Origin of the sequence: Phytoactinopolyspora halotolerans, from assembly GCF_010550675.1 — a bacterium.
GTDB classification, from domain to species: Bacteria; Actinomycetota; Actinomycetes; order Jiangellales; family Jiangellaceae; genus Phytoactinopolyspora; species Phytoactinopolyspora halotolerans.
The window spans coordinates 1-54,839 of record NZ_JAAGOA010000034.1 but is presented as its reverse complement, the minus strand read 5'-3'; the positions used below and the strand labels follow the sequence as shown (position 1 = coordinate 54,839).

General features: G+C 68.1%; 58 protein-coding genes and 1 pseudogene (1 of these 59 running past the window's edge). 28 read left to right on the top strand and 31 right to left on the bottom strand.

What is annotated here, in order from left to right:
* The 8 genes from G1H10_RS30240 to G1H10_RS30205 form a co-directional block, all read left to right on the top strand.
* Positions 1-629: the 3' portion of an ABC transporter ATP-binding protein gene (locus G1H10_RS30240; protein ID WP_163745000.1), read on the top strand. Its footprint begins 160 nt before the window's first position; the window shows 629 of its 789 coding nt (coding positions 161-789); its start codon lies beyond the left edge, outside the window; it ends in the stop codon at positions 627-629.
* Positions 626-1,516, top strand: coding sequence for an ABC transporter permease (locus G1H10_RS30235; protein WP_216853810.1), 891 nt, complete (start codon positions 626-628; stop codon positions 1,514-1,516). The genes G1H10_RS30240 and G1H10_RS30235 overlap by 4 nt, the downstream gene beginning before the upstream one ends.
* 125 nt (positions 1,517-1,641) lie before the next feature.
* Positions 1,642-2,832, top strand: a complete 1,191-nt coding sequence (locus G1H10_RS30230; RefSeq protein WP_163744997.1) for a substrate-binding domain-containing protein — start codon at positions 1,642-1,644, stop codon at positions 2,830-2,832.
* 3 nt (positions 2,833-2,835) lie between these two features.
* Positions 2,836-4,167, top strand: a complete 1,332-nt coding sequence (locus G1H10_RS30225; protein ID WP_163744995.1) for an FAD-binding oxidoreductase — start codon at positions 2,836-2,838, stop codon at positions 4,165-4,167.
* Between the two features lie 72 nt (positions 4,168-4,239).
* The gene (locus tag G1H10_RS30220; RefSeq protein ID WP_163744993.1) at positions 4,240-5,022 is read left to right on the top strand and encodes a creatininase family protein; all 783 of its coding nucleotides are present in this window, start codon (positions 4,240-4,242) and stop codon (positions 5,020-5,022) included.
* 218 nt (positions 5,023-5,240) lie between these two features.
* Entirely contained in the window at positions 5,241-6,401 is a 1,161-nt protein-coding gene (locus tag G1H10_RS30215) for an N-acetyltransferase DgcN family protein (RefSeq protein ID WP_163744991.1), read from the top strand.
* The gene (locus tag G1H10_RS30210; protein ID WP_163744989.1) at positions 6,398-7,507 is read left to right on the top strand and encodes an alanine/ornithine racemase family PLP-dependent enzyme; all 1,110 of its coding nucleotides are present in this window, start codon (positions 6,398-6,400) and stop codon (positions 7,505-7,507) included. Before G1H10_RS30215 ends, G1H10_RS30210 begins: the two co-directional genes overlap by 4 nt.
* 255 nt (positions 7,508-7,762) lie before the next feature.
* On the top strand, positions 7,763-9,046 hold the full coding sequence (locus G1H10_RS30205; RefSeq protein ID WP_163744987.1) for an ATP-binding protein: 1,284 nt from the start codon (positions 7,763-7,765) through the stop codon (positions 9,044-9,046).
* Positions 9,047-9,148: 102 nt separating this feature from the next.
* Here G1H10_RS30205 and G1H10_RS30200 read toward each other — a convergent pair whose 3' ends face one another.
* Positions 9,149-10,096, bottom strand: a complete 948-nt coding sequence (locus G1H10_RS30200; protein WP_163744986.1) for an NAD(P)-dependent alcohol dehydrogenase — start codon at positions 10,094-10,096, stop codon at positions 9,149-9,151.
* Positions 10,097-10,182: 86 nt separating this feature from the next.
* Between G1H10_RS30200 and G1H10_RS30195 the strand changes: the two genes are divergently transcribed.
* Positions 10,183-10,848 (top strand): TetR/AcrR family transcriptional regulator, encoded by a 666-nt coding sequence (locus tag G1H10_RS30195; RefSeq protein WP_163744985.1) that lies wholly within the window; start codon positions 10,183-10,185, stop codon positions 10,846-10,848.
* Positions 10,849-10,871: 23 nt separating this feature from the next.
* On the opposite strand, the gene G1H10_RS30190 is transcribed toward G1H10_RS30195, so the two are convergent.
* Genes G1H10_RS30190 through G1H10_RS30180 form a run of 3 tightly spaced genes read right to left on the bottom strand, consistent with a single transcriptional unit; the run spans position 10,872 to position 13,602 of the window.
* Positions 10,872-12,005 carry an acetamidase/formamidase family protein gene (locus G1H10_RS30190; protein ID WP_163744983.1) on the bottom strand — a complete coding sequence of 378 codons (1,134 nt, stop codon included), beginning with the start codon at positions 12,003-12,005 and terminating at the stop codon, positions 10,872-10,874.
* A gap of 15 nt (positions 12,006-12,020) precedes the next feature.
* Positions 12,021-12,530 carry a cupin domain-containing protein gene (locus G1H10_RS30185; RefSeq protein WP_216853809.1) on the bottom strand — a complete coding sequence of 170 codons (510 nt, stop codon included), beginning with the start codon at positions 12,528-12,530 and terminating at the stop codon, positions 12,021-12,023.
* Positions 12,531-12,552: 22 nt separating this feature from the next.
* A complete protein-coding gene (locus G1H10_RS30180) occupies positions 12,553-13,602 on the bottom strand; it encodes an NAD(P)-dependent alcohol dehydrogenase (RefSeq protein WP_163744981.1) in 1,050 nt (349 codons plus the stop codon).
* 162 nt (positions 13,603-13,764) lie between these two features.
* Here G1H10_RS30180 and G1H10_RS30175 point away from each other — a divergent pair, with 162 nt between their 5' ends.
* Positions 13,765-14,352, top strand: a complete 588-nt coding sequence (locus tag G1H10_RS30175) for a TetR family transcriptional regulator (protein ID WP_163744979.1) — start codon at positions 13,765-13,767, stop codon at positions 14,350-14,352.
* On the opposite strand, the gene G1H10_RS30170 is transcribed toward G1H10_RS30175, so the two are convergent.
* Both G1H10_RS30170 and G1H10_RS34245 read right to left on the bottom strand, forming a co-directional pair.
* Positions 14,339-16,375, bottom strand: a complete 2,037-nt coding sequence (locus G1H10_RS30170; RefSeq protein WP_163744978.1) for a family 10 glycosylhydrolase — start codon at positions 16,373-16,375, stop codon at positions 14,339-14,341. The genes G1H10_RS30175 and G1H10_RS30170 overlap by 14 nt on opposite strands.
* Positions 16,376-16,393: 18 nt before the next feature.
* Entirely contained in the window at positions 16,394-16,522 is a 129-nt protein-coding gene (locus tag G1H10_RS34245) for a hypothetical protein (protein ID WP_281354484.1), read from the bottom strand.
* Between the two features lie 67 nt (positions 16,523-16,589).
* Here G1H10_RS34245 and G1H10_RS30165 point away from each other — a divergent pair, with 67 nt between their 5' ends.
* Positions 16,590-17,420 (top strand): helix-turn-helix transcriptional regulator, encoded by an 831-nt coding sequence (locus G1H10_RS30165; RefSeq protein ID WP_163744976.1) that lies wholly within the window; start codon positions 16,590-16,592, stop codon positions 17,418-17,420.
* Here G1H10_RS30165 and G1H10_RS30160 read toward each other — a convergent pair.
* Positions 17,303-17,704: a VOC family protein gene (locus G1H10_RS30160; RefSeq protein ID WP_163744975.1), complete on the bottom strand. Its 402-nt coding sequence runs from the start codon at positions 17,702-17,704 to the stop codon at positions 17,303-17,305. The two genes, G1H10_RS30165 and G1H10_RS30160, sit on opposite strands and share 118 nt — an antisense overlap.
* A gap of 96 nt (positions 17,705-17,800) precedes the next feature.
* On the opposite strand from G1H10_RS30160, the gene G1H10_RS30155 reads away from it, so the two are divergent.
* Positions 17,801-18,685, top strand: a complete 885-nt coding sequence (locus G1H10_RS30155; protein ID WP_216853808.1) for an SDR family NAD(P)-dependent oxidoreductase — start codon at positions 17,801-17,803, stop codon at positions 18,683-18,685.
* Here G1H10_RS30155 and G1H10_RS30150 read toward each other — a convergent pair.
* Positions 18,682-19,896 (bottom strand): Na/Pi symporter, encoded by a 1,215-nt coding sequence (locus G1H10_RS30150; RefSeq protein WP_163744973.1) that lies wholly within the window; start codon positions 19,894-19,896, stop codon positions 18,682-18,684. The genes G1H10_RS30155 and G1H10_RS30150 overlap by 4 nt on opposite strands.
* 259 nt (positions 19,897-20,155) lie before the next feature.
* On the opposite strand from G1H10_RS30150, the gene G1H10_RS30145 reads away from it, so the two are divergent.
* Positions 20,156-21,064 carry a hypothetical protein gene (locus tag G1H10_RS30145; protein ID WP_163744970.1) on the top strand — a complete coding sequence of 303 codons (909 nt, stop codon included), beginning with the start codon at positions 20,156-20,158 and terminating at the stop codon, positions 21,062-21,064.
* A gap of 58 nt (positions 21,065-21,122) precedes the next feature.
* Here G1H10_RS30145 and G1H10_RS30140 read toward each other — a convergent pair whose 3' ends face one another.
* The 6 genes from G1H10_RS30140 to G1H10_RS30115 form a co-directional block, all read right to left on the bottom strand.
* On the bottom strand, positions 21,123-22,334 hold the full coding sequence (locus G1H10_RS30140) for a DUF1015 family protein (protein WP_163744969.1): 1,212 nt from the start codon (positions 22,332-22,334) through the stop codon (positions 21,123-21,125).
* A 31-nt stretch (positions 22,335-22,365) separates the two neighbouring features.
* Positions 22,366-23,550 (bottom strand): site-2 protease family protein, encoded by a 1,185-nt coding sequence (locus tag G1H10_RS30135; protein WP_163744967.1) that lies wholly within the window; start codon positions 23,548-23,550, stop codon positions 22,366-22,368.
* A 141-nt stretch (positions 23,551-23,691) separates the two neighbouring features.
* Positions 23,692-24,297 (bottom strand): TIGR03086 family metal-binding protein, encoded by a 606-nt coding sequence (locus G1H10_RS30130; protein WP_163744965.1) that lies wholly within the window; start codon positions 24,295-24,297, stop codon positions 23,692-23,694.
* A gap of 8 nt (positions 24,298-24,305) precedes the next feature.
* The gene (locus tag G1H10_RS30125; RefSeq protein WP_163744963.1) at positions 24,306-25,367 is read right to left on the bottom strand and encodes a sigma-70 family RNA polymerase sigma factor; all 1,062 of its coding nucleotides are present in this window, start codon (positions 25,365-25,367) and stop codon (positions 24,306-24,308) included.
* 10 nt (positions 25,368-25,377) lie between these two features.
* A complete protein-coding gene (locus tag G1H10_RS30120; protein WP_163744961.1) occupies positions 25,378-25,779 on the bottom strand; it encodes a VOC family protein in 402 nt (133 codons plus the stop codon).
* A gap of 5 nt (positions 25,780-25,784) precedes the next feature.
* Positions 25,785-26,186, bottom strand: a complete 402-nt coding sequence (locus G1H10_RS30115; protein ID WP_163744960.1) for a VOC family protein — start codon at positions 26,184-26,186, stop codon at positions 25,785-25,787.
* Positions 26,187-26,335: 149 nt separating this feature from the next.
* Here G1H10_RS30115 and G1H10_RS30110 point away from each other — a divergent pair, with 149 nt between their 5' ends.
* Positions 26,336-27,193, top strand: coding sequence for an LLM class F420-dependent oxidoreductase (locus G1H10_RS30110; protein WP_163744958.1), 858 nt, complete (start codon positions 26,336-26,338; stop codon positions 27,191-27,193).
* Between the two features lie 44 nt (positions 27,194-27,237).
* On the opposite strand, the gene G1H10_RS30105 is transcribed toward G1H10_RS30110, so the two are convergent.
* From G1H10_RS30105 to G1H10_RS30090, 4 genes are all read right to left on the bottom strand, one after another.
* Positions 27,238-28,038 carry an alpha/beta fold hydrolase gene (locus G1H10_RS30105; RefSeq protein WP_163744956.1) on the bottom strand — a complete coding sequence of 267 codons (801 nt, stop codon included), beginning with the start codon at positions 28,036-28,038 and terminating at the stop codon, positions 27,238-27,240.
* A gap of 24 nt (positions 28,039-28,062) precedes the next feature.
* Entirely contained in the window at positions 28,063-28,866 is an 804-nt protein-coding gene (locus tag G1H10_RS30100; protein WP_163744955.1) for an SRPBCC family protein, read from the bottom strand.
* A 1-nt stretch (position 28,867) separates the two neighbouring features.
* The gene (locus G1H10_RS30095; protein ID WP_174264794.1) at positions 28,868-29,482 is read right to left on the bottom strand and encodes an ArsR/SmtB family transcription factor; all 615 of its coding nucleotides are present in this window, start codon (positions 29,480-29,482) and stop codon (positions 28,868-28,870) included.
* Between the two features lie 81 nt (positions 29,483-29,563).
* Positions 29,564-30,088, bottom strand: a complete 525-nt coding sequence (locus G1H10_RS30090; RefSeq protein WP_163744953.1) for an Lrp/AsnC family transcriptional regulator — start codon at positions 30,086-30,088, stop codon at positions 29,564-29,566.
* Positions 30,089-30,147: 59 nt separating this feature from the next.
* Between G1H10_RS30090 and G1H10_RS30085 the strand changes: the two genes are divergently transcribed.
* The gene (locus G1H10_RS30085) at positions 30,148-30,969 is read left to right on the top strand and encodes a LysE family translocator (RefSeq protein WP_163744951.1); all 822 of its coding nucleotides are present in this window, start codon (positions 30,148-30,150) and stop codon (positions 30,967-30,969) included.
* A 12-nt stretch (positions 30,970-30,981) separates the two neighbouring features.
* On the opposite strand, the gene G1H10_RS30080 is transcribed toward G1H10_RS30085, so the two are convergent.
* Positions 30,982-31,299 (bottom strand): DMT family transporter, encoded by a 318-nt coding sequence (locus G1H10_RS30080; RefSeq protein WP_163744949.1) that lies wholly within the window; start codon positions 31,297-31,299, stop codon positions 30,982-30,984.
* Between the two features lie 28 nt (positions 31,300-31,327).
* On the bottom strand, positions 31,328-32,068 hold the full coding sequence (locus G1H10_RS30075; RefSeq protein ID WP_163744947.1) for an SDR family NAD(P)-dependent oxidoreductase: 741 nt from the start codon (positions 32,066-32,068) through the stop codon (positions 31,328-31,330).
* Positions 32,069-32,159: 91 nt separating this feature from the next.
* Here G1H10_RS30075 and G1H10_RS30070 point away from each other — a divergent pair, with 91 nt between their 5' ends.
* Positions 32,160-32,777, top strand: coding sequence for a TetR/AcrR family transcriptional regulator (locus G1H10_RS30070; protein WP_163744945.1), 618 nt, complete (start codon positions 32,160-32,162; stop codon positions 32,775-32,777).
* A gap of 5 nt (positions 32,778-32,782) precedes the next feature.
* On the opposite strand, the gene G1H10_RS30065 is transcribed toward G1H10_RS30070, so the two are convergent.
* On the bottom strand, positions 32,783-33,412 hold the full coding sequence (locus G1H10_RS30065) for a TetR/AcrR family transcriptional regulator (RefSeq protein ID WP_163744943.1): 630 nt from the start codon (positions 33,410-33,412) through the stop codon (positions 32,783-32,785).
* Between the two features lie 77 nt (positions 33,413-33,489).
* Between G1H10_RS30065 and G1H10_RS30060 the strand changes: the two genes are divergently transcribed.
* The 4 genes from G1H10_RS30060 (at position 33,490) to G1H10_RS30045 (ending at position 37,549) form a co-directional block, all read left to right on the top strand.
* The gene (locus tag G1H10_RS30060; protein WP_163744941.1) at positions 33,490-34,260 is read left to right on the top strand and encodes an SDR family oxidoreductase; all 771 of its coding nucleotides are present in this window, start codon (positions 33,490-33,492) and stop codon (positions 34,258-34,260) included.
* A gap of 111 nt (positions 34,261-34,371) precedes the next feature.
* Positions 34,372-35,223, top strand: coding sequence for an endonuclease/exonuclease/phosphatase family protein (locus G1H10_RS30055; protein WP_163744939.1), 852 nt, complete (start codon positions 34,372-34,374; stop codon positions 35,221-35,223).
* Positions 35,224-35,520: 297 nt separating this feature from the next.
* Positions 35,521-36,306 carry a hypothetical protein gene (locus G1H10_RS30050; RefSeq protein ID WP_163744938.1) on the top strand — a complete coding sequence of 262 codons (786 nt, stop codon included), beginning with the start codon at positions 35,521-35,523 and terminating at the stop codon, positions 36,304-36,306.
* A 223-nt stretch (positions 36,307-36,529) separates the two neighbouring features.
* Entirely contained in the window at positions 36,530-37,549 is a 1,020-nt protein-coding gene (locus G1H10_RS30045; protein WP_163744936.1) for a type IV toxin-antitoxin system AbiEi family antitoxin domain-containing protein, read from the top strand.
* Between the two features lie 107 nt (positions 37,550-37,656).
* Here G1H10_RS30045 and G1H10_RS30040 read toward each other — a convergent pair whose 3' ends face one another.
* From G1H10_RS30040 to G1H10_RS30030, 3 genes are all read right to left on the bottom strand, one after another.
* Complete coding sequence (locus G1H10_RS30040) at positions 37,657-38,376, bottom strand: maleylpyruvate isomerase family mycothiol-dependent enzyme (RefSeq protein ID WP_163744934.1); 720 nt, start codon at positions 38,374-38,376, stop codon at positions 37,657-37,659.
* 143 nt (positions 38,377-38,519) lie between these two features.
* Positions 38,520-39,458 (bottom strand): fumarylacetoacetate hydrolase family protein, encoded by a 939-nt coding sequence (locus G1H10_RS30035; protein WP_163744933.1) that lies wholly within the window; start codon positions 39,456-39,458, stop codon positions 38,520-38,522.
* Positions 39,455-40,591: a cupin domain-containing protein gene (locus tag G1H10_RS30030; protein WP_163744930.1), complete on the bottom strand. Its 1,137-nt coding sequence runs from the start codon at positions 40,589-40,591 to the stop codon at positions 39,455-39,457. Before G1H10_RS30030 ends, G1H10_RS30035 begins: the two co-directional genes overlap by 4 nt.
* A gap of 161 nt (positions 40,592-40,752) precedes the next feature.
* On the opposite strand from G1H10_RS30030, the gene G1H10_RS30025 reads away from it, so the two are divergent.
* Positions 40,753-41,511 carry an IclR family transcriptional regulator gene (locus G1H10_RS30025; protein WP_163744928.1) on the top strand — a complete coding sequence of 253 codons (759 nt, stop codon included), beginning with the start codon at positions 40,753-40,755 and terminating at the stop codon, positions 41,509-41,511.
* Positions 41,512-41,604: 93 nt separating this feature from the next.
* Here G1H10_RS30025 and G1H10_RS30020 read toward each other — a convergent pair whose 3' ends face one another.
* A complete protein-coding gene (locus G1H10_RS30020) occupies positions 41,605-43,020 on the bottom strand; it encodes an FAD-dependent oxidoreductase (protein WP_163744926.1) in 1,416 nt (471 codons plus the stop codon).
* 105 nt (positions 43,021-43,125) lie between these two features.
* On the opposite strand from G1H10_RS30020, the gene G1H10_RS30015 reads away from it, so the two are divergent.
* On the top strand, positions 43,126-43,989 hold the full coding sequence (locus tag G1H10_RS30015) for a helix-turn-helix domain-containing GNAT family N-acetyltransferase (RefSeq protein ID WP_163744924.1): 864 nt from the start codon (positions 43,126-43,128) through the stop codon (positions 43,987-43,989).
* Between the two features lie 15 nt (positions 43,990-44,004).
* Here the strand turns inward: G1H10_RS30015 and G1H10_RS30010 are convergent, their stop codons facing one another.
* Positions 44,005-44,934, bottom strand: coding sequence for a helix-turn-helix domain-containing protein (locus G1H10_RS30010; RefSeq protein WP_163744922.1), 930 nt, complete (start codon positions 44,932-44,934; stop codon positions 44,005-44,007).
* Between the two features lie 163 nt (positions 44,935-45,097).
* Here G1H10_RS30010 and G1H10_RS30005 point away from each other — a divergent pair, with 163 nt between their 5' ends.
* Positions 45,098-45,730 (top strand): short chain dehydrogenase, encoded by a 633-nt coding sequence (locus G1H10_RS30005; protein WP_163744921.1) that lies wholly within the window; start codon positions 45,098-45,100, stop codon positions 45,728-45,730.
* Between the two features lie 133 nt (positions 45,731-45,863).
* Positions 45,864-46,241 carry a hypothetical protein gene (locus G1H10_RS30000; RefSeq protein WP_163744919.1) on the top strand — a complete coding sequence of 126 codons (378 nt, stop codon included), beginning with the start codon at positions 45,864-45,866 and terminating at the stop codon, positions 46,239-46,241.
* Positions 46,242-46,312: 71 nt separating this feature from the next.
* Here the strand turns inward: G1H10_RS30000 and G1H10_RS29995 are convergent, their stop codons facing one another.
* The 4 genes and pseudogenes from G1H10_RS29995 to G1H10_RS35205 form a co-directional block, all read right to left on the bottom strand.
* Positions 46,313-47,272, bottom strand: coding sequence for a hypothetical protein (locus G1H10_RS29995; RefSeq protein WP_163744917.1), 960 nt, complete (start codon positions 47,270-47,272; stop codon positions 46,313-46,315).
* Between the two features lie 112 nt (positions 47,273-47,384).
* Entirely contained in the window at positions 47,385-48,353 is a 969-nt protein-coding gene (locus tag G1H10_RS29990; protein ID WP_163744915.1) for a prolipoprotein diacylglyceryl transferase, read from the bottom strand.
* Between the two features lies 1 nt (position 48,354).
* Positions 48,355-48,996 carry an RNA polymerase sigma factor gene (locus tag G1H10_RS29985; RefSeq protein ID WP_163744913.1) on the bottom strand — a complete coding sequence of 214 codons (642 nt, stop codon included), beginning with the start codon at positions 48,994-48,996 and terminating at the stop codon, positions 48,355-48,357.
* A 185-nt stretch (positions 48,997-49,181) separates the two neighbouring features.
* A pseudogene (locus tag G1H10_RS35205) lies at positions 49,182-49,445 on the bottom strand (DedA family protein); the annotation flags it as partial.
* Between the two features lie 229 nt (positions 49,446-49,674).
* Here G1H10_RS35205 and G1H10_RS29975 point away from each other — a divergent pair.
* The 3 genes from G1H10_RS29975 (at position 49,675) to G1H10_RS29965 (ending at position 53,105) form a co-directional block, all read left to right on the top strand.
* Positions 49,675-51,330: an FAD-binding dehydrogenase gene (locus G1H10_RS29975; protein ID WP_163744911.1), complete on the top strand. Its 1,656-nt coding sequence runs from the start codon at positions 49,675-49,677 to the stop codon at positions 51,328-51,330.
* Positions 51,331-51,403: 73 nt separating this feature from the next.
* Positions 51,404-52,258 carry a helix-turn-helix transcriptional regulator gene (locus G1H10_RS29970; protein ID WP_376778678.1) on the top strand — a complete coding sequence of 285 codons (855 nt, stop codon included), beginning with the start codon at positions 51,404-51,406 and terminating at the stop codon, positions 52,256-52,258.
* Positions 52,259-52,328: 70 nt separating this feature from the next.
* Complete coding sequence (locus tag G1H10_RS29965) at positions 52,329-53,105, top strand: glucose 1-dehydrogenase (RefSeq protein ID WP_163744908.1); 777 nt, start codon at positions 52,329-52,331, stop codon at positions 53,103-53,105.
* 51 nt (positions 53,106-53,156) lie between these two features.
* Here the strand turns inward: G1H10_RS29965 and G1H10_RS35200 are convergent, their stop codons facing one another.
* Positions 53,157-54,293 carry an ATP-binding protein gene (locus tag G1H10_RS35200; protein ID WP_246220130.1) on the bottom strand — a complete coding sequence of 379 codons (1,137 nt, stop codon included), beginning with the start codon at positions 54,291-54,293 and terminating at the stop codon, positions 53,157-53,159.
* A 264-nt stretch (positions 54,294-54,557) separates the two neighbouring features.
* Between G1H10_RS35200 and G1H10_RS32595 the strand changes: the two genes are divergently transcribed.
* Positions 54,558-54,734 carry an SDR family oxidoreductase gene (locus tag G1H10_RS32595; RefSeq protein WP_216853804.1) on the top strand — a complete coding sequence of 59 codons (177 nt, stop codon included), beginning with the start codon at positions 54,558-54,560 and terminating at the stop codon, positions 54,732-54,734.
* Positions 54,735-54,839 lie beyond the last annotated feature (105 nt).

Here is a 54,839-nt window from a genome sequence, read left to right as displayed (position 1 = left end):
TCGTCGGGCCGTCCGGCTGCGGCAAGTCCACGTTGCTCCGGCTCGCGTCCGGACTGGACGCCGTCAGTGGCGGCACGATCCAGGTCAACGCGGCCGCCACCAGCTTCGTCTTCCAGGAGCCGACGCTGCTGGAGTGGCGCTCGGCGCAGAAGAACGTGGAGCTGATCGACGAATTGCGTGGCGTACCGAGGGCAGAGCGGAGACGACGGGCCACCGAGGCGCTCGAGCTGGTGGGCTTGACCGGCTTCGAGCGGCAGTTCCCGCGCCAGCTCTCCGGCGGGATGCGGATGCGGGTGTCGCTGGCCCGATCCCTGGTGGCGGAGCCCGACCTCGCGCTGTTCGACGAGCCGTTCGGCGCGCTGGATGAGATCACCCGGCTGCGGATGCAGACCGAACTGCAGCGCATCTTCCGGTTGAAACAGTTCGCCGGGCTGTTCATCACGCACTCGGTCTCCGAGGCGGTCTACCTGAGCAACCGGGTGCTGGTGATGTCCGGCCGGCCCGGCCGGATCGTGGCGGACATCGCGATCCCGTGGCAGTATCCGCGGCCGCCCGAGCTGCGCTATCAGGCGGAGTTCGCTGCACTCACCGGCCAGGTGTCGGCGGCGCTGGAAGGCGGACACGAATGACCGCCGCAATGACCTCCGCCGGCTCTCGCCCACCCGCCACCGGAGAGTCGGCGGAGACCCAGTCGCCAGAGCAGGCCGCGCATGGCGCCGCACGCCGCACCGTGGGGCGCGTCGCCGCGGCGGTGGGCCCGATGCTCAGCGCGCTCGCCGTGGCCGTCGGTGTCTGGTATGCGGTGACGTACCTGGTGCTCGCGGAGAACCGGCGGTTCATGCTGCCGCCGGTGCATCAGGTGCTCGAGGTCTCGGTACTGCAGTCGTCGCACATGACACCGATGCTGCAGGCCCTGTGGCTCACCGTACAGGTCGCCGTGCTCGGCTTGGTGATCGCCGTGGCGCTCGGAGTGACGCAGGCGATCGTCATGGTGCAGTCCCGGTGGATGGAGCGGATCCTCTACCCGTACGCGGTGATCCTGCAGACCATGCCGATCCTGGCGCTGGTTCCGTTGCTCGGCATCTGGCTCGGTTACGGGTTCGGCAGCCGCGTCGTCGTATGCGTGCTCATCGCCCTCTTCCCGATGATCTCCAACACCCTGTTCGGGCTGCAATCGCCGAGCGCGGCCGCACACGACCTGTTCACGCTGAAGAAGGCGAGCAGGTGGCAGCGGCTCACCAAGCTGCAGCTTCCGGCCGCCGTTCCGTCGATCTTCAGCGGGTTGCGGATCTCTGCCGGGCTCTCCGTGATCGGCGCCATCGTCGGCGACTACTTCTTCCGTCAGGGGCCGGTCGGCATCGGCGGCCTGCTGGACGTCTACACGCAACGGTTGCAGACCGAGGACCTGTTCACCGCGATCGGGCTGGCGTCGCTCTTCGGCGTCGTCGTCTTCTCGCTGTTCGCCACGCTCGACCGGGCCGTCGTCGGCCATTGGTACGGGATGGTCCGCCGGTAGCGACCGCACGGTCGCCGGGCCACTCCAGCACTGACCTCAGAACAGCGCACATCCGTCCACACGAGCTCGGCGGTTCCGCCGTCGTGCCTGGTTAGCGCGTCACGCACCACTTTAAGGAGACCTAGATGAGACCCAGAGGTGCCTTCGCCGTCGCGGGTTCGCTCGCGATCGCCCTGTTCGTCGCCGCCTGCGGTGGCGACGACGGCGACGAAACCGCGTCGGCGTCGGAAGGCGAGACCACGCCGGCCGGCGACGAGCTCACCCCGGCCGAGGCCGGATCCGAACACGATCTCGCGGGCGTCTGCCCGGACCCCATCGTGATGCAACAGGACTGGCAGCCCGAGGCCGAGCATGGTGCGATGTACCACCTGGTCGGTCCCGGCTACCAGATCGATGCCGACGCCAAGACCGTCACCGGCCCGCTGGTTGTGGGCGACGTGGACACCGGGGTGTCGGTGGAGGTCCGGCCCGGTGGTTCGACGGTGGGATTCCAGCCGGTGGCGGCGCTGATGTACTTGGACGAGGACATCCTGATCGGTGCGGTCAACACCGACTACGCGATCTCCTCGTCGGGCGAGCAGCCGGTGACCGCCGTCGTCGCTCCGCTCAACATCAGCCCACAGATCCTGATGTGGGACCCGGAGACCTATCCCGACGCCGAATCCCTGGTGGACGTCGCGGCTGAGGGCGCGACGGTGGTGACCGCCGGCGACACCATCCAGAAGTTGCTGCTGTCGCAGGGGATCATCGACGAGTCGCAGATGGACACCGGCTATGAAGGAACGCCGGCCAGGTTCGTCGGCGACCCGAGCATTTTGCAGCAGGGCTTCATCAGCGCGGAGCCGTACATCTACGAACACGAGGTCAGCAACTGGGGCAGACCGATCGCCGCGCAGCTGCTGTACGAGGTCGGCTTCACGATCTATCCCGAGCCCTACGCGGTGCGCACGGCAGACATCGAAGAGGAACGGGACTGCCTGGAGAAGCTCGTGCCGATCCTGCAGCAGTCGCAGATCGACTACATCGACGATCCGGCCGAGACCAACGAGCTGATCGTCGAGCTGGTCGGGGAGTACAACACCGGCTGGGAGTACACGCCCGGGGTCGCCGAGTTCGCGGTCGACGCGATGCTCGAACACGGCATCGTGGCGAACGACCCGGAGACCGGAGTCCTGGGCGCGTTCGATCTGGAACGTGTCCAGCAGATCATCGACACGTTCGCGCCGATCCTGGACACCGCCGATATCAAACCGGACCTCGTCCCGGAGGATCTCGTGACCAACGAGTTCCTGGACGAGTCGATCAGTCTGGACTGAGGTATGACGATCACGAGCATCAACGACCGTACGGCGGTGCAGGACCGCGTGGCGGAGTTCCGCGAGCGGCTCGCGGAAGAGCTGGGCACGGAGGTGATCTCCACCGACCCGAAGGTCATCCGCAAGCTCTCCTCGGACTGGTCGCGGTTGTCGCCCATCCTGATGGAGAAGTTGCCTCCCGGCCGGTTCATGGCAGACCTGGTGGTCCGGCCCGCGAGCGTCGATGACGTCCCGCGGATCCTGCGGCTGGCCTACGAGCACGACGTGCCGGTGACCCCGCGCGGCGCCGGCACCGGCAACTACGGCCAGGCCACCCCGTTCGCCGGCGGGTTACTGCTGGATCTGCGCCGGCTGGACCGCGTCGTCGAGATCGGGGGCGGGTTCGTGCGGGCCGAGGCAGGTGCCCGGTTGACCGCGGTCGACCGGCGAGTGCGGGAGGCCGGGCACGACATCTGGATGTTCCCGTCCACGAAGAACTCGTCCATCGGCGGGTTCATCGCGGGCGGGAGTGCGGGCACCGGGACCATCAAGCACGGCACCGTCGCCGACGGTTGGATCCGGGAGTTGCGGGTTGCGCCGTGCGACGGCAGCGGGACCGACTTCTGGGTCGGCGGGCCGGACACGGTGGCGTACACGCACGCCTACGGTGTCTCCGGGATCGTGACCGAGGTGGTGGTGCGGACCGATCCGGCGCGCGAGTGGCTGGCGTTCTACGCGTCGTTCCCGGCCTATGAGCAGGCCGTCGAGGTCCACCGGCGGCTGCCGGAGCTGCCCATCCTGCCGCGGCTGGCGTCGGCGGATGAGCCGCCCCTGGTACCGAGCCTGCCGGCGCCGATCGAGCTGGATCCCGGGCGGACGAGCCTGCGGATCATCCTCGAGCCGTCCATGGTGGAAACCGTCTCGCGGTGGGTCGCGGAGGCGGGCGGCGAGGTGGTGGGCGTGCTGGAGGGATACGAGCAGACCGACCGGCTCAGCGGCATGTCGTACAACCACCCCATCTACTTCCGCCAGCGGGCCGGGCACCCGTGCTTCCACCTGGAGGTCAACGGGCGCCCGTTGTGGGACGACCCGGACGCGGTCAAATCGGTGTATCCGAACTCGATGATCCACCTGGAGCTGGGGCCCAATCGTGGACCGTTCGGCATGCTCGCGGCCGACTACGAGAGCGAGGCGCAGGTGCTGGCCGGGTTCGCCCGGTTGAATGAGATCGGCATCGACATCCACTCGCCGCACCAGTGGAATGTGGACCGGCACGTCGAGCAGATCCTGGCGACCGTGCCGCGGACCGATCCCAAGGGCCTGCTCAACCCCGGCAAACTCCACCGCTCTCCATGATCATGAACACTATCCGTGCTATTTGAACGGTTTCTGTTCATGATCATGGGCGTGTGAGAGGAGGCGCGAGCTGTGTCGCGGTTCAATCTGATCGACTTGACGTTCCGAGAGGTGCAGGCGTTAACGCCGGACACCGTGGCGGTGCTCCCGCTGGGCGCGGTGGAACAGCACGGCCCGCACCTGCCGCTGTCCACCGACTACACGATCGCGACGTCGGTGGCCGAGGCGGCCGTCACTGGCGTCGCCGATGCGGGACGCGCCGACGTGGTGCTGATGCCGGGGCTGGCATACACCAAGTCGGACGAGCACCATTGGGCGCCGGGGACCATCTGGCTGTCGTGGGACACGTTGATGCGCACGCTGGTCGACATCGGCCGTTCGCTCGCGGCGACGCCGATCGAGCGCCTGCTGTTCGTCAACGGGCACGGCGGCAATTCCGCACTCGGGCAGGTCGCATGCCGGCAATTGCGGCGCGAGTTCGGCCTGAAGACGTTCCTCGCGCACTCCATGATGCCGCTGGACCACGGGGGTATGGATGTGGCCGATCCGAACGAGCTGGGGTTCGGCATCCACGGCGGGTTCAAGGAGACCTCGCTGATGCTGCACCTGCGGCCTGACCTGGTACGGATGGACCTCGCCGAACGGGCGGTGCCGGAGGCGTTGACCGAGTACTCGATGATCGGCTTCGGCAAGCCGGTGAGTTTCGGCTGGCTCTCGGACGACTTCGGCCCGGCCGGTCACATCGGCGACCCCACCGGAGCGAATGCCGAATCCGGCAAGTCGCTCTTCGAAGGGGCGGTCCAGGCGATGATGGCGGCGATCGACGAGGCATCCCGGTTCGAGGTGCGACCGTGAAAGACCTGACATCTCACAGTGACCGATTTGTACATGGCGGATTCGATCGGGCGGCGGCATCGCTCGGCTATGCCGACGGGGGTCTCTGCCGACCCCTGGTAATCTTCAAGAGTCGGCAACATTGCCGACACTCAGGGAAGACGCCTCGTTGACCGCTGGGCCACGCCTGGCTCCGCCACGATCCCGTCGCCTCCTCTGGGCCTACTCAGAGGAGATTCATGCCCCCGCTGTCGACCAATCCTGCCTCCGCCGGCGTGCGCCCCGAGCCCGGCAGTGTCACACCGTCGTTGCCGCTCGGCAGCTCGGCAGTCGTCTACTGTGAGGGCCAGTTCGGTGAACAGGACGGCAAGACGGCCAACGGCCTCGTCCGTCACTCCGAGAAGTACCAGGTCCTCAGCGTGATCGACAGCCGGCAGGCCGGCGTCGACGCGGGCATGTTCCTCGACGGCGCCGCCAACGGTATCCCCGTGCTGGCGACCTTGACCGAGGCTGTCGCCCATGCCGGGTACGTTCCCGATTACCTCATCTGCGGGGTGGCTCCGGCGGACGGTCTGTTGTCGGCGGCCCAGCGGGTGGTGCTGCTGGACGGCATAGCCAGGGGAATGCACATCATCAATGGGCTGCACGAGTTCCTGAACGACGACGCCGAGTTCGTCGCAGCGCGGATCCTCGCCGGCGTGACGATCACCGACATCCGTCGGCCCAAGGAGAAGAAGGACCTCCACCTGTTCTCCGGCCGGATCTTCGACGTGACCTGTCCGCGCATCGCGGTGCTGGGCACCGACGGCTCCATCGGCAAACGCACCACGGCCACGCTGCTCACTCGGGCACTCAACGCCCAAGGCATCAACGCCGTCATGGTCGGCACCGGCCAGACGACGCTGATCCAGGGCGGGAAGTACGGTGTGGCGCTCGACGCGCTCGTCCCGCAGTTCTGCTCGGGCGAGGTAGAGGCCCAGGTCGTCGCGGCCTTCGAGGGCGAGGATCCGGACGTGATCGTGGTCGAGGGCCAGGGGGCTCTCAGCCATCCCGCCTATTTGACCTCGGCGCACATCCTGCGGGGGAGCCGGCCCGCCGGCGTCGTCGTGCAGCATGCACCTAAGCGCAAGACGCTGGGCGACTTCCCGATGGTGCCCATGCCGACCGCCGCCAGTGAGGTAGCGCTGATCGAGGCGTTCGCCGACACCAAGGTCATCGGCATCACCATCAACCACGAGTTCATGTCCGACGACGAGATCGACGCCGCAATCGACGAGCACGAGCTGGAGATCGGTGTGCCCGCCACCGATCCGCTGACCCGCCCGCTCGGAGGGCTGGTCGACATGGTGCTGCTCGCCTTCCCCGAACTCGAGGCGTCGCTCGTCCCGAGCGGACGGTGACCGCACCACGCCTGGAGATCGACCTGGTCGCGATCACCCACAACACCAGCACCCTGGTTGACCGCCTGAGGCCGAAAGGTATCCGAGTGACGGGCGTGTCCAAGGCGACCCTCGGTTCTCCCGGCGTGGCGGCGGCCATGCTGCGCGGTGGCGTGACCAGTCTGGGGGACTCCCGGGTGGAGAATCTGGCGCGGCTGCGGTCTTCGGGCATCGCCGTCCCACTCACCCTGATCCGATCTCCGATGCTGAGCCAGGTCGATCTGGTCGTGCGCAGCGCCGACGTCAGCCTCAACACCGAGGCGGTCGTGCTCGACGCGCTCTCCGCCGCCGCTATCCGTCAGCACACCACCCATGCGGTGGTCGTGATGGTCGAGCTGGGGGACCTCCGCGAGGGCGTGGCCGCCGCCGACATCGTTGATCTTGCCCGTACCGTGGGGAGGCGGCCGGGCTTGAGGCTCGCCGGGCTCGGCACGAACCTGGCCTGCCAATGTGGCGTCGTACCCGACAAGCGCAAGATGGACGAACTGTCCCGTCTCGCCGAGCAGGTGGAAAGGACGCCCGGTCATAAGCTGTCCGTGGTGTCGGGCGGCAACTCCGCGAACCTGAACTGGGCTTTGACCACCGACGACGTCGGCCGCATCGACGAGCTGCGTCTCGGCGAGTCGATCTTGCTCGGCACCGAACCGCTGCACAGACGCCCGATCGACGGCCTTCGTACCGACGCGTTCACCCTTGTCGCCGAGGTGATCGAGACCAAGGCCAAACCGGCGCAACCGTGGGGTGAGATCGCCCAGGCCGCGTACGGCGTCCAGCCGCCCCGGAGGGACACCGGTACCGTCCGCCAGGCGATCCTCGCCGTTGGCCGCCAAGACGTGGACCCCGACGGCATCACCCCGCCGCCGGGCATCGTCGCGCTGGGTATGAGCAGTGACCACCTCGTCGTCGACGTGGGCGACCACGGCGTGTCGGTCGGCGACGAACTCACTTTCCGGCTCGACTACAGCGCCCTCGTTCGGGCCATGACATCGCCGTTCGTCACCAAGGCCGAGCGAAGCGCCCTACCCCGCGTCCGGGAGCCCGCGCACCCGCTCGACGCATCTGCCTGATCGCTGCTGTGCTACATCATCGCGATCAGGCCACATCATACCGGGCCGCCTGCGGTGAACGGGTGATCGGTTCGGTGCTCGCGGAGACGCCGCCGGTTACGGCTTCACGGTGTAGGTGCGGTGAGTGACCGTCGACGACGAGCGCGTTGTTGCCGAGTGTCGAGTGTGGAGCAGTAGCGTGGTGAGGCGTGACATGGAATCGTAGCTAGGCGAGAAATTGGATATTAGAGTGGCGAGAAATGGTAGCGTATATCCATGGCTTTCGGCTCTCAGCAGTACATTCGTCGCATCGTAGATGATGAACTCGATGAGCTAGCCGCCGGGCTGCCGGCGGTCTCCATCGAAGGCCCGAAGGCGGTCGGCAAGACCGTCACTGCGCTGCGACGCGCCGAAACTGTCTATCGACTCGACAGCGACGCGGAACGCTCAATCGCGGAGGCGGAGCCGGCGAGGCTAGTCCGGGGCGAGCGGCCGATCTTGATCGACGAATGGCAACGCCTTCCCGAGTCGTGGGACCGCGTTCGACGGGCAGTCGACGACGGCGCCGAGGCTGGAAGCTTCCTGCTGACCGGCTCTGCCTCTCCAACTGAACCACCCACGCACACGGGCGCAGGGCGAATCGTGACTGTGCGGATGCGGCCACTCTCTCTGGCGGAACGGCGCGACTCCTCCTCGACGGTCAGCCTGGCAGGTCTGCTTGCCGGAACCGAGCAGGCCATCGACGGTGCCGTGGATTCAGGGCTTGAGTATTACGTCGACGAGATCCTCCGATCGGGGTTCCCCGGGATCCGTGACTATTCAGGTCGTCTGCTTCGAACGCAACTCGATGGGTACCTGCAGCGAATCGTAGATCGCGACTTCCACGAAGTCGGACGGCAGGTGAGACGACCTGCCACGCTACGCCGTTGGATGACCGCATATGCTGCCGCCACGTCGACGACCGCGTCGTTCGAGAAGATCCGAGATGCAGCCGCCAACGACATGGGCGACGCTCCATCGAAAACCACGGCGCAACCATATAGAGACACGCTCGAAAGACTCTGGATCGTTGACCCGTTGTCGGCCTGGCTGCCGACGAAGAACCAACTCAAGCGGATCACTGCTCCGCCGAAGCACCATCTTGCGGATCCGGCGCTTGCCGCCCGCCTACTCAATGTGGATGCCTCGGCACTGCTGGACGGCCAACCTGGCAGCCCTATGTCGCCGTCCGACGGTCCACTGTTGGGGAAGCTCTTCGAATCGCTCGTCACGCTCAGCGTCCGCGTCTATGCCCAGTCCGCTGAGGCACAGGTCAGTCACCTGCGAACATGGAGCGGAGATCGGGAAATTGACATCATCGTCCAGCGCGGCACGGACATCGTGGCGATAGAGGTGAAGCTGGGCCAGACGGCAAACGACGACGACGTGCGCCACCTACAGTGGCTCCGGCAAGAGCTCGGTTCATCTGTACGCGACCTCGTGGTTGTCACCACCGGACAGGCGGCGTATCGACGCCCAGACGGCGTCGCGGTCATTCCGGCGGCTCTCCTTGGTCCTTGAAGGGCCGTCAGTGTGTGCAACCGCTCTGTCGGCATGCGGGCGACGTCGCCGTGGATCCGGCCCGTTCGAGGTGTCGGCACATCCTGATTTCGCTCGGTCAGGCTACAGACGGATCACGAGGTTGCCGACCTTGTGCCCGCTGTCGACGGTGCGATACGCCTCGACGACTCCGGCGAGGCCGTCGACCTGGTCATGTACGACCGAGATGTCGCCGTTGGCCAGGAGCTGAAGCAGGAGCCGGAAGTCTTCGACCCGTTCCGGTGTGGTCCCGGTGCGGACGTTCCCGCGGGCCCGGAGGGTCTCGCTCAGGCCTGCAACGGCCAGAAGCAGGACGCCACGTGGGTTCAGCAACCGCCGTCCGGATGCGATCGAGAGATTGCCGACCGTATCCAGTACCGCGTCGAACTTCTCGGTGATGTCGCCGAGGTCGACGTGGGTGTAGTCGATGACCTGATCGGCGCCCAGTTTGGTGACCAGATCCGCGTTGCTTCCGCTGGTCACGCCGGTGACTGTCGCGCCGAAATGCTTCGCCAGCTGCACGGCGTTCGTGCCGATGGCGCCGGATGCGCCGTTGACGAGCACGGACATGCCCGGCGTGACGGAGGCCTTGTCGCGCAGGAAGTACAGCGCCGTCGTGCCGCCGAACAGTAGCCCGGCAGCGTCGTCATGACTGACGTCGGGCGGCTTCGGCGCGATCTTCTTCACCGGTACGGAGACGTATTCGGCGTGTGCGCCGAGTCTGAGTCCGGTCATGCCACACACCTGGTCGCCGGGCGTGAAGCCGCGCACACGCGACCCGGCCTCCTCGACCTCGCCGGAGAAGGAACTGCCCAGTATCCGGCGACGAGGCCGGAAGACGCCGAAGGCGAGCCGGGCGAAGGGGGCGAATCCCTTGGGGAACCGGGCGCCGCGGATACGCGCATCGGCAGACGTGACCGCCACCGCTTTGACCCGCACCAGAACCTCGTCGGCGCGCGCCGTAGGCCGTGGAACGTCCGCGACCCGCACGACGTCGGGCGCGCCGTAGCGGTCGACGACTGCTGCTTGCATCGTGTTCTCCTTACAGGTGTAAGTCTATGTTGACACGATAACCTTACGGTTGTAAGTCAGCAAGCCCCGATCTGGAAGGTCTCCGCATGTCCCGGCGTCCGGCACTCAACCGCGACCGCATCATCGAGGCTGCCGTGAGGGTCGCGGACCGTGGCGGCGTCACCCAGGTGAGCATGCGCAACGTCGGCAAGGAGCTCGGTGTTGAAGCGATGTCGCTCTACCACCACATCGCGGACAAGGACGCGCTGTTGGACGCCTTGGCGAACTGGGTCTTCACCCAGATCGAGCTTCCCGAGCCGGAGCAATCGTGGCGGCAGGCGATGGTCGGCCGTGCCGTGTCCGCCCGTCGGGTCTTGGCCCGGCATCCCTGGGCGCTGGGGCTGATCGAGTCGCGTCGTTCACCCGGATCTGCGCTGCTCCGGCATCACGACGCCGTGCTCGGCTGCCTGCGCCAGAACGGTTTCCCGATCGTGCTGGCAACACATGCCTTCTCGGCGATCGACGCCTACGTATACGGCTTCGTGCTCACCGAGCTCAACCTGCCCTTCGACGCCGACGAAGGGGTCGACGGGTTCGTCGACCAGATCCGGCCGCAGCTGGACGCGTACCCTCATCTGGTCGAGATGATCACCGAGCAGGTCCACGGCCAGGATTATCACTACGCCGATGAGTTCGAGTTCGGGCTCGATCTCATCCTCGACAGCCTCGAGAACCGCCTGGCTGATCGCGAGGACCCCACAAACGGCCGGTGACCTCGGCTCGCGAGGCAAGAGCTTCAGGACGGCCGCGACTGTCGCGTGTGCCGGAAACGGTCCAGGTCCGTCGAGAGGTGCATGAGATCGGGCTTGCGGATCTTGCCATGGATGCCCTTGACGCCGTCCACTACCTGCGAGACGGCGAAGTCTCCGGCGGCGGACAGGTACGCGTAGGCGTGGGCTGGGTGCATGCCTACCGCCGTGAGGTACTCGACGGCCGAACGCACACAACTGCGCATCGCTTCGTCCAGATCCTTATGCAGGCCTATAGGAATGAACAGCTCGTCGGTTTCGGCCCACAGCCGCGGGCGCGCGGATACGGAGCCGGCGGCGCCGCGGATGACGTCGAATCGGACACGTGCCCGCAATGGCGCTTCGAACGCGGTCAGTGCGACCTCCCCGTCGCCCTGCGCATAGTGCGGATCGCCGACGTAAGCCAGCGCGCCGTCAGTCTGCACCGGAAGATACAGCGTGGCGCCGGTGCCGAGCAGCGAGACATCGAGGTTGCCGCCGTGCGGCCCGGGCGGTACGGAATGCGCGCGACGACGGTCGGCGACGGCCACGCCCATGATCCCGAGGAAAGGCCGCAGCGGAAACCGGACCCGCGCCGTCGAGCAGGGTGCCGCTGGCATCGAGCCCATGGGCATCGCGCCCTCGTGCTCCTCGTCGACCGTGCAGAGGACCGACACCGTCTCGGTCGATCCGCCGAGCGGGAACTCGTCCGGCAACGCACCGCGCCGGTGCCGGTTGGAGACGATGCCGTACCCGCAGCGCAGCGTCAGGTCCTCCACCGTCATCGCGAGGACATCGCCTGGCCGAGCGCCGCGGACCGCTATAGGGCCGGTCACCACGTGGGGGCCATGGATCGCCGGATCGTGTGGGACCTCGGCCGCCACCTGGACGGCGTCGTCGAGAACGCTGTCCTTCTCGATTCCGAGACCGGTGAAATAGGCGATCGGGTCTCGCTCTTGGTCCTCGAGGATCCCCTCGTGGCTGATGGTGTCGATGGTCAGCGACTCGCCGTCGTCGATCGTCACGACTGGGCGGTCAGTGGCGCACGGGAGCTCGCCCCAGAGCACCGTGCCCGGCTGTGCCGGCAGATAGCCGGACATCGCGTCGGCGAGAGTGTCGGAGAGCGGCTGCAGTGTTCTCATCTAACGATGGCACACCTACGACGGCACACCGGATGGGCGGACCAGCATGGCGATGTCCTCCGCAGTGAGCTCCACCGGGGTTCCGTCCGTGACGAGCTTGGCGAACCCGCCGTCGTTGGCCATCACCGTGATCGTGTAGAGGCGGTCGGTCTCGCTGGTGTTGATGATCCGGTGTTCTGACCCCGGTTGCAAGATGAGCACGTCTCCGGCCGTGAGTTCGACCGTGTCGTCGTCGCTGTGTGCCTGAGCCTGGCCGGCCAGCACGATGAAGATCTCCGCCGAGTCCTCATGTGAATTGATCGGTTGCGCGCCACCGGGCTCCCAGATCTCCAGGAACACGCTGGTGCTGCTGCCGTGATCCGGGCCGGCCAGCTCCGCCAATCGGACGGTGTCCTGTGGCGAAATGAGATAGGCGGGCAGCTCGCTGAGCCTACGGACGACGGGAGGCGCTCCGCTCATCGTGGTGCTTCCCTTCAGGGTGATGTTGATCTGATCAACAAGAACCGTACGCTGCGTCTGTTTCATGCGTGTCACGTGAGGAAAGTGGCTAGACGTTTGCCGCGCCGTCGGTCAGGTCGAGCACGAACCGATAGCGCACGTCGCCGCGACGAAGCCGATCCAGAGCCGTGTTGACCTCGGCAGCGGGCAGCACCTCGACGTCGGCGGTGACGGAGTGCCGTGCACAGAAGTCCAGCATCTCGCGCGTCGCGGGGGTGCCGCCGCTGCCTGCGGAGGCCAGTCTCTTGCGGCCGATGAGCAAGCTCAACGGGTCGAACTCCATTGAGCCCAGGGAACCGAGCGCCCACAGTGTGCCGTCCAGCCGCAGGGCACGCAGGTATGGGGAGAGGTCGTGTGGGGCCGACGCCGTGTCGAGGATGACGTCGAAGCGATGTGCTTGGGTGGCCAGCGCATCGGTGTCTTCCGTGACGATCACCTCGTCTGCGCCCAACGCGCGCGCATCGTCGGTCTTCGCCTTCGATGTGGTGAACAGCGCGACGTCGGCGCCGAGCGCCCGGGCGAACTTCAGTGCGAGATGACCGAGTCCACCGAGACCGACGATGCCGACCTTCATGCCGGGTCCGACGTCCGAGCTCTGGAGCGGTTCCCACACGGTGACCCCGGCGCACATCAGAGGTGCGGCCGCCGCCGGGTCGAGGCCGCCGGGCAGCGGGTAGACGAACCGCTGGGTGGCCACGTACTCGTATGAGTAGGCGCCGTGGGTGAGGCTGCCGTCGAATCGGTCCGCACCTGCATAGGTCAACGTGGGGAACCGTGCGCAGTAGTTCTCCTGGCCCGCCCCGCACATCGCGCATGCACCGCACGAGTCGACGATGTTGCCCACGGCGACCAGGTCTCCTTCGGTGAAGCTCGTCGCCGCCGCCCCGGTGGCGCGGACGCGGCCGACGAACTCGTGGCCGGGGACGAGCGGACCGGACTCGGACTTCTGCGTGTGCAGTGCGTGCAGGTCGGAATGGCACACGCCGCAGTACATGACCTCGATCGCGACGTCGTCCGGCCGTAGCTCACGACGCGGGAAGGACCAGGGACGCAGCTGTTCGCCGGGTTCGTGAGCGGCGTATCCGGTGGTGAGGCGCATGATGGCTCGCTTTCGCGGGTGGAGTGGGTGGATTCCTCGTGGCGGTCACGGGGCGGGTAGGCGCCGTCCCTTTTCGACAACAAACAAACTGGTTAGTTTCTATCGGAACCTACAATGGTGGTACGTGGCGAGGCAAACTAACGAGTTGGTTATCGTGGTTCTATGGGAAGGGCCGAAGCCACGCGACGTCGCCTGCTGGACGCCGCGACCGACGAATTCGCCGCTTACGGGATCGCGGGCGCACGGGTGGACCGGATCGCCGCGGCAGCCCACGCGAACAAGGCACAGCTGTACGCATACTTCGGCAGCAAGGAAGGGTTGTTCGACGCCGTCTTTCGCCAGCACCTTGTGGGGCTGATGGACGCTGTGCCGTTGACCGGTGGTGACCTGCCGCGGTATGCGGTACGCCTCTATGACTTCTACCTGACCTCGCCGACACTCGTCCGCCTGGCCATGTGGGCGCGCCTGGAGCGCCGCCCGCACGGAGAGCTGGTGCCCGACGATGAGTCACACCAGAGCAAGATCGATGAGATCGTGGAGGCTCAGCAGACCGGGGTGGTCGACCCGACGATGGATCCGCGGGACGTGCACGCGCTCGTCATCGCTATGTCGCATAGCTGGTCACCGGTGAGTCTCACCTACGCGACACACCTGCAGGACGACGGCGCCGGCCATGACCGGCGCCGCCGTCAACTGCGGGAGGCGGTCCGACGGGCGGTCGCCCCGCCGGATGCCGTCACACCCGGGTGATCCGCACGGCGTCGGCGACGACGTATCCGCTCGTCGACGTCCACCGGCTCACCCCGACGACGTTCCGCTCACCCGCCGGCAGCGTGAACGTGCCGAGGTCGACCCACTGCCCGCCACCGGAACGTTGATCCACGCGCACCACCTCGTTCCCGCCGGACGTGGCGATGATGTAGGGGGTCGCCGAGTTGTAGCCCGAGTTCGACGGGTACCAGACCTCCACCCGGTAGCTTCCGTTCGCCGGCACGTCCGCCAGGAACCAGGCGACGTCGCTGGCGGCTACCGGGTCGGCGTACCGGTAGCCGTCACCGTGCCGTTCGGACGACCACGACGATGTGCCCCAGCTGTCGCCGGCGGTGAAGCCGCTGTCGGCGTCGTCGATCGTCATGCTCCAGGATCCGCCGGACCCGGGCTGCACGACGGCACGTGCGCTCGGCTCGCTCTCGAGCTGCGTGCGGTCGAGTGCGGTCACGTAATACGTGTAGCCCTGGCTGTCGGCGGTGGAGTCGGTGAACGTGGCGCCGGAGCCGCTCGCGCGCACTGTGCCGATGAGGTGCGACGCGTCGTCGAAGTCGCACGGATCGGCGGTTGTGTCGCCGTTGAAGCGGTAGACGGCGTACGACGAGGCGTTGCCGCTGATCGTCAGCGATACGCCGCTTCCGGTCCGGTCGGCGTCGGTGATCGACGGTGCACTCGGCGCGGAGCCGCCCAGCTGGGGCATGTCTGGGATCAGGGCCGGTCGGCGGTAGTGGTCTGCCGTGAGGCGGCTGATCGAACCCAGCCGGTCCGTGTCCACGTCCTTGGCGCTGAAGTAGACATCGCCGCGGACTTCGGGATGGTTCCGGTTGAGGTGCAGATGATCGCTGAGTTCCGTGGCGTCGTTCCATGCGCCGCCGTCACCCACCTTGTACGCGGCTTGGCCGACGTAGAGCTGCACGTCGGTGCCGCTGACGACGTCGGACCACCAGGGCACGAGCACTGCGTAGTCGGCCGCGGAATGGCCGATCTCCCAGTAGATCTGCGGGTTGATGTAGTCGAGCCAGCCTTCGGTCACCCACCGGCGGGAGTCGGCGTAGATCGCGTCGTACGACTGCAGACCGTTGGTGTTCGAGCCGGCCGGGTCGGTGGAGCTGTTCCGCCAGATGCCGAATGGGCTGATGCCGAACTTGACGTGCGGCTTCGCCTGCTTGATCCGTGCATTCATCTCCTGCACGAGCAGGTCGACGTTGTTTCGCCGCCAGTCGCCGATGTTGCTGAACCCGCCGCCGTACTGGTTGTACGTGTCCTGGTCAGGGATCTGTTGGCCGCTTGCCGGATATGGGTAGAAGTAGTCGTCGAAGTGGACGCCGTCGACGTCGTAGTTCTGCACCGCATGCATCATCGCGTCCTGGACGAACTCCCGGACGGCGGGAATGCCCGGGTTGTAGTAAAGCTGGCCGTTGTAGGCGAAGGCCCAGTCCGGGTTCTGCCGGACGGGGTGACCTGCGGCCAGGTTGTTGACGTTGGTGTGCGTCGCCACCCGGTACGGGTTGAACCAGGCGTGGAACTCGATATTGCGCTTGTGTGCTTCGGCAACCATGAACTCCAGCGGGTCATACCCGGGATCGCGCCCCTGCGTCCCGGTCAGCCAGTGTGACCACGGTTCGTGCGGAGACGGCCAGAACGCGTCGGCCGTGGGCCTGATCTGCACGATCACCGCGTTGAAGTTGTTCTCTTCGGCGACATCCAGCCAGGAACGGAACTCTGCCTGCTGCTGGGAGACGCTGAGGCCGGTGCGGCTCGGCCAGTCGATGTTGTGCACTGAGGCGATCCACATGGCCCGGAACTGCCGCTTGGGTGTGGGCGGGTCGATGTCGCATTGCGCGGGGGCGACGGCGTCCGATGTGTCGGCGGAACGATTCTGGGCGGCGGCGTCGGACGCGCGTGCCCGGGCATCTGGGCCGGCGGCGGAGGGTGTGGCGGCGACCAGGGTGGCCGCCAGCAGTGTGGTGGTGAACACGGTCAGGATGGCGCGGAGCGAGCCCATGGGCTTGCCTCCTAATTCTCAGACTTCCTGAGATCGGCTGCTGACGTGAAAAGAAGTTTCGTAGATGACGGCGATCTTGACAACCCCTCCGGTGCGAATGGTCGGTGAAGCGCGGTTTTCGCGGTCGACGCCGGCGATCGCGGGCATGCGAGCTCAGTAACATTGGCGACGTCTCCGCCTGGATGCTGTCGGTGGAGCGTGCCAGGCTTGGAGTATGTACCGGGAGTGGCCGTCGGTCGTCGAGCACACGGTCGTGTGGACCGCGCGAGCCGAGGGCCGGCGCGAAGACCGCATGGTGCTGCCCGACGGGTGCATGGACCTGCTGTGGCTCGACGGCGAGCTGGTGATAGCCGGGCCGGACACGGCGGCCTACCACACCACCTGGACGCCGAGTGTCTACGTGGGGCTACGGTTCGCCGCCGGCGTCGGTCCCTGCGTCATCGGCGTGCCGGCGCGTGAGGTTCGGGATCAGCGCGTGCCGCTCGCGCAGATCTGGCCCTCGGCGGAGGTGCGACGGTTATCCGAGCGGCTCGGGCAGGCAGCGCACCCTCCGTCCCGGATTCTGGAGAAGGTTGTGCTCGACAGGCTCGCTGACGGCGCGCGGCCTGATCCGGTAGCGGAGTTCGCGGTCGAGATGCTCGGGCGCGGCATGAGCGTCGAGAGCGTCGCCGACGCCGTCGGATTCAGCGAGCGGCAGCTGCGCCGGCGGAGCCTCGACGCGTTCGGGTACGGCCCGAAGACGCTGGCGCGGATCATCCGCCTCAATCGGGCCTTGGATCTCGGCCGGCTCGGTAGACAGCCGGCCGAGGCGGCCCTCGTGGCCGGGTATTCCGACCAGGCCCACCTGGCCCGCGACGTGAAGGCCCTGACGGGCACGACCTTTACGTCTCTGGTGAGTGACGCGGCCAACGAGGTCCCCGGCGCAGGTCAGGCGTCGTCGGACGGCAGGGCGGCGAACAGATCGACATCGTTGCCGTCGGGATCCTTGACCGAAGCGTATCGTTGGCCCCAGAAGGCATCCCACGGTTCACGCTCGCCGGGATAACCGGCGTCGACCAGGTCTTTATACAGCGCATCGACGGCCGACGGCTCGGCGCAGTCGACCGCGAGCGCAATCTGGCTGATGCCGGGCTGCTTGTAGTCAGGGTCGAATGAGCGGATCGTCTCCACCGTGTCCCAGAGCAGGCGGATCCCTCCTCCGAGTTCAGCTTCGACGTGCGGTTGGGCGTCGGCCTCGGCCGGGATGTCCAGACCGAGCCGCCGGTAGAACGCGAGGGAGCGGGCCATGTCCGCGACGACCAGTTCGACTGCTGCGATTCGTGGCTTCATGACACCCACGCTAAGCGCGGCCGGCCCGGCTCGTCTTGAACGAATCGGACACCGAACCCGCCTCACGACGAGACCGCCTCGCTAGGGTGAGTTCCCATGGTGCATCCGAATGCGGGGGACGGCGCGCAGGACGGCCGAGGATTGGGCGGAATGCGGCGCTTCGTCGGCCGCGTGGCGTTCGTGACCGGTGCGGCGCACGGGATCGGGCGAGCCGTTGTGGAGCGGCTGCACGCGGAGGGCGCCGCCGTTGCGCTTGCCGACGTCGATGTCGAGGCCGCGGAAACCGCCGCGAGAGAGGTCGCCGCGTCCGGTGGCGATGTCGGTGGAGACAGCAGCGTCCAGGTGGTGGCGTGTGACGTCACCGAAACGTCCTCGGTGCACACGGCCGTCGCCGCCGTCCTCGAGCGGTTCGGTCGCTTGGACGTGCTCGTCAACAACGCCGGTGGATCGTTCGCCGCGGAGTTCGAGGACCTCGACGACGAGGACTGGCGGCGGATAGTCGATCTCAACCTTCAAGGCGCCGTCCGATGCATCCAGGCGGCACTGCCGCATCTGCTGGCGTCACCGGTCGGCGGCAGCATCGTCTCTGTAGGATCGGTGAACGGCCTGGCTGCCGTCGGCGACATCGCTTACTCCACTGCAAAAGCCGGCCTGGAGAACCTCACCCGGAACCTGGCCGTCCGCTATGGTCGGCGCACGCTGCGGCATTCGGGTTCCGATGCTCGATCCGTGCGGGTCAACATGGTGGCCCCGGGCACCATCCGTACCCGCGTGTGGACTGACATGGGGGAAGCACGGCTCGACCAGGTGGAGCGCATACGGCGCTTGTACCCCCTGGACCGGGTCGGAGAACCAGATGACGTCGCTGCCGCGGTCGCCTTTCTGGCGTCCGACGACGCGTCGTGGATCACGGGAGTCACGCTGCCCGTCGACGGCGGTCTGCTGACCGGACCGATAGGCACCGCTCCACCGGGAGCTTAGAACAGCGACGTGGCCAGGATCAGAGCGCCGGGGAGCAGGATGAAGGTGCCGAGCACCCACGCCACCGCATACATCTTCTGCTTCACCGCCAGTGAGGCGAGCCACCGGGCTCCGGCCAGCGGGATCTCACGAAGCACCGGCACGCCGTAGATGAGCGCCAGCGCGAAGACGTTGAACAGCAGGTGGACTAGCGCGATCTCCAGCGCGTGCACGGCGTGGACCCCGGTGACGGCGGTCGACGCCAGCAGCGCTGTGACCGTGGTGCCCACGTTCGCGCCCAGCGTGAACGGGTAGATCTGCCGTAGACTCAGCGCCCCTGATCCGGCGAGCGGGACCATCAGGCTTGTGCTGGTTGTGGACGACTGCACCAGCACGGTGACGGCGCAGCCGGAGGCCATGCCGCTGAGCGGGCCCCGTCCTATCGAGGCATTGAGGATACGCTGCGCGCGGCCAACCAGCAGTGACTTCAGCAGCCGGCCCACGTAGCGGATGGCGACGAGGATCAGTGCCATGCCGGCGAGGATCATCGCGATGCCTTCGAGCGTGGTCGGCAGCACGGCCGCCGCGCTGGCCACCGTATCGGTGACCGGCGAGGTCAGCGTGCTGACCACGTTGGCTTCGGACATCGAGTAATCGCCGCCGCCGGCCAACGGCTCGGCCAGCAACAGCGCGACCCGCTCGATGAATCCGAACATGATCTCGAGCGGGAGGAAGATGGCGACCGCGAGGAGGTTGAAGAAGTCGTGCACGGTCGCCGCGGAGAACGCCCGCCGGAACTCGTCCTTCTGGCGCGCGTATCCGAGACTGATCAGAGTGTTGGTGACGGTGGTGCCGATGTTGGCGCCCATCACCATCGGCACCGCCACGCTCACCGGCAGTCCGCCGGCCACGAGGCCGACGATGATCGACGTCACCGTCGACGACGACTGGATCAGCGCCGTGGCGACGATGCCGACCGTCAGCCCGACGATCGGGTTGGTGGCGAACTGGAACAGCTGTTCCGCCTGGTCCCCGGTGGCCGTCTTGAACCCCGAGCCGATGATGCTGACGGCGCTGATCAGAAGGTAGATCAAGCCGGCGACCAGCAGCCAGTTGGCGACGGTGCGGGTGCGGCGCTGCCGTGCGACTGCGGAGGTGGTGGCGGGAAGGGAAGGGGCGGCGACGTGAGTGACGCGGCGTGCGCTCTCACGAACGACTAGGGTGCTCGCCATCTACCATTCGACCTTTCGTCGACGTCTGTCCTTTTATCGGACAACCACGTAAAGGAAGCCGCACAGACGTGAACAAACAGTGAATTGAGCACGAACATGGCGCATCGAATGTGCGGCAGTTCGGACTCATCCCGCACATGCCGCGTCGACCTGCGCAGATGGCCGTATCCGGTGGTGAGGTGAAACCGGCATGAACACCTCGCGCGGGCCCGGAGTCGACGGGCGACACGGCCGGCATCCGGCCCATAGGATCGGCACTATGGCTCGTCACCGTGTGCTTGTTCTCCCCACGTTGCTGGCCTCGGCGGCGGTGTCCGCATGTGACAGTGGCGATTCCGCGGAACGGATGGCCGACATGGTCGACGGGCTTCCTGGTGGTTCCGCGTCAGTGCTGGTGCTGGACGTGGCCGCGTTGGCAGAGCACTACGAACTCGACCGGGACACACTGGGCCGGTACCCGGAGTTCATCGCCGATGTCACCTTCCACCAGGATGAGGTGGATCCTCCGGCCCTGCTCGCGGCGGAGCTGGCGGCCGTCATCGCGCCGTTCAACACGCCGGTCGGCAACGCACACCTGGACGCGATCGACATCGGACAGGTCGAGATCGTCGTCAGCCTGCCGATCGAAGGACTGACGGTGATCGCGACCGGCCAGGACCCCGACGCGCTCGGTGCGGCGTACGCTGAGGCAGGCTTCGATGACGAGGGTGACGGCAGCTATCTGAACGTGGGCGGCGGGCAGAGCTCCGACATCGATGCCCGGTATCCGGCGGTGAAGGTCGACGACGGCCTGCTGGTGCTGGCCCGCTCGCCGGAGATCCGGGACGCCTACGGCGAGGGCGAGGGGTTGTCCGCGCCGGCGCAGACGCTGATCGATGCCGCCGACGACGCCTGGGCAGTGAGTGTCTTCGGCGAGGCCGGTATGGATCCCGCGACCTGCGGAGCCGGTCAGGCGTTCGCTCGCGGCGACGACGGTATCGAACTGCTGGTCCTGGGCGGCGGTGAAGACGTGGTACCGCCGGACGCGTGGGACTTCTACGCGGCCCGACTCGGGTCGCCCGAGATCGACGGCGACGTGACCCGCTACGCGGTCGAACCGGACGACGGCCGCGTGAACGTGTCGATGCTCGGATCCTCGTTGGAGGTGTCCCGGCTGGCCGAATGCTGACCGGCTCGCCGACGCTCGCCGACGGCGTGCCGCGCAGGTTCAGCCACGTGCCGGGCGTTCACCCTGCCTGGTGCAGTTGCGCCAGAACCAGGCCCGCTCGCGCCTTCGGCGTGAACCAGGTGCTCTTCCGCGGCATCTTCTGCCGGGCCAGGTTGACCGCGACGAAGTCGTCCACGCTCACCGGCGGTATCAGGATCGCCAGGTCGGCACGGCCGGCGTCGACCTCGTCACGCAGCCAGCTAGCCGGGTAGTCGCCACCGATGTAGCGGACCCGCTTGTCGCCGGGGTCCAGGCCGAGTGCATCGCCGAGCACGACCCGCTCCACCAGCGCATGGTCCAGGCGTTCCGTCACAGCCTCGCCGTCCGCGGACGGCAGGCTGACCGCGTATCCGGTGCCGCCGGCGTAAAGATGCACCGTTCCCGCCCTGGCCGGCGTCTCCGGCGGTGCCGTCAGCGCCTCGACGGTCGCTCCCTTGGCGCGCAGCTCCTCCAGCAGCGCTGCCGCCGGAATCGGCAGGTCGTGCACCAGACGGTGGTACGGGTCGATGGTGACCGACTGCGGCGTCGTGACCACGGCGAGGAACCGCGTGAGTCCTCCGGTCTGAGCGGCCAGGCTGCGGTGGTTGCCGTCGGCGACCACCAGCTCGCCGCCGCCGGCGAGTTCGCGTAGCCGGTCCGCCGTCGCTCCGGGCGGCAACGGCCAGATCGCGTGCGTGCGTCCGCCGTGGTCCACGTCGGTCGCGGCCGGCTCACCCGCGGCCGCACACGCCGCGGCGAGTTCGGCCTGCAGTTCGTCTCCCGCGCCGGTCTGCATCAGCAGCACCGGCGAGAGCAGATGGCCGGTGGCCTCGGCCAGGGCGACGCGTTCGCGCACCTTCTCGATGAACACGTCCTCATTCCGGATCACCAGGCCGGGCTCGTCTGCCCGGGTGGAGATCTGATCCGTGTCGACCAGGCAGAACATGCCGTATGCGGTACGTGCCGGATCCGGGTCAGTGATCCGGTAGAGCACGATGACGTTCGCCGCGCCGGCGTAGCGTCCGTCCGCCTTGGCCTGCTCGAGCCGCTGCACGGCGTCCGGCAGCGAGTCGGCGAATGTCTTCCCGACGCTGTCCGGCGCCCGGTGGGGCATCTCCACCGCCAGCGCGCTGTTCGGGTTCGCCTCGATGACGGCCGTGATCTCGGCGTCGTCGGCGAACTCGTCGTAATTCTGTGCGCCGGTGTCGCCCGTGCTGATCCACGCATGCTCAATCGGATGAACGATCGTCATAGAGGACGACGGTATACGGCACCGTTCCCGGCTAACTCCGTGGGCTCCCCATGTCGGAGCCACGCCGGTAGGTGAGGTCGGCACCGTTGAAGTCGTCGACGCCGATGCCCCGCAGCGACACCGCCCGGCTGACGTCGCTGGGCGAGATGATCCCGACCAGGCGACCGCCGTCCATCACCAGGGCGCGCCCGTCGGCGCAGCCGCTCAGCCGGACCAGGATGTCGGATACCAGCTCGTCGGGCCGGATGACGGGGACGTCGGCGATGGGACAGGAGATCTCACCGAGCGTCGTCTCGCTGTGCTGCTCCCGCGGAACCGAGCGGATGCGATTCAGCGTCACCATGCCCTGCACCTCGCCGCCGGGTCTGAGCAACGGGAAGGCGGAGTGCCGCCGGACCATGGCGACGTCGTGGACGAACTCGGCGACGTCCTGGTCCGGGTCGGCGGTGTCGGGATCCGCGGTCATGATGTCGCGTGCGCGAAGCCCGGCCAGCACCGCACCCATCCGGGCGTGGTGTTCCTCCGCCGACGCCATCGTGACGACGAACAGGCCGATCAGGATCCACCACAGGCCACCGCCGTAATCGCTGAACAGGGAGAACAACCCGAGCGCGATCAGGATCAGGCCGAAGACGCGGCCCGCCCGTGCCGACCAGATCTGAGCCTGCGGCCGGTCTCCGCGCCATGCCCACAACATGGCCCGCAGAATGCGGCCACCGTCGAGCGGCGCCGCCGGAATCAGGTTGAACAGCGCGAGCAGCACGTTGATCGTCGTCAGGTAACCGAGTACGCCGCTGACCAGATCGGGGGCGTCGAGGGTGATCGACGCCCAGGTGGCCGCGAGGAACACCCCACCCAGGCCGAGGCTGATCAGCGGTCCGACGCCCGCGATCCGGAAGTCGGTGGCGGCGTCCTTGGCTTCGCCACGCAGCCCTGCCACGCCGCCGAGCAGCCACAGCGTGATGCCTTCCACCTCGATCCCGTTGCGGGTCGCCACCACCGCGTGGCCCACCTCGTGGGCGAGCAGGGACAGGACGAACAGGGCGGTGGCGACGAGCGCCGCCAGGATGTACGCGGCGGCCGGCTCGCCGGGGAACTGCTCCGGGAGAAGGCCACCGGCCAGGCCGAACACCAGGAGCACGACGATACCCAGGACGCTCCAGTGCAGGCCGACCCGGACCCCTGCGATGGTGCCAAGCCGAACGGTCTCGGTCACGGTACGCCACCTTCCGACGCTGCTGCCCTTGGTAGTAACCAGTCGGCTGGCGAGCAATCGCCGCCGGGTGCACGGGACTGCGCAGGCGGTACTGCCCGGGTCCGGGTGGGGTGGCCGGGCGGTGCAGCGGCCGGCCCTTCCTCAGCCGCGCGCCTCGCGGCCGAGGAAGGCGAGCAGGCGGTGGCCGGCAGCGGCGGACTCGGGTACGTCTCGCGGTGCCGCGAACCGCGCGGGCCGGTCGGCGTCGGTGATCAGCAACGGCGCCACGGCGAGAAGCTCCTCGGCCAGTTCCTCCGGGATCGGCCGGTCGGTGCCGCAGGCCTGCGCCACGTCCCACCCGTGGGCGGTGATCTCCAGCGCTCCGGTGGCGGTGACGATGCTCGCGGTCAGGGGCCGCTCGGCGATCGCGATCGGCTCGTCGCCGAGCGCCGTAGCGGACCAGTTGAGCAGCCTGATCGCGCGTGTACGCAGCCGGACACAGACGTCACTCGCTGCGGCGCTCTCAATGCAGGGGCGGTCGGCGCCGTCGTCGAGATCGATCCGGCCGAAGTCCGCCGCTTCGCAGAGAGCGTCGAGCGAATCCTCCATATGGGCGAGCAGGGCGGCGAGGTCCCAGCCGTGGCAGGGCGTGGGGTCGGTCAGGTCACCGGGCGTGATGAGCTGCAGGTTACTGCGGGTATAGGTGATCGCCCGCTCCAGCAGCTCAACTCCGCCCGTGAGCGTCGCCGTCACGGGCTGTGCGGTCATCGCCAGGCTCAATCCGTGGGAGCGGGCACGGTGTCCGCCGGCAACGTGTCCGGCAGTCCGAACGCTCCGAACAGGCTGACGTCGAAGAACATGCCCACGTGCGAGACCTTGGTGTCGCGCAGTGTCAGCACCTGCAGACCGAACTTCCGGTAGACGCCGTCCTCGCCGCGCATGTACGTGGCGAACGCGGGCTGGCCGTTGGCGAACGTCGGGACCATGCGCATATCGCCGGGCCCCTGCGCCGGGCACTGGTGATGCACCAGACCGACGATGTTCTCCGGCCCCTGGTACCACGTCGGGAACGGCGGCATCTCCCACACGGCGTCCGAGGTGAACAGTTTGACCATTCCCTCGACGTCATAGGTCTCGAACGCCTTGGCGTAACGCTCGAGGAGCTCGAGCTGTTCGGCCGACGTCGGCTGCGTGGTGTCCTCCTCGGACGGGGCGGCCTCCTCAAGCTGGGCGCGCGCCCGCTGGAGCAGGCTGTTCACCGCCGCCGTGGAGATCCCGATCGCGTCTGCGACCTCGGATGCGCGCCATTTGAGCACGTCACGCAAGATGAGCACAGCACGCTGCCGAGGCGGTAGATGCTGCAGCGCTGCGATCAGCGCCAGCCGGACACTCTCCCGCGACGTCACGACCGCCGCCGGATCGGCACCGTCGGAGACGACCATGTCGTCCGGGACCGGCTCCAGCCACGGGACCTCGGCCTGCTCGGAGATGTCGTCGGCAGGATGCGAGCTCGGGGCGCCCAGTCCGGTGGGCAGCGGACGCCGGTTCCGGCTTTCCAGCGCGGTCAGGCACGCCGTCGTCGCGATCCGGTGCAGCCAGGTGCGCAGCGACGACCGGCCCTCGAACTTGTCGTAGGCCTTCCACGCGCGCAGGTAGGTCTCCTGGACCAGGTCCTCCGCATCGTGCACCGAACCGAGCATGCGGTAGCAATGCGCCATCAGTTCGCGCCGGTAGGGATCCGCCAGGCGGGCGAACTCGTCGTCGTTGACCGGCGTTCTGGTCTCGACCGGTGTGCCGCTCTCGGCGCGGGTACCCGTCGTGGCGCGCGTTTCCGTCATGGTTGGCACTCTATGCCTCCTGAAGGACAGAGAGAACATTTCCGGCGGGATCGGTGAACCACGCGATCTGCGGACCTTCGCCGGGTCCGGCGCGGACGATTCCCTTGTCGTCCATGGCGTCCTCGAACTGCGGGTATCGGAGGAACTCCACACCGCGGGCGGTGAGCTCGTCGACGGCCGTGTCGATGTCCTCCACCGGGAAGTTGAGGATGGTGAACGTCGCCGGCGTGTGGTCCGGCTTGGGGTAGATCAAGATGTTGTTGCTGCCGGCGACGTGCAGCGTCAGCAGTCCGTAGCCTGGCATCGCTTCGACGTCGGTCACGTGCATGCCGAGCGTCTCGCCGTAAAACGTGCGGGCGGCCTCGGGGTCGTTCACGGAGAACCCGCTGAAGGCCTTGGTGTCACGGAACATCGTCGTCACTCCTTCGCCTCGGTCATGCGTTCCATCGCCGCCTGGTGCTCTTCACTGATCTGGACGATCTGGACGTAGTTGCCGTCCGGGTCGATCGCGGTGGCGAAGTAACTCCCGTCCCGGTCTTCCAGCGGTGACAGCCACGCCGCCCCCATGCTGTCCATGCGCGCGGCGACCGCGGGCGCATCCTCCACGTCGAAGTTGAGAATCATCCGTCCCGGCTCGCGGTTCTTCTCCGTGACGTCGTCGCGGTTGTCGAACATGAGGTAGAACTCGCCGAACTTGAGCACCCGGTAATCGCCGACCCGCGCGTCGTCGTTCGGCGTCAGGGCGGCCGCGTACCACGTGTGCAACCGCTCCGGATCGGTGCTGGAGAGCAACATGCTGCCCAGGGAAGCCTTCGCCATATCGGTGCTCCTTCTCCTCGTCCCGCGTGGGGGCTTCGTGATGCCGTCACATGTAGTGACCGCGCCGCCGGCGAAAACTCATCGCCCGGGCGCGCCCGGATCGGATCCCGATGCGATGCGCCGACGCGGCGTGCGGTAGAGAAGGGAACATGACCGCATCCCATCCGCTGCATATCGGCGTCAAGCTCAGCCAGCAGCTGACCACCATCGATGAGCTCACGGCGTTCTGGCAGACCGCGGACGAGGCCGGATTCGACCATCTGTGGAACTACGACCATTTCGCCGCGCTGCCTCCCGAGCCCGATGTGCTGCCCGGCGACGTCTTCGAAGCGTGGACGTTGCTGGGCGCGATGGCGCAGGCGACGGAGCGGATCAGGATCGGCTGCATGGTGACCGGCAACACCTACCGGCATCCGGCGGTGCTGGCGAAGATGGCCGTCACCGTGGACCACCTCTCCGCCGGACGGCTGGAGTTCGGGCTGGGCGCGGCGTGGGTCGAGGAAGAACACACCATGCTCGGCATCGAGTTCGGGACCCTGCGGGAGCGGATCGACCGGTTCGAGGAGGCGTGCCAGGTGGTCCGTGCGCTGTGGACCGAGGAGCGCGCGACGTTCGACGGCCGGCATTACCGGCTGAGCGAGGCGTATGCGAACCCGAAGCCGGTCCAGCGGCCCTACCCGCCGATCTGGGTGGGTGGGCGGGGCCGTCAGCGGACCCTGCGGATCGCGGCTCAGTACGCCGACGTGTGGAACGTGCCCAACGCCGATGCGGAGGAGATCGCCGATCTCTCCGCCGTCTTGGACCGGCATTGCGACGACGTCGGCCGCGACCCCGAGGAGATCCGGCGTTCCAGCCAGTTGCGGTTCGAGGGGTCGGTCGATGAGCTGGTCCGGAACGTCGACCAGCATGTGTCGATGGGTATCAGCGAGATCATCGTTTACGTCCCGCCGGGCAACGCGGTCGCCGACCTGGAACGGATCGCCACCGCCTTGCCGAGGCTCCGATGATCATCAGCCGTTGCTCCGGTGAAAGTCCGGCCAGGGGTTGACGATCACGGGCTCGAGGTGAAGAACCCCTTGAGTACGGGCGCGACGGCCTCGGGCTTGAGCAGGTGGGTCTGGCCCTCCAGGGTCCGGTACTCGGCGTTCGGCAGGACGTCGGCGAGCGATGTCTGTGCGTTGCGCATCCAGTCCGGGCTCTTTCCGCCGGCCATGACCAGCGTCGGCATGGTGACCGACGTCCAGCGGTCCGCCGGCAACGGGCGACGATGGCGGCCCACCTTGAGGATCTCGTGGTCATACGGAAGGGTGTGCGCGACGGCCTTCAGCTTCTTCCACACCGGCATCATGCGCATCATGACGACGGCGAAACCGGGCGTTCCGACCAGTTTCATGAACAGCCGCACGGCGTCGCTGCGCTTGCCGGCGGCGATGTTCGCTTCGAGCCGTTCGCGGTAGTCGGCCGGCTCCGGCGGCGCGGTCTCGTCGACCAGGTACGGCGCTTCATACGTCGCGAGCCGGGTGACGCCGATGCCGCGGTTGGCCGCCTCGATGGCGAGCGCGGCTCCGGACGAGATGCCGTACAGGAAGGCGGAGCCGCCCGCCTCTTTGATCAGCGCCTCGATGTCCTCGATCTCTCGCTCCACGGCGTACGGCGGTGTGTCGGTGCTGTCGCCGCGGCCGCGACGGTCGTAGGTGTACACGGTGTACCGGTCGGCCAGCTGCTTGGCGAGGGGAGCGGCAGGTCCGAACGCCCGGTGGCAGAGCGCGCCGTCCACCAGGATGACGGGTGGGCCGTCGCCGGTTCGGTCGTACGCGATGGTGGTGCCGTCGTTCGAGGTGGTGGTGTACATGGGTGGTTTCCCTCCGAGTGTTGTTCAACGCGTGGTCAGGGCCCGCGCCAGCCAGTCCGTCCAGGCTCGCTCCGCCGGTTCCCGGTCGGTGCCGGCGAAGATGTGGTGGCTGGCGATCATCGGGCCGTGGAAGCCCTTCATGAACCGGTAGAGCGCATCGTCGGTGCGGATGCCCAGCGTGTGGGCGTTGGTGAAGTAGACGACGCCGTCAACCAGGGTGGTCTCGGGTTCGCCGTCGCCGTCGCCGTCATCGTCACCGGTGCGGCCTGCGCTCGTCGGCACACCGGCGAACCGGGCAGCGGAGCCGACGTCGACAGGTTCGGCCAATCCGAAGGCGCGACGCAGCGTCGCCCAGGCGTGGTCCCAGTCGGCCACCGGCGGGCCGAACGCGGTGACGGGCGTCGCGTGGCGCCCAGCGAAGTGGGAAAGGTACTCCACCAGCGTGTGGAAGAAGAGTTCGCCGCCCTTGAGCATCGCGTCGTACTCGTCTTCCCAGTCGTCGCCGGGGAGAAAACCGCTGGTGACGATGCGCACCACGGTGCTTCCCCGGTCGCGCCCGGCGATCATGAACTCGTAGGCGATGAACCGGCCGTCCGGCGCGTCGTCGCTCCGGTACGCGAACCGCTCGCCGGGCCGCCATTCCGTGATCCGGTGTTCCGGGGCGTAACCGCCGAAGGCCGTCCGGACCGCCCCGCCCTGGCCGCCCTCGACCTCGTTGCGTCCCATGAACCACGAATCGATGCCGGGGCCGGTGGCGATCGCCTCCCACACCTCCTCGGCGGTGGCGTCGACCCGAGCTTCCTGATGTCCCTCGAACTGATGGCCCATCTCACTGTTCCTTGTCCGTGAAGGGGGGTGCGGCGTCGTCGGAGACGCTGGGATGTACGGCGACGACGATCCGGTGCGTGCGTCCTCTCTCCGCCGACTCGTCGTGGTACTTGCTGACGAGAGCGGTCACCGCCGTGGCCAGTTCTTCGGCGAACGCCGACCGGTCGGCGGCCGACGCGAAGCGCACCTCACCGTCGATGGCGAACGTCGCCACCCGCTTGTTCGCCTTGGCGGCGCCGGTGATCAGCGATCCGACGTCCCGAACGAGCCGAGATGCCACGGCGAGCAGCCAGCGCGCGGAGAGCCGGTCGGGTGCTCGGGATGGATCGGGCTGGACGGCACCGAGCGCGGCAGGTGAGATCACGTACGACGCGGCCGAGGCGCGCATCACGCGCTCGGTGACGTTGCCCTTCCGCCGTTCTTCGACAAGTTCGACCAGGCCGTGCCGTTCCAGCGTCTTCAGGTGGTAGTTGATCTTCTGCCGCGGCAGCCCCACCTTTCGGGCGAGCGTGCTGGCCGAGCCCGGCTCGGAGAGCTCGGCCAGAAGCCGGGCGCGGACCGGGTCCAGCGATGCCTCGGCTGCCGCCGCGTTTTCGATCACTGTCACATCGAACATGGACCAACCATCGCACCGACAAATCAAATTGTCAAGACAGTTTTTGTTGTCGGTAATCTAGGCGCGCCAGAGGGCCGGTGATCACGGGGTGGATCCGCGGTTGCGCCATCCTGTGGTCGGGCCGGTGTGGGTGTCCGGGTACGGTCGCATCGATGTGACGAGCGGCCGGTCGAAGATCAGGTGCGTCTGGCAGTGGGCGATCTCCGGTCGAGAGGCGAGATCGTCGATGATGAGTCGCTGCAGATCGGTGCTGTCGACGACGGCGACGTGCAGAAAGAAGTCCTCCGGTCCTGAGACGTTGTACAGGGCCAGCGTTTCGGGGAGCTCCAGCACCGCCGCCGTGAAGCTCTCGATCATGTCGCGCCGGTGCGGACGGAGGCGTACGGCGATGAATGCTTGGAGGCCCCGTCCGACAGCGGCGGGGTTGACGGACGCTCGGATGCCGTCGATGACCCCGGCCGTCCGGAGTCGTCGCACGCGCTCATGGCACGACGACGTCGGCAGGCCGACCCGGTCCGCCAGAGCCTTGTTGGTGATCGACGCATCGTCCTGAAGGATGGACAGAATCTGCCAGTCCACCGGATCCAGTTGTACAGATTCGCTCATTATCCGGATTCTATCCGGGCGTCCTTGCCTATGCCCGGATGTGTTCGCAGTCTGACTCTATGTGGCCAGATCGGTGGCCGGCCTTCGTCGGCGTCCTCGTGATCGTTCTGTGCGTCCCCGGGCCGGACTTCTTCGTCATCGTCAGATACTCGCTGACCGGCACGCGCGCGGGAATCCGCGCCGCCGCCGGCAATGTCACCGGGTTGATGGTGCACACCACGCTTGCGGCCGTCGGAGTCGGCGCGCTCCTCGCCGCCCGTCCCGCGTTGCTCGACGCCGTCCGCTACGCCGGCGCCGGCTACCTCGCGTGGCTGGGCGTCGGCGCTCTCCGTGCATTTCTGGCCAGGTCCGCGAAGGCACCGTCAATGCCGCGGTCCGCGGAGACCGGGTCGGCCGCGGGCGGCGCCGCTTCGGACGAGCAGCGATTCAGATCCGTGCTGCGTAGCGCTGGCATTCGCGCACGCGGCGACGGCGTTCGCGCACGCGGCGACGGCGTTCGCGCACGCGGCGACGGCGACGTCCGGGAGGTGTCCACGCCGCCAGAACACCTGGACGCGGACACGGCGCCGCGCACCGACGGTTTCGCCGTCCATCCGTACCGGGACGGCGTCGCCACGAATCTGCTCAACCCCAAAGCCGTGCTGTTCTTCGTCGGAGTCATCCCGCAGTTCGTCTCGCCGGACGGTAGCGTCACCGCCCAGACCATGGTTTTGGCGGGAACGACGCTGGGGTTCGTCGTGATGTGGTGGGCAGCCGTGGTGTTCACTGTCGGGCGCGGCGTCCAACCGCTGATCGGGCCCGGCTGGCAACGGACGATGAACGGCATGAGCGCGGCCGCGTTCCTGGTGCTGGCCCTCTCCTTTCTGGTGGCTCCCGCCTGAGCCCGGCGTCGTTCATTCACCCAGGACGCGCAGGCCGACGACGCCGATCAAGATGAGCGCCACGGCGCCGATCCGCAGCAGGCTCGCGTCGTCACCGAACACCGCGATCCCCGCCGCGACCACGCCGGCCGCACCGAGGCCGACCCACACGGCGTACGCCGTGCCGACCGGCAGGCTACGCAACGCGAGCGCGAGCAGCACGAAACTCGTCACCGCCGCGGCGATGCCGATGGTGCTGGGCCAGACGTGCGAGAACCCGTCGGACTTCTTCAGTGCGATCGCCCATACCGTCTCCAGTAATGCTGCGGCGATCAGTACGATCCATGCCACCGGCACGCCTCCGTCTCCGTGTGGGCTCTCATGCGGCGTATCCGCCGTCGACGGCGAACGACGCGCCGGTCACCCAGGCACCCTCCTGGCTGGCAAGGAAGGCCACCATGCCGGCCACGTCCGCGCCCGTGCCGTATCGTCCGAGCGCCGTGAGCGCGCGTTCGGCTTCCGCGTCCGGGCCGTCGGCCGGGTTCATGTCCGTGTCCGTCGGGCCGGGGTGCACCACGTTGGCGGTGATGCCACGCGGCCCGAGGTCGCGGGCGAGCCCCTTGACCAGTCCGGTCAGCGCGGACTTCGTCATCGAGTAGAGCGTCACGCCGGGTACCGGCACGCGCTCGGCATAGCAGCTTCCGATGGCGATGAGCCGGCCGCCGTCGCCCATGTGCGCCGCTGCCGCCTGTGCCGCGAGAAGGGGCGCACGGACGTGGATGGCCAGGGTCTGGTCGATCTCGTCAAGGGTGACGTCGTCGAGCGGGCCGTTCGGAAAGATCCCGGCGTTCGCGACCAGGATGTCCAGCCGTCCGAGGTTTCGCACGACGGTGTCCACGGACTCGGTCGCGGCGTGCGGCTCCGCGCTGTCGGCCTGAATGGCCAGCGCCGTGCGACCGGCGGCGCGGATGCGGCCGGCCGTCTCGTCGGCGCTGCGCTTGTCGGCGCGGTAGGTGAAGGCGACGTCGGCTCCGTCCTGGGCGAGACGTGTGGCGATGGCCGCGCCGATCCCGCGGCTTCCCCCGGTGACGAAGGCCACCTGTCCGGTGAGGTCAGGCATGAGACTCCTTATTTTGTAGCGATCGATAAATAAATTAGTATCAAGGCGACGACGACACGTCAAACACGCGTCACGGAGAGAGGTGAGCGGCGTGGCTGAGCGCGGTCGCCCGCGCCGGTTCGACCGGGCCGCGGCGCTGCGGCAGGCGATGTGGCTGTTCTGGGAGCACGGCTACGAGGGGACGTCCATCAGTGATCTGACCACGGCGATGGGCATCAAGGCGCCCAGCCTCTACGCGGCCTTCGGCGGAAAGGATGAGCTGTTCCGCGAAGCGGTGGCGCTGTACCGGGACACCGATGGTTCTGCGACGGACCGGGCGCTCAGTGGCGAGCCGAGTGCCCGCGCCGCCGTCGAGGCGATGCTGCGGGGAAACGCCGACCTGCATGTGCGGGCGGATCGGCCGGGCGGATGCATGATGGTGCTGGCCGCGACCAACTGCAGCGAGAAGAATGTGGGCATTCGCGACCACCTGGCCCAGTTGCGCCGCCAGACCGTCGCCGCCATCGAGGCACGGCTCCGGCGCGCGCAGTCCGAGGCGGAGCTGCGCCCCGACGTTGACGTGTCGGCCGTCGCGGCCTTCCTCGGCACGGTCCTGCACGGGATGGCTGTCGAGGCGCGCGACGGTGCGTCCAAGGAGCAGCTCGACTCGATCGTGGAATCGGCCATGACGGCCTGGGACGCCCTGGTCGGTGGCCCGAAGGCGGCATGATGTGGTTATCGTCCGGCGCGCCCGCTCGTGCCGGCTTGTGCATCCGGCCACGCCTGCATCGCCGTGTCGGCGATGGTCTGTAGGTCGGCCTCCGTCGCGTGATCCTGCGCGCGCTGAGACATGCCTTGGAGAACGGCCGCGTAAAAGCTCGCCAGTGCGTGCGGCTCTGTCTGCTGCGGCACCAGTCCCCGGGCGATGTCGGTGTCGATGCGATCCGCCAGCGCTGCGACGTTGCGCTTCCTGCGGTGGCGCAAGTCGGCGCGGACGTCGGCGGACTCCTCGCCGCAGTTGTTCGCGGCGCTGATGATCAGGCAACCAGGTGGATGGTCGGAGCCGGTATACGTGCGTGCGGCGGTGTGCAGCATCGCACTGACCCCTTGGCGCGCGGTGGCGGCCTCCGCGAGCATCGCCGGCACGTCCATGCCGAACCGGGCCTGGTAGTCCTCGACCACCCGGCGGAACAGTTCACGCTTGGAGCCGAACGCGGCGTACAGGCTGGAAAGCGAGATGCCCATCGCTTCGGTGAGGTCGCTCATCGAGGTCGGCTCGTAACCCTGTGCCCAGAAGACACGTGTGGCCCGGTCCAGCGCCGCGGCCTCATCGAAGGAGCGTGGTCGTCCGCGTGGGTGGGGCATGAACAGAATTCTAGAGTAACCGCTCCAGATCTGCTACGGTCGATATCTGGATCGTTCACTCCCGAATTGGACTCACCATGTCGAAACCACTCATGGGGAAGAACGCCCTGGTCACCGGGGCGAGCAAGGGTATAGGCCGAGCGTTGGCCGTCCGCCTTGGCCAGGACGGTGCGGTCGTCGCCGTGCACTACAACAGCGACGCGGAGGGCGCCAAGGAAACAGTGCACGAGATCGAGCGGCACGGCGGCCACGCCGTCGCGATCCATGCGGACCTCGCCGCCGACGACGCGCCGGAGTCCGTGCTGGCGGGCCTTGACTCAGTGCTGGGTAGCCACGTTGCGCCTGCCGAACTGGATATCGTCGTGCACAATGCCGGAGTCGGTGAGTCCAGCGACGTGGAGAGTCTCACCCTCGCGGAGTACGAACGCCTCTTCGCCGTCAATGTGCGCGCGCCATTGTTCGTGACGCAGCGGTTGCTGCCGCGACTGCGCGACGGCGGGCGGGTGGTCAATATCTCGTCCGGCGTCGCGCGCATCGCGATGCCCGCGATCATGCCCTACGCGATGACCAAGGGTGCGCTCGAGGTCTTCACCTTCCAGCTCGCGCAGCAACTCGGGTCACGCGGCATCACGGTGAATGCCGTGGCGCCCGGCGTCGTCGTCAACGACCGGACCCGCGATCAGATGCGGGCGAATCCCGGATTCGCCGACTACGCGAGGGAGCTCTCCGCGCTCAAGCGGCTCGGTGAACCCGAGGACGTCGCCGGTGTGGTGGCGTTTCTGTGCTCGGACGACGGGCGATGGGTGACCGGACAGGTGCTCGACGCCACGGGCGGCGCGCACCTGTAGCGCTCACTGCAGCGGCACACCGGGACAGCGGTGACGTCGGTGGCTCGACCGGGGAGGTGTCCTTGGGGGACGGAGAACGCCGTGATCGCCGATGCGGGAGAGTGGTGATCGATGACCGCCCATGATGAGCCGTCCGGCACCGGATCGGCCCCCTGCCTCATCGGTCCGGCGCCGCGCGATGCGCTGCACGTCATGTCGTACAACCTCCGCTACCCCGCGAACGATCCCGGGCACCTGTGGAAAGACCGCCGTCCGGCGATGTCGGAGCTCCTGCGCAGGGAGAGGCCGACGGTCGCCGGCACCCAGGAGGGTGTCATCGACCAGCTGCGGGACATCGCCGCTGATCTGCCGGGCGGCTACGAGTGGATCGGCGAAGGCCGCCGCGGCGGAACGCGAGACGAGTTCACTGCGGTGTTCTACGACGCGCGGCGGCTGGAACCACGCGAGCACGGGCATTTCTGGCTCTCCGACACGCCGGAGGTGGTGGCGTCGCGGACGTGGGGAAACAGTATCCCGAGGATGGCGACGTGGGTGCGGTTCACCGACCGCGGGACCGGTGGCGAGTTCGTCGTCGTGAACACCCATCTGGACCACTCCTCGGAAAAGGCCCGGGTGCGCGGGGCGGACCTGCTCGGTTCGACCGTACGGTCCTTCGCCCCCGTCCCCACGATCGTCACCGGCGACTTCAACGCGCCTGCCGAGCGCAGCGACGCGTACCGCCGGCTGCTGGCCGCGGAGTTGCGGGACGTGTGGCTGGAGGCTCGGGACCGGCGCACGCCCGCCTACGCCACGTTCACTGCCTATCGCGAGCCGGCCGTGGGCGGGCAGCGCATCGACTGGATTCTCACCACGCCGGGTATCGCATCGGACGCGGCCGCGATCAATCCGTCCGCCCCGGGAGGGTGCGCGCCGTCGGATCACCTTCCCGTCCAGGCCCTGCTCAGGCTCCCGACCGCCCCCTGAGCCTCGCTGGATGCCTCGGGCTGGACGTTGACTCTCGGGTGGGACGCTGCTTGTTGAGCGTCCGTTTCGCCAACCATGTCTTCGGCGGGCTGCGTTCGCCACGGACGCTCAACAAGCAGCGGCGCGCCGATTTCGGGACGTATGGCGGAAAGAGGGCGTACCCCCTGAGGGCATCTGTGTCGTTCACCTGAGTGAGGCTCGCGCACCGCGAGGCGTCACCGCTGCGGGGCGGCGGTCGCCGTGTGGGCGGTGCGCGTGAGCGTCGTTGGAAGTTCGTCGTGGGACAGGAGAGAGCGAATGTTGGAGACGCTGGGCGCGTTCGTCGCCACAGTGGCCGGAAAGGCCGTACTCGGAACCGCGGCCGTCGCCGTAGGGGTCGGTGGAGCGCACGCCGCTGGTGTGGTCGACGTCCCGGGCCTTCCGCAGGCGGCCTCGGCCACCGCAGAAGCGCAGGTCGCCGCGGCACACGACAAGGACGGTGCGAGTGCACGGGCCGAAGCGGAAGCGGAAGCGTCGGCGGATCACGGCGTGGACGGAGACGAGATCTCGGACCGGGCCACGGACGGAGACCCGGTGGAGGGCGGCAAGGCATTCGGCGTCGACGTGGCGGAGAAGGCCACCGGCGGCGTCCCTGACGTGAATCTGCCGGATGTAGACCTGCCGGACGTGGATCTGCCGGACGTGGATCTGCCGGACAACTGCGTCTTCCCCGATGACGAGGAGGGCGACGACTCCACGCCGGATCTCGAAGCGAAGCAGGACTCGGCGGCCGAGGGCCGCGCCGACGACATCGTGCAGGATCTGGCCGAAGGCACCCCGGCCGAGGATCTTCCGGAGGAATGCCGCAAGGATGACGAGGCGCCGCGGCCCGACATGCCCGAGAAGCCGGACCTGCCGGAAGTCCCGGACGTGCAGACCCCGGACGTGGAGGTGCCGGAAACGCCCGGGTCTCCGGAAACACCCGAGTCCCCGGAGACTCCTGGTGACACGTTGCCCGAGGACCTCCCCGCCGACGGCTCCGAGGTGGCGGACGAGCACCGGCCGGAGGACTTGCCCGGCGGACTGGCCGAGGTGCGGCCCTGACCGTAGGGCTCAGCCCCGCGCCGCCCGCTTCTTGAGCGCCGGTTGCGCCAACGGCCGTCGTGGCGGCCCCTGTGCGCCACTGGCACTCAAGGAGCTGCGGCCAGGCTCGCTGTTGGACCATACGCATGCGGCCTTTGTGGACAATAGTCAGCCGAAAGTCGGGGTTATCCACAGGATCCGCAGGCACTCGCCATGGAGTGGAGGCATTCGTGATGATGGCTGAATGCCATCGCGTATCCGCCGGCTGCCGGGCGAGGTGGAACAGCTGCTCGCCGCAGGGCGAGGGCTCGTCAGCGTGCAGGCAGCGGCCGATGCCGGAATCGACCGGGGACGGATCGCGCGACTGCGCCGCGGCGGCTTCCTGATCCGCCTCGCGTATGGAATGTACGCGTCGCGCGAGGCGTACGAGGCGATGCCACCGTGGCCGGCGTTCGCGCTGCGCTCCCGGGCGTTTACGCTGGCGTGCGGTCCGGCTGCATACGCGGCTGGATGGTCGGCCGTAGCGATCCATGAGCTGCCCGCCATCGGTCCGCCACCTGATCTGCCGTCGGTGGTGGTCCCGCGTGGTGCTGCCGCGTCGGGTGACTTCGTGTTCGGTCGGGTGCGGTCCGTTCTGCTTCCCCTCGAGCACCGTGATGAAGTGGGCGGATGCGGTGTCGTGTCGGTGCCGCGCGCCGTCGTCGACGTCGGTCGGACGGCACCGCGCGACCAGGCGCTGGTTCTCGCCGATGCGGCGATAGCGCTCCGAACCGGCCGCGACGAGCTGCGGGCCGTCCTGGCGGGTATGCATGGCTGGCCCGGTTCGGCCGAAGCGCGCTGGGCTGTCGAACATGCGGATCCGTACTCGGAGTCCGCGCTTGAGACCTTGGGCCGCTTGACGTTCATCGAGCACGGACTGCCGGTTCCGGTGTCGAATCCGTGGATTGACCTCGGCGCCGTACGATTCCGCGCCGACCACCTCCTGGACGACCGGTGGCTGGTCTTCGAAGGTGACGGCGACCTGAAGTACAACGTTCGTCTCGACGCTGCTCACATCATCCGGCAACAGCGCGAGCGTGAATGGCGCCTGCGCGAGGCGGGATTCGAGGTCGTGCGGTACGGCTGGGACATGGCGCGTGACCGGCGCGCGACGCTGGCCGACCGGTTCCGGCAGGTCATCGCGGACCGTGCACCTCGGGACCGCCCGTACCCGTGGTACCGGGAACGAGGCGTATACCGGCACACGAGGTCGAGTCCCGGCTAACCACCGTGGCTTGTTGAGCGCCAGTTGCGTCAACGGCGGTCATGGCCGCCCTTGTGCGCTACGAGCACTCAAGAAGCGAGCACCAGCGGACGTCGGGGCGGGGCTCCCTAGATCCAGGGCGGCAGGTCGGGCGGAGCTTCCGCGCCGCTTACCGTGAGGTTGTCCGCGGATGCGCGTCCGGTCAGCCAGGCGGCGAGGTCGGCCAGATCGCCGCGCACGACGACGGTGGCACCGGTATCGCCGACGGTCCAGGTACGGTCGCGGTCGACGGCTGCGACGGTGAGGCCGAGGACCTCACCACGGCGGCCGAACATCGCGACGACATCCGTGATCAGCGCGTCGAGCAGGTCAGCCGGGAAGTCGTGGAAGGAGACGTGCTCCGGATCGAGGTCGAAGGCGTGGATCCACACCTCCCGGGTGCGCATCCAGGGGATCTCGCGTGCCGGCACCTCACGACCCTGTGCCGTGCGCACAGTCGCCTTCCAGGCGGGCCCCGGCAGGTCGTCCAGCGCGCGGGCGAGGTCGGAGGCGGAGGTGCGCACGAAGCCGGCCAACTCGCCGAGTGGCCGCTTCGCTCCCTCCTCGATCTCGGCGTTGCGCGACTCCGTGCTGGCGTACATCGGCGTCTCGACGCCGGTCCGTGCCCAATGCGCCAACCGTTGCAAGGCTTGAGCGTTGTAACCGATGTGGGCGAGCAGGTGTCCGCGGCTCCAGCCCTTGAGCCCTGGCACGGGTTCGGCGCCGGCGCCGGGCTCGTCCAGCGGGAGTGCATCGATCCGCTCGAGCAGCAGGGCCGTGCCGTCGTCCATCCAGATACGCGTGTCCATGTTCGTCCCGTGTCCATGTGTGGGCGTGTCGATCCGTGTGATGTCGTCCGGTCAGTATGCACGCCCTGTGGGCGTCGATGTGCTCGTGGCCGTCCGTCGCACCGGACCGCGGCGATAAGGCCGGAGTCACCGCTCGGCGACGATCAGGCGGTCGTCACCCTGTTGCGAAGCTCGCCGACGCCGCCGATGCGGGTGACGACGGTCGAACCCGTGGCGAGGTAACGCTTCGGCTCGCGGGCGTGCCCGACACCGCCCGGCGTACCGGTGGCGATGACGTCGCCCGGGTTCAGCGTCAGGATCTGCGACGCGTAGGCGAGCAGCCTCGCGGGCGAGAAGACCAGATCTCGGGTGTTGGCACGCTGCATGACCTCGCCGTCCACGTCGCAGGACAGGTCCAGTGCGACGCCGTCGGCAAGCTTCGGGTCGGCTTCGCCCGATGCTCCCAGTTCGTCGGGTGTGACCATGAGCGGCCCGAACGGCGTCGTGCCCTCGAACGTCTTGCCCTGCAGCCATTGCGGCGTCCGGTACTGCCAGTCACGCATGGTCACATCGTTCAGCACCGAGTAGCCGGCGATCGCCGCGGCGGCCTCGCCCTCGTTCGAACGACGCAGGCGGCTTCCGACGACGACGGCGAGCTCGGCCTCCCAGTCGACGGCGTCCGGCGCCTCGGGCGGCAGCTCGATGTCGTCGTGCGCCCCGATCAGCGCCTCGGGATACTTGGCGAAGAACGTCGGGTACTCGGGCAGCTCGCGGCCCATTTCGCGGATGTGCGGGGCATAGTTCAACCCGACACAGATGATCTTTCCCGGGCGGAGCACCACAGGCGCGTATGACGACGCGCCGGAACCTTCGTGGGCGTTGTCCACAGGGCGGTTGCCGGCGGCGTCCAGGGTTCCGTCGGCACCGGAATGGCCGGCACCGGGAAGCGGGAGTCGCTTACCGGCGACGCCGGCGGCCCAGCGTCGCCAGTCACGGCGTCCCAGAACCGCACCGACGTCGGGAACGCCGAGGTCGGTGCCGTGGTCACCGTCGATGCGGACGGCCGTCGTGCGGCCCGGCAACCTGAGGGTGGCGAGCTTCACGAGAGCCCCCCGTCCGGGGCGTCGACCTCGACCCGATCCTGGTGCAGCCGCTCGAAGATCGGAGTGTCGGCGAAACGGAACAGGTCGAGGTCGGTCTCGGCCTGAACGGACAGGGTGGTCCACGACGGCACGACGAACAGATCGCCGGTGCCGACACGGTGCTGGGCATCGCCCAGGGTGACCGTGCCCTCACCGCTGAACACCTGGAACACGGCCGATCCGACTTCGCGGCGGCCCACGGTCTGCTGGCCGGCCCGGACCCGGTGGAACTCGGCGCGGATGGTCGACATCACGTCGCCGCCGGTCGTGGGGTTCGTGTAGCGGACGGCGGCGTGGCCCGGCTCAACCGTCGCGGGGTAACCCTCGTCCTCCAAGGCGAGCTGCTCGCTCAGCGCCCGGTCGGTGTGCTCCCACCGGTAGGCCGGGATCGGGGAATTGTGCATCGGTTCCAGCGCGCTCAAGGGGCGCATGCCCGGATGACACCAGAGGCGTTCGGCGCGGGAACGCTCGGGTGTCTCGCGGGTGGAGACCTCGTCCGGCCCGAATTCGAAGAACGCAGTATCGGTGTAGTGCACGAACGGGATGTCCAGGCCGTCGATCCAGGCCATCGGGGAGTCGGTGTCGTTGTGGTGGCCGTGGAAGTTCCACCCCGGCGTGAGCAGAAAGTCGCCGCGGCGCATCGCCACGGGATCTCCGTTGACGACGGTCCACACGCCCTCGCCCTCGACGACGAACCGGAACGCGTTCTGGGTGTGCCGGTGCTCGGGCGCCGTCTCTCGCGGGCCCAGGTACTGGATTGCCGCCCAGAGCGTCGGCGTGGCATAGGGGCGGCCGCCGAGTCCCGGGTTGGCCAGCGCGATCGCGCGTCGTTCGCCGCCCCGGCCGACGGGGACGAGGTCGCCTGACTTCGCGGCGAGCGGGTGGATCGTGGACCATCGCCACAGGTGCGGGTGAGCCCTCGACGACGGCTCCATCGGCATCAGATCGCCGATCTCCTTCCACAGCGGAATGAGGTGTTCGGCGTCGAAGGCGTCGTACAGCGAGCGCAGCTCGGGTGTGTCCTTGGGCTGGTTGTGCGCGGCGTACGGTGTGTCGGCTGGTGCGGTGTCCGCCTGGTCCACGAGCTTGGGCATCGATTGACCTCCCTGCTGAGCGTGCGGTGGTAGGCGCTCTACGCGTGGCGCGCCGAGTGGTGCGGTGAGCCGCCGGCGTCGTCTTCGCGTCTCCGGCACGGCAACACCGTCCGCGGACGACGCTACTAGCCATGTGTCGCAGAAAAGAACACAATTCTTCTATGAAGAATGCTGGGCGACCGCCGTACCCGTTGGCCTCCGTCGACAACGCGTTGCGGCTGATCCTGCTGTTGCGTGAGTCGGAGCTGGGCGTGCGCGACGCCGCCGACGCGCTCGGTGTGGCCCGGTCGACCGCCCACAGGCTGCTGGCAATGCTCGTCTACCGGGGGTTCGCGGAGCAGAGCGGCGATCGCCGCTACCGTCTCGGGCCTGTGCTGACCGGCGCGGAGCGGGCCTCCGGGTTGCCGGCCAGGTATGCCCAGCTGCGTTGGGTTGCGCGGCCGCACATGAACGCGCTCGCCGCGCGGGTGCGGGAGACGGTCAACCTCGCGGTGCTCGCCGGCTCCCAGGTACGGTTCATCGACTCCGTGGAATCCACCCAGATGCTGCACATCGGTTCACGCACGGGGATGTCGCTGCCCGCGGCACGGACGTCGGGAGGAAAGGCGTTGCTCGCCGAGATGAGCGACGACGACGTCCGCGCCCGGTTCGAGACCGCGGCTGACGCTGTCGACGTGGATGCGTTGCTCGGCGAGTTGCGCGACGTCCGGCGCCGTGGTTACGGCCTCAACTTCGAGGAGACGGAGCCGGGCGTCCGCGCAGTGGCGGTCGCGGTCCACGCGGGCGACCGCGCCGTTGGCGCCCTCGCGGTGGCGGCACCCGCGCAACGCCTTACCCACCGCGCCATCAAGTCTCTCGTTCCCGAGTTGACAGGTGCCGCCGCCCGCGTCGACGAAGAGCTCACGCACTGGGGGCTCTGATTCACCGGTGCCATTGTCAAGGATCGAGGGTCGCTCTCACTACGGCGAGGCCACGCGAAGCGTCGCATGGCCCCGCCATGCTGCATGGAACGCTTACGAGGAGCTCGAGCCGACGGTGAGTCGAGTCCCGAGCGTGACCTCTACCGGGCCGGCCGGGCCGCAGCAGCCCGCGTCCGACCCCTCGGCGCCGACCTCGTCGAAGAGGCCGGATCCGCCGCAGACGCCGGTCTCCGGCAGCGTCAGCTCGACCCGCTCGGCGGCCTCGCGATCCCCGGCCAGCGCGGCGGCCACGGAGCGGACCTGCTCGTAGCCGGTCATCGCCAGGAACGTCGGCGCTCGGCCGTAGCTCTTCATGCCGACCAGGTAGACGCCGGGCTCCGGCTGGGAGAGCTCGGTCACCCCGTGCGGGTAGACAGTGCCGCACGAGTGCACGTTCGGGTCGATCAGCGGAGCGAGCGCTCGTGGCGCCTGCAGCACCGGGTCCAGGTCAAGCCTGACTTCGGAGAGCCAGTTCAAGTCCGGGCGGAACCCGGTGAGGACCACCACCTCGTCCACCGGATCGAGGCGTTGACCGTCGAACGACTCGAGCGCCAGGCGCCCGTCCGCCTCTCGGTATACGGCTGCGGTGCGGAACCCCGTGACGGTGCGGACGTGACCCGCCTCCGCGGCGGCCTTGGCTCGCAGGCCCAGCGCGCCGCGGGCGGGGAGCTGGTCCGCGTCACCGCCGCCGAAGACGTCGCCGGGTGTGCCGCGACGCAGCAGCCACAGAATCTCCGTACTGGGGTGATCCTCGGCGATCGCGGCAAGCGCCACCAGCGCCGTCAGCGCGGAGTGGCCGCTTCCTGCGACGGCCACACGTTTGCCGGCGTATCGTGCGCGGACCGGCTCGTCGTCGAGGTTCGGGATGCGGTAGGCGATCCGTTCGGCCGCCGTGCGTTCACCGGTGGCGGGTAGGCCGTCGCCGCCCAGCGGATTGGGCCGGGACCAGGTGCCGGAGGCGTCGACGACGGCGCGGGCGACGATCCGCTGCTCGCCGTCGGCCGAGGCGACGTGCACGGTCAGCGGCTCGCTGTCGCGGCCGGCGTCGACCACCAGGTCGCGACCGCGGCGAGCCACACCCACGACGCGCGCGCCGAGCTGTACCCGGTCGCCGAGGGCGGCGGCGAGCGGGCGCAGGTACTGGTCCGCCCACTCGGTGCCGGTCGGGTAGCTGCCGGCGTCGGGAGCGCGCCACCCGGTCGGCTTGAGCAGCCTTTCGGCGGCCGGGTCGATCAGCTCGGACCAGGGGGAGAACAGCCGGACGTGATGCCATTGGGCGACGGCGGCACCGGCCTCGTCGCCGGCCTCGAGGACGAGCGGGTCGAGTCCGCGCTCGAGCAGATGCGCGGCCGCGGCGAGTCCGATCGGGCCGGCACCGACCACAACCACGGGTAGCGTCTCGTCGCTGTGGACGGTCGCTTCGACGGCGGCTGCGGCCGTCGGGGCGGAGGAGGGGAGGGACGGAGTCATCCTGCGAAACCTTTCATCGATGGGTGTCGATGGAGGAAATGTATCGATCCCCGTCGATGAAGTCAACCATCGATGAGGATCGATACATGCACTATCCTCGTCAGCATGACGTCGACGACCGTTCCAGCCGCGAGCACCGCATCGGCGCAGGCTCCACTGCTGCCCGAGGCGGAAGCCGCCACCTATGCCGAATGGTTCGCGTGCCTGGCCGAACCGATGCGCGTCCGGTTACTGCACGCCGTGGCCGGTTCGGGCGCCGGGATGACGATCGGCGAGCTCACTCAGCGGATGGGCATCAGCCAGTCGACCTGCTCACACCATGTGCGCAAGCTCGCCGAGGTCGGCTTCGTCCGCGTGCGCAAGGAAGGTACGGCCACGCTTGTCTCGGTCAACACGGCATGCTGCACCGGGTTGCCGCACGCTGCCGACGTCGTCATGGGGGTACTCACGTCCGGGCCGTGCTGCCCGGAGGATGTGCCGGCAGGCGTGACGGTGCGACCGTTGACCGACGACGACTGGCCCGCGGTGCGCCGGATCTACGCCGAGGGGATCGCCACCGGTCACGCGACCTTCGAGACCGAGGTGCCGTCGCGGCGCGCGCTGGAGGGGAAGTGGATACCGGGCCATCGCTGGGTCGCCGAGGTGGACGGGCAGGTGGCCGGCTGGGCCGCGGCCTCGCCGGTCTCGGATCGGGAATGCTACTCGGGTGTGGCTGAGACCTCGGTCTACGTCGGCGACGGCTTCCGCGGGCAGGGCGTCGGCAAGGCGCTGATCCGCCGCCAAGTGGTCGCTGCGGACGACGCCGGATTATGGACGCTGCAGACCTCGATCTTCCCGGAGAACCGGGCGAGCCTCGCGCTGCACCACTCGGCCGGATATCGCACTCTGGGCGTGCGCGACCGGATCGCGCAGCACCACGGCGTGTGGCGCGACACCGTCTTCCTGGAACGCCGCAGCGCCGCCGTCTGACGCGTGTGTATGACGCTATGTATCGGTTCGCGCCGCGCCCTGCCCAGTGCGGCCCGGAACGCGTGGGTTGCCGGAGGCGACGCCGGTGCCGAGTAGCTTGAGTCCGGCCTCGGACGGCGATCCCGGCTCAGCGTGGAAGATGACAAGACGCTGGCCGTCGTCGTCGGGAAACTCCAGCAGTTCGTCGGCGAGCGTCAGATCGCCGACGGTCGGGTGCCGGTAGGTCTGCGTGTGGTGGGCGCAGCGCTGCACCGGGTGAGCCGACCACAGGGTCGCGAACTCGTCGCTCTTCATCGTCAGCTCCCCGACCAGCTCGGCAAGCTCCGCGTCGTCGGGATACCGGCCGGCGATGACGCGCAGGTCGGCGACGGTGTTGCGTGCCTTCCGCTGCCAGTCCACGAAAAGGTCGCGAACGTGCGGATCGAGGAAGAACAGCCGTACCCAGTTGGGCCGATCGGCCGGGCGCTCGGGGCTCTCGGGGTCGAGGTGCCCGGCAAGGAGCGCGTGCGCCATCCGGTTCCAGGCGAGCACGTCGAGGCGACGGCCGAGCACGAGCGCCGGCGCATCATGCAACGCCCCGACCATCCGTGCGACCTCGGGCCGAAGCCGTTCCGGCCGCCGGCGCCGACGCGGCTTCGACTTCTGCTGCGCAAGTCGATGCAGATGCGTTCGCTCGTCGTCGTTGAGCCGCAGCGCTCGCGCGATCGCATCCAGCACCGTATCCGAGGCATTGGTGCTCACGCCCTGTTCGAGGCGGGTGTAATAGCCGACGCTGACCCCGGCCAACTGAGCGAGTTCCTCGCGGCGCAAACCGGGTACCCGGCGGCGCTCGCCGTAGTCGATCAGGCCCACGTCTTCCGGGGTGAGGCGGCCACGGCGCGACCGCAGGAACGCGCCGAGCTCTGCCGCGGCTGCACCCGTCTCGGCTGCCTCCACAGGTCTCATGACATGCAGCCTGCCTGATACGGGTCGTTCGTGCCTGAACCTGCCAGGTATACGTACCGCGGGTGTGCCCTTCGCATGCGTGGTCGCCGCAGGTGTACACGTGCCGGGCGTACGTGTCGCCGTGGCTGGTCGGCTCGCTCGCGAACACGCAGGCTGGGATGGCATGAGAGTCATCGTCATCGGAGCTACAGGAACCATCGGCACGGCCGTCGTGAGCGCCCTCGAGCGAAGGCGGCATGACGTCATCCGTGCCTCACGACGCGGCCGAGTCTGGGTCGATCTGGCCGATCATGCCAGCATCGACGCCCTTTTCGAGTCGGTCGGGAACGTCGACGCGGTAGTGTGCTGCGCCGCGAGCGGACGGCTGACGCCGCTCGAGCATCCGCATGACGACGCGTTCACGGTCGGCCTGCGGGACAAGCTGCTCGGCCAGGTACACCTGGTGCGGCGGGCGCTGAAGCGTGTGAACGACCGCGGGTCGATCACGTTGACCAGCGGTGCCTTCGATCATCCCATGCCTGGTAGCTCGTTCGCCGCGCTGACCAACAGCGGGTTGGAAGGCTTCGTGTGGGCTGCCGCGGCGGAGATGCCGCGCGGCGTTCGGCTCAACGTGGTCAGCCCGGGCTGGGTGCGAGAGACGCTGCAGGCGATGGGCGAGGACGGTTCGCGCGGCATACCAGCGGTGGAGGTCGCCAGATCGTACGAAGCGGCCGTCGAAGGCACCGTGAACGGCCAGACGATCAGACCGGACGACGTGGCGCGGCAACGTGTCGACGTGGCCCAGCAGCCCGGATAGGTCCCCATATACGTGCGGTCTCGAGCCCGCAGTGTGCAGGACGTGCGAGCAGGGGGTTCCCTGATCAACACTTTCGTTTTAAGATGCGCCATCGGCCGGCAACGGTGCCGGCCACATGTAGGGGGGGTACGTCATGGGAAGAACGCTGCGTCGAGCGCTGCTCACGAGTGTGGCGACGGTCGGGATCGTGGGACTCGCCGCGAGCCAGGCGTCGGCACACTTCTGCTTCCGGGAGAACCTCAACGAACGCGCCCAGGAGAGCTCCGCAAGCTCTCCCGCTTGGGCGACCTTTGAAGAGCTGGCGTTCCAGTTCACCGGCCTGTGTCCGGCCGGCATCGAGGTCCTGGCCGATGCGGCCGGGGTCACGACGTCCACGTTGATCCACACCAAGGCCGTGCTGGCCGGAGGCACCCTGAAGAAGGGGCCGGACGGCGGGACGCCGGCGATCTCCCATCTGGACATCGCAGCGATCGAAGCAGCCGAGGACGACGCCATCGCCGCATGCGCCTAAGCTGCTCGGACACAGCCGGCGAGAGGGCGGCCAGGCACCGGTCGCCCTCTCGCTGTCCTGGTGTTCGTCGGTCAACCGCCCGTTGGACGGTCGTCCGTCGATAGAGCGGGCAGGGCCGGCTCGAACTCCAGGTAGACGGCGGGTTCGTTGCCTGGTATCTCGTCGTCCGGCCACGTCGCCGTGCCCGCGTAGCGTTCACCGTCCAGCAGCAGTTCCACGGTGTAGGTGAACGGCGGATCGCCGAGCGCGGCGGCTTCGAGCCCCTGTCGCTCGGGGCCGTACCAGCTCAGCAGCCCTTCCGTCGTTTCGCACCCCGCCGGCCCCGTGTCGCTACGAGTCGGTTCGAAGCTGAGTGACTCGCCGCCCGCGGCCGTGACCGTGATCGTGGCCGCTACCTCTTCCGGGCTTCGCGCCAGGTTGCCGACGGCGAATTCGACACCGTAGCTGTCGACTTCGCCGTCGTGCTCAGCCAGGATCGCGAGGTGTGTCCACGGCTCGGGCAGCGCACCGTCGGCGGTCGTCGTCCAGCGGAACTGCGTCGCCACGTCACCCGTGTCGCCTTGGCCGAACAGATCCACGACATACGTGTCGGCGAAGCCGGCCGGCGACAGCTCGAACGTTGTCGGTGAGCGGCGTTCCAGGTCGAGGGTCTGCGTGCGGGCACATGGGTCGTCCGCCCGGCGGAAGCTCGCCGAGAACTCCCAGTTCTCTTCCGGGAACTCGACGGTCAACGCGGCATGCTCACCGATGTCGGGGGGCGGTTCGGGTGGCGCGCCGTCAGCGCAACCGTTGCCCCAGCAGAACGCGTACGGCTGCAGACTGAGGCTCTGGTCGCCCGCTCGCACCACCACGTTCGGTGGGTGTGCGATATCGCCGCCGGACTCCATGCGTTCGCCTTCTTCGCTGCCGTCCTGCCCTTCGGACACGGCGACCGAATCGGCCGGGGCGACGATGTCGTCTTGTTCTGCTGAATCTTCGCCGCAAGCCGTCAGGACAAGCAGGGCCAGGGCGCCGAACGCCAGGGTACGCATGTCAGTTAGACGCTGAACCCCCGGGAAGGGTTGCGTACGCCGCAGCGTCCCGGGGAGGGGCGAGGCTGACGGGTCGCGTCGATGGGAGATCAGGCGGCAGCGGCCCCGGACATCACGGCCGTTCCCCGCTCGGCGGTTCCGGCCGGCGTACGTCTCCCTTGTCGCCGCCGCCCTGCGGCACGGTCTCGGGCTTGCGCTCGTCGGAGGGGTTCGAATCGGGACCGGGCGAGGGGCTCACCGTGTTGGCAGGGGTGTCCGGCTTGTCCTTCCCATCGGAGTCCTTCTCGTCGTCATCGGAGCAGGCCGGAGGTGTCTGCTCGTGTGCCGGACCGCCGTCCTCGGCGGCCTCTTCGGAGACCTCCGAGCCGGTCTGTTGCCCGCCGTCGGACGCCTCATCCTCGCCGTCGGCAGCCTCGTCGTCGCCCTCGTCCCCCTCGGCGCATCCGTGGGCGTGTTCGGTGTCGGCGGAGCCGTCGTCCCCGGAGTCGTCTGACCCCGGGTTGTCCCCAGTGTGATCGGCCGGGGCGGTCTCGGTGTCCGCTGCGGACCGGCCGTCCGCGCTGAACCCCGGAGCTTCGACCGCCTCGGGTTCTGCCGACGCACCGGCTTCCTGAGCCGGTTGGTCGCTTTCGCTCGTGGCCTCCGAACCTTCTCCGAGCGGGCTCTCTTCCGCCACGGGGGCGGGACCTGGCAATCCGGGTATCCGGACCACCTCTGCCACGTGCGCGGCGCCGACGGTCACGACCGCGGCAGCTGTGCCCAGAAGCACCTTCCCGGTGGCCGAGGCGAGTGCCGCGCCGAGGCCGGTAAAGGCGGGCCGCCTTCTGTGCTTGGGTCGCCACCGAGGCGGGGGTGCGACGGCCGTCGCCGCGTGGGCGGGCTCCGTCGGCAGACCGGACCGGAAGACGGCGGTCAGATCCGGACGTGCCGCGGGCGGAGCGGCACCGGCGGCTCCGGCGCGCAGTTCGTCGACGAACGTGGCGAGGTCGTCCAAGCCGACGTCGTCGCCACGGAACCGCCCGGAGAGCAGATCTTCTGCGGTCCGGTCGTCCAGTTCGTCGAGGTCTCGTTGTATACCCATCTCAATCCTGAAAAACGTCCGTGGACCGCTGTAGGGGTACGCCCTGCTGTTCAAGGAGTCGCCGTAGAGCGCCGAGGCCGCGCCGTTGCAGCGCCTTCACCGCCCCAGGACTCTTCCCGACGACGTGCGCGATCTGATCGACGGTGAGATCCGCGACGACGCGCAGCAGTAACACGTCCCGCTGGGCGGGCACGAGCTGCGAGAGCAGGTCGCCGACCCAGTCGCGGTCCAGAATGGCCATCGCCTCGGACTCGACGTCGCCGCCGGACTCGTCGTGGTATTCCGTCAGATCGGACGGGACGACCGACCCCCGGCGGGCGTGCTGGCGACGCTCATCGATCAGGCGGTGGTGCGCAATGGTGAACAACCAGGCCCGGAACGCGGACTCGTCTCCTTCGAACCTGGCCACGGCGCGGAACACCGCCATGAAGACATCGTTGGTCAACTCGTCCGGTTCGAGCGATCCGCGCGCCTGCAGAAAGCTCCGGACCCGTGGGGCGAACAGGTGGAAGATCCGTTCGAATGCCCAGCCGGCATTCGCCTGTGCGGCGGCCAAGACATGAGCGAACTGTTCGGTTCCGCGGACGGGCTCTTCCTGGGCTGGGAGCAGCGACTCCGCGTTCCGTCGTGCTACCGAATCCAAGGGCTCCACCTAAGCTCGCGCGACTATCACCCCTTAGGTAAACGTCGGATCACGCTCCAGGGGTACGGGTTGGGCCGAATTGCGCGAAGCTGACGGAAATGGACGAACGTCATCTCGCTCGGCTCAGGCCCCCAAGTAGCGGAGCACGGCCAGCACGCGGCGGCTGTATCCGGCCGTGTGGGAAACGGCAGCCGCTCGCCGATGGCGCGGACCCGGTCGCGGCCGATCAAGGCTCCGACCAGATACAACGTCAGAGCACCGACCACCGAGCCAACGGTAGTCCAGGCGATTGCGGCGGCGAGGCTCATCTCGCCCTGACTGGCAGTGAAGCCCGCTAAGGGCAGGATGATCTCACTTGGGATAGGCGGGAACAGATTCTCCAGTGCGACGGCGAGGCCCGCGCCCACGCTCCCGAGCTTCTCCATGAGGTCGACGGCGAGGCCGACCATGCCGTCGGACGGCGGAGATGCGTCGTCGGACACGAGCAGCGGAACGCGTGCGGATGTGGGTCGTGTTTCTATCACATCCGTCACGCTACGAATCCGTGCAGGTCAGGGCCATGAGGTCAGCCGCACAGTCCGGCGGATACACCGCAGCGCCAGGGGTGTGGAAAACCACAACCCTGACTGACCGGTTCGACCTCTACACTCCGTAGAACCGACTCGGGAGGTGAGACGAGTGGCTGACGACGCCGACGTGGTCGTCGTAGGAGCGGGCCTGGCAGGCCTGGTGGTCACCGCGGAACTGGTCGCGGCCGGTAAACGCGTGGTGCTGGTCGAGCAGGAGCCGCAGGCTTCGCTGGGCGGGCAAGCGCACTGGTCCTTCGGCGGCCTGTTCCTGGTCGACTCGCCGGAGCAGCGCCGGCTCGGAATCCGGGACTCCTTGGAGCTGGCGTGGCAGGACTGGCTCGGCTCGGCCGGCTTCGACCGCCCGGAGGATGAGTGGCCGAAGAAGTGGGCGCAGGCCTATGTCGAGTTCGCCGCCGGCGAGAAGCGGTCGTGGCTGCACGGGCTGGGCTTGCGGCTGTTCCCGCTGGTGCAATGGGCCGAGCGGGGCGGCTCACTGGCGAGCGGCCCGGGGAACTCGGTGCCCCGGTTCCACGTCACCTGGGGCACGGGCCCGGGAGTGCTGGAGCCGTTCATCCGGCGCCTGCGTTTCGCTGAAGAGCACGGCCTGGCCGGGGTGCGCTGGCGGCATCGGGTGACCGGACTGATCAAAGACGGCGATGCGGTGGCCGGTGTCCGTGGCGAGGTGCTGGAACCCAGCGGCGCGGAGCGTGGCAGGCCGAGCCCGCGAACCGTCGTCGGTGACTTCGAGATCCGGGCGCAGGCCGTCGTCGTCACCTCGGGCGGCATCGGCGCCAACCATGAACTCGTGCGCAGGAACTGGCCGTCCCGGATGGGGGAGCCGCCACGGCATCTGCTGTCGGGCGTCCCGGACTGCGTCGACGGGCGGATGCTCGAGACGGCGGAGGCCGCGGGGGGCGGCGTGATCAACATGGACCGGATGTGGCACTACCCCGAAGGACTGGCGAACCACACACCGGTGTGGAACGGGCACGGGGTGCGTGTGCTGTCCGGTCCGTCGCCGCTGTGGCTCGACGCGACCGGCCGACGGCTGCCGGCACCGCTCTTTCCCGGGTTCGACACCCTCGGCGCGCTGGCTCACGTAGCCCGCAGCGGGTACAGCCACTCCTGGTTCGTCCTCAACCGGCGGATCCTCACCAAGGAGTTCGCGCTGTCCGGGTCCGAGCAGAACCCCGACCTCACCTCGCGGGACTTGCTGGGACTGCTGCAGCGGCGCGGCTCGGTGATGACAGGGCCGGTGGGTGCGTTCGTCCGGCACGGCGGCGACGTGGTGGTGCGGCGTACCCTTCCTGAGCTGGTGCACGCCATGAACGAGCTGGTGGGTGAGGAGCTGGTGGATTCCACGGCGCTGGAGCGGGAGATCGTCGCACGCGACGATCAAGTGCTGACCGGTCTCGGCAAAGACGCCCAGGTCAAGGCCGTGCGGGAAGCCCGGCGGTATGTGGGTGACCGGCTGATGCGCGTCACCGCGCCGCACGCGATCCTGGATCCGGACGCGGGACCGCTGGTGGCGGTGCGACTATCGATCCTGACCCGGAAGACACTGGGTGGGCTGCACACCGATCTTTCGGCCAGGGTGTTGGACGACGTCGGCGAACCGATCCCCGGACTGTATGCGGCTGGGGAGGTCGCCGGGTTCGGCGGCGGGGGGATGCACGGCTACCGTGCCTTGGAAGGAACCTTCCTCGGCGGCTGCCTGTTCTCCGGCCGCATTGCCGGTCAAGCGGCCGCAGCCGCCATCGCCTGACCATGATCATGAACACTTCCCGTTCGCATAGCACGGTAAGTGTTCATGATCATGGAGACGCCCGCTTAGTGTGGTGCTCGTGAGCACACGTTCTGGTGACCGTGAGCAGCTGCGTGACTTCTTGCGCAGCCGGCGGGCGCGGCTCACCCCGGCGGACGTCGGGATGCCGACGGCGGGCAAGCGCCGCACGCCCGGCCTGCGCCGTGAAGAGGTCGCCGTGCTGGCGGGTGTGGGCGTCTCCTGGTACACCTGGCTCGAACAGGGCCGCGACATCAACGTCTCGGCCGAGGTGCTGGACGCGATCAGCTCGGCACTGCGCCTGTCCGAGTCCGAGCGCGCGCACCTCTACCTGCTCGCCGGGCTCAATCCGCCTCCAGCCGGCTGCACCCGGGGTGACGCGGTCACCCCTGAACTGCGGCACCTGCTCGATTCGTGGCGCCCGCCGGCGCTGCTGCGCGACCGGTATTGGAACCTGCTTGCGGTGAACGACGCCGCGCGGACGGTGCTCGGCTACGGCGACACCGATCACAACTGCCTGTTCACGTTCTTCACCAATACCCGGTACCGCAGCGTGCACGTGCACTGGGCATCGGTCGCGCCGGCGGTGGTGGCCGCATTCCGTGCCGATGCCGCGCACTTCCCCGACGACGCGGAGTTCCACCGGGTCGTCGCCGAGCTCAGCGCCGTCAGCCCCGAGTTCGCCGAGCTGTGGGAGCGGCACGACGTCGCCGCACCCGTTCAGGCGGTGAAGGCCGTCCGCCACCCCGACGTGGGCGAGCTGATCTTCGACATGACGCCGCTGGTGGTCGCCGATCGTCCGGACTGGTACCTGGAGCTGTACAACCCGCGGCCCGGAACCGGAACCGGGGATCGGCTGAACGGGTTGCTGGGAACCGGCGTGTCCGTGCCGGAACGAACCGCCGGATGAGGGTGGTGGTGCCACTCACAGGTTGACTGCGCACTGCCTGGATCGTGCCGCAGGCCGCAGCCTGGATCTCATGACAGCGAACACACACCGATTCGAGGACAAGATCGCGCTCATCACCGGCGGCACGAGCGGCATGGGACTGGCCACGGCGCGGCGGCTGCTGGCCGAAGGCGCACATGTGGTCATCACCGGCCGGGACAAGGCTCGGCTGGAAACAGCGGTCGAGGGCCTGGCCGCCGGAGACAGGCTGCTGGCCGTCGCCGGAGACGCGGCGAACCTGGGTGACCTGGACGCGCTCGCCGCTGCCATCCGGGAACGGCATGGCCGGCTCGACGTCGTCTTCGCCAACGCAGGAGTCGCCTCCTTCCAGCCGATCGCCGACGTCACGGAGGACGAGTTCGACCGCGTCGTGGGGATCAACCTCAAAGGGGTCTACTTCACCGTTCAAAAGATGCTCCCGCTGCTGTCCGGCCACGCGTCGATCGTGATCAACGCGTCGTGGACGCTGCATCGTGGCCTACCCGGCGCCTCGGTATACGCGTTGACCAAGGCGGCCGTACATAACCTCGCACACACCCTCGCCGCAGAGCTTGCGCCCAGGAGAGTGCGGGTCAACTCCGTGAGCCCCGGGTACATCGAGACACCGATGTTCCACGCCAACGTCTCCGCGGAGGCGCAGGCCGCCGTCGTCGCTGACATCGCCGCCGGGCGTGTGGGCACCGCCGACGACGTCGCGGACGTGGTCGCCTTTCTGGCCTCGGCCGAGGCGTCCTACGTCAACGGGCAGGACGTGATCATCGACGGAGGCCTAGTCGCTGCGATCCCGCAGGCCGATCGGGTGGGATGACGCGGCCCGGAACCCGATGGGGCAGAGTCCGTGGAAACGATCAGGCGGCGCTCAGCGGTCCCACAGTGCGCTGATCGGGATGGCAGTGAGCCGGTCTCCAAAGGACAATGTGCGGGGACCGGTGTAGCACACGAATCCATGAACGAAATCATCGCCAAGACGATCACGCAGCGTCGTTAGGCCTCTGAAGTCGTCACGGTTGATCGCATCGGTGGACTTGACCTCGAAACCGATGATCCGGCCGTTGGTCCGTTCGGCGACGAGATCGACCTCGGGCCCGCGACTAACACGCCAATGGTAGAGGCGCACCGGAAACGGTGACCACGTAGCTTGCTTCGCTAGTTCGTTGACGACGAACGATTCCACGAGGGGGCCCCTTGCAGGCGACACCCGTGCTGCCAGTCCTTCGGCGTCCACCGATACCAAGTGTGCCGCTAAACCAGTGTCGGTGACATGAAGCTTGGGGCGGTGCGTGGTGCGGGCAGTCAGGTTCCGTGACCACGCCGGGAGAAAACGGATCAAGAAGACGGTCTCGAGCAAGTTGAGGTAGCGAGTGACGGTGGTCCGGTGTAGTTGTAGGTCGCTGGCGGTCTTGACTGTGTTGATCTCCTGAGCAGTGTTGGCGGCTGATAGTTGTAGCAGTTGCCCCAGGTTGCTCGATTCTTCTATGCGAGCCATCTCTCGAATGTCTGTGTCGATGACGGCCTGAAGGTAGGTTCGGTACCACTCATCGCGTGCCAGCTGGGATCGCATCGCGACAGGTTCTGGATACGAGCCGCGGCAGATGAGCTCAAAGTAGTCATGTCGCTCATACTTACTTGGACCCGCCGAGCGTAACTCGTCGGCTTGGCTGAATGCGGTGCTCAGGAACGATGCGGTGCTGTCGGCCAGCTCTTGTTCGGAGAACGGCCAAACTTCAAGAATTCCAGCTCGCCCAGGCAGCGACTCGCTCAGGGACGGCGTAGACAGGAAACGCGTGGATCCCGCCAGCACGAACTGGCCGCGCTGTGTGTCACGATCGACGGCTGACTTGATCGCCAGCACGAGATCGTCCCCACCGCGTTGGACTTCGTCGATCAACATGGGTCGTGGCCCGTCCGCGATGAACACCCCAGGGTCGGCTCGCGCTGATGCACGGAACGCGCCGTCGTCAAGCGTCAAGTAGGTACCTTGACGCTCGGCGTTCAGTTGCTGTAGCAGGGTGGTCTTTCCGGACTGTCGCGGTCCGTTGAGATCAAGACTCGAAAGCTATCGAGGAACTCAATGGCTAGGTCTGCCACTCGCCGTGGAATCAGTGTTTCCGCCATAGGATCCTCCCTGGGCAGATGACATTTCAGAGGTAAAGCAGCCGACACATCTACACATGCCAACCGACATTTGAGAGCCAGTCTGACCGACATATCTGCAATCGCCGACCGACATCTGAGAGCGAGGAGAGGTATAGTCCAGCCGGTGGCCGCCGCCGAGGCGGCGCCGACGAGGACTGGGCCTGCGGCGCCGAGGCAGTCGCCGACCGTCACAACTGCCGACGACGTCGCGGACGTGGTCGCCTTTCTGGCCTCGGCCGAGGCGTCCTACATCAACGGGCAGGACGTGATCATCGACGGCGGCCTAGGGCGTGTCTCCTAATTCATGGCCGGGCGAGGATGATGGTGGCGGCCAGGAGGACGCCGCCGTGGTAGGTGCGGGCGTACTTGTCGTATCTGGTGGCGATCCCGCGCCATTGCTTGAACC

Excerpts from the sequence above, each read along its gene's own strand:
- G1H10_RS30235 (WP_216853810.1), top strand. The coding sequence starts at position 626 with ATGACCGCCGCAATGACCTCCGCCGGCTCTCGCCCACCCGCCACCGGA.
- G1H10_RS30230 (WP_163744997.1), top strand. The coding sequence starts at position 1,642 with ATGAGACCCAGAGGTGCCTTCGCCGTCGCGGGTTCGCTCGCGATCGCC.
- G1H10_RS30225 (WP_163744995.1), top strand. The coding sequence starts at position 2,836 with ATGACGATCACGAGCATCAACGACCGTACGGCGGTGCAGGACCGCGTG.
- G1H10_RS30215 (WP_163744991.1), top strand. The coding sequence starts at position 5,241 with ATGCCCCCGCTGTCGACCAATCCTGCCTCCGCCGGCGTGCGCCCCGAG.
- G1H10_RS30205 (WP_163744987.1), top strand. The coding sequence starts at position 7,763 with ATGGCTTTCGGCTCTCAGCAGTACATTCGTCGCATCGTAGATGATGAA.
- G1H10_RS30200 (WP_163744986.1), bottom strand. The coding sequence starts at position 10,096 with ATGCAAGCAGCAGTCGTCGACCGCTACGGCGCGCCCGACGTCGTGCGG.
- G1H10_RS30195 (WP_163744985.1), top strand. The coding sequence starts at position 10,183 with ATGTCCCGGCGTCCGGCACTCAACCGCGACCGCATCATCGAGGCTGCC.
- G1H10_RS30190 (WP_163744983.1), bottom strand. The coding sequence starts at position 12,005 with ATGAGAACACTGCAGCCGCTCTCCGACACTCTCGCCGACGCGATGTCC.
- G1H10_RS30185 (WP_216853809.1), bottom strand. The coding sequence starts at position 12,530 with ATGAAACAGACGCAGCGTACGGTTCTTGTTGATCAGATCAACATCACC.
- G1H10_RS30180 (WP_163744981.1), bottom strand. The coding sequence starts at position 13,602 with ATGCGCCTCACCACCGGATACGCCGCTCACGAACCCGGCGAACAGCTG.
- G1H10_RS30175 (WP_163744979.1), top strand. The coding sequence starts at position 13,765 with ATGGGAAGGGCCGAAGCCACGCGACGTCGCCTGCTGGACGCCGCGACC.
- G1H10_RS30170 (WP_163744978.1), bottom strand. The coding sequence starts at position 16,375 with ATGGGCTCGCTCCGCGCCATCCTGACCGTGTTCACCACCACACTGCTG.
- G1H10_RS34245 (WP_281354484.1), bottom strand. The coding sequence starts at position 16,522 with ATGCCCGCGATCGCCGGCGTCGACCGCGAAAACCGCGCTTCACCGACC.
- G1H10_RS30165 (WP_163744976.1), top strand. The coding sequence starts at position 16,590 with ATGTACCGGGAGTGGCCGTCGGTCGTCGAGCACACGGTCGTGTGGACC.
- G1H10_RS30160 (WP_163744975.1), bottom strand. The coding sequence starts at position 17,704 with ATGAAGCCACGAATCGCAGCAGTCGAACTGGTCGTCGCGGACATGGCC.
- G1H10_RS30155 (WP_216853808.1), top strand. The coding sequence starts at position 17,801 with ATGGTGCATCCGAATGCGGGGGACGGCGCGCAGGACGGCCGAGGATTG.
- G1H10_RS30150 (WP_163744973.1), bottom strand. The coding sequence starts at position 19,896 with ATGGCGAGCACCCTAGTCGTTCGTGAGAGCGCACGCCGCGTCACTCAC.
- G1H10_RS30145 (WP_163744970.1), top strand. The coding sequence starts at position 20,156 with ATGGCTCGTCACCGTGTGCTTGTTCTCCCCACGTTGCTGGCCTCGGCG.
- G1H10_RS30140 (WP_163744969.1), bottom strand. The coding sequence starts at position 22,334 with ATGACGATCGTTCATCCGATTGAGCATGCGTGGATCAGCACGGGCGAC.
- G1H10_RS30130 (WP_163744965.1), bottom strand. The coding sequence starts at position 24,297 with ATGACCGCACAGCCCGTGACGGCGACGCTCACGGGCGGAGTTGAGCTG.
- G1H10_RS30125 (WP_163744963.1), bottom strand. The coding sequence starts at position 25,367 with ATGACGGAAACGCGCGCCACGACGGGTACCCGCGCCGAGAGCGGCACA.
- G1H10_RS30120 (WP_163744961.1), bottom strand. The coding sequence starts at position 25,779 with ATGTTCCGTGACACCAAGGCCTTCAGCGGGTTCTCCGTGAACGACCCC.
- G1H10_RS30115 (WP_163744960.1), bottom strand. The coding sequence starts at position 26,186 with ATGGCGAAGGCTTCCCTGGGCAGCATGTTGCTCTCCAGCACCGATCCG.
- G1H10_RS30110 (WP_163744958.1), top strand. The coding sequence starts at position 26,336 with ATGACCGCATCCCATCCGCTGCATATCGGCGTCAAGCTCAGCCAGCAG.
- G1H10_RS30105 (WP_163744956.1), bottom strand. The coding sequence starts at position 28,038 with ATGTACACCACCACCTCGAACGACGGCACCACCATCGCGTACGACCGA.
- G1H10_RS30100 (WP_163744955.1), bottom strand. The coding sequence starts at position 28,866 with ATGGGCCATCAGTTCGAGGGACATCAGGAAGCTCGGGTCGACGCCACC.
- G1H10_RS30095 (WP_174264794.1), bottom strand. The coding sequence starts at position 29,482 with ATGTTCGATGTGACAGTGATCGAAAACGCGGCGGCAGCCGAGGCATCG.
- G1H10_RS30090 (WP_163744953.1), bottom strand. The coding sequence starts at position 30,088 with ATGAGCGAATCTGTACAACTGGATCCGGTGGACTGGCAGATTCTGTCC.
- G1H10_RS30085 (WP_163744951.1), top strand. The coding sequence starts at position 30,148 with ATGTGGCCAGATCGGTGGCCGGCCTTCGTCGGCGTCCTCGTGATCGTT.
- G1H10_RS30075 (WP_163744947.1), bottom strand. The coding sequence starts at position 32,068 with ATGCCTGACCTCACCGGACAGGTGGCCTTCGTCACCGGGGGAAGCCGC.
- G1H10_RS30065 (WP_163744943.1), bottom strand. The coding sequence starts at position 33,412 with ATGCCCCACCCACGCGGACGACCACGCTCCTTCGATGAGGCCGCGGCG.
- G1H10_RS30060 (WP_163744941.1), top strand. The coding sequence starts at position 33,490 with ATGTCGAAACCACTCATGGGGAAGAACGCCCTGGTCACCGGGGCGAGC.
- G1H10_RS30055 (WP_163744939.1), top strand. The coding sequence starts at position 34,372 with ATGACCGCCCATGATGAGCCGTCCGGCACCGGATCGGCCCCCTGCCTC.
- G1H10_RS30050 (WP_163744938.1), top strand. The coding sequence starts at position 35,521 with ATGTTGGAGACGCTGGGCGCGTTCGTCGCCACAGTGGCCGGAAAGGCC.
- G1H10_RS30045 (WP_163744936.1), top strand. The coding sequence starts at position 36,530 with ATGCCATCGCGTATCCGCCGGCTGCCGGGCGAGGTGGAACAGCTGCTC.
- G1H10_RS30040 (WP_163744934.1), bottom strand. The coding sequence starts at position 38,376 with ATGGACACGCGTATCTGGATGGACGACGGCACGGCCCTGCTGCTCGAG.
- G1H10_RS30030 (WP_163744930.1), bottom strand. The coding sequence starts at position 40,591 with ATGCCCAAGCTCGTGGACCAGGCGGACACCGCACCAGCCGACACACCG.
- G1H10_RS30025 (WP_163744928.1), top strand. The coding sequence starts at position 40,753 with ATGAAGAATGCTGGGCGACCGCCGTACCCGTTGGCCTCCGTCGACAAC.
- G1H10_RS30020 (WP_163744926.1), bottom strand. The coding sequence starts at position 43,020 with ATGACTCCGTCCCTCCCCTCCTCCGCCCCGACGGCCGCAGCCGCCGTC.
- G1H10_RS30015 (WP_163744924.1), top strand. The coding sequence starts at position 43,126 with ATGACGTCGACGACCGTTCCAGCCGCGAGCACCGCATCGGCGCAGGCT.
- G1H10_RS30010 (WP_163744922.1), bottom strand. The coding sequence starts at position 44,934 with ATGAGACCTGTGGAGGCAGCCGAGACGGGTGCAGCCGCGGCAGAGCTC.
- G1H10_RS30005 (WP_163744921.1), top strand. The coding sequence starts at position 45,098 with ATGAGAGTCATCGTCATCGGAGCTACAGGAACCATCGGCACGGCCGTC.
- G1H10_RS30000 (WP_163744919.1), top strand. The coding sequence starts at position 45,864 with ATGGGAAGAACGCTGCGTCGAGCGCTGCTCACGAGTGTGGCGACGGTC.
- G1H10_RS29995 (WP_163744917.1), bottom strand. The coding sequence starts at position 47,272 with ATGCGTACCCTGGCGTTCGGCGCCCTGGCCCTGCTTGTCCTGACGGCT.
- G1H10_RS29990 (WP_163744915.1), bottom strand. The coding sequence starts at position 48,353 with ATGGGTATACAACGAGACCTCGACGAACTGGACGACCGGACCGCAGAA.
- G1H10_RS29965 (WP_163744908.1), top strand. The coding sequence starts at position 52,329 with ATGACAGCGAACACACACCGATTCGAGGACAAGATCGCGCTCATCACC.